The sequence below is a fragment of the Klebsiella sp. GFKo11 genome (assembly GCF_056490265.1).
On sequence record NZ_CM151369.1, the window covers coordinates 4531210 to 4588880 of the forward strand.

47 protein-coding genes (2 of these 47 only partly in view) are annotated in these 57671 nt (G+C 58.5%); 22 read left to right on the forward strand and 25 right to left on the reverse strand.

The window, feature by feature from the left end:
- The 5 genes in view from AC07P6_RS21970 to AC07P6_RS21990 are tightly spaced (at most 44 nt apart) and all read left to right on the forward strand, a layout consistent with a single transcriptional unit that may run on beyond the window.
- A protein-coding gene (locus AC07P6_RS21970; protein ID WP_478314643.1) for a sugar ABC transporter substrate-binding protein crosses the window boundary here: on the forward strand, positions 1 to 904 show its 3' portion. 77 nt of this gene lie to the left of the window's left edge; only the last 904 of its 981 coding nucleotides appear in the window; its start codon lies off the left edge, out of view; the stop codon is at positions 902 to 904.
- Between the two features lie 44 nt (positions 905 to 948).
- On the forward strand, positions 949 to 2454 hold the full coding sequence (locus tag AC07P6_RS21975; protein ID WP_478317059.1) for a sugar ABC transporter ATP-binding protein: 1506 nt from the start codon (positions 949 to 951) through the stop codon (positions 2452 to 2454).
- Positions 2451 to 3437: an ABC transporter permease gene (locus tag AC07P6_RS21980; RefSeq protein WP_182236970.1), complete on the forward strand. Its 987-nt coding sequence runs from the start codon at positions 2451 to 2453 to the stop codon at positions 3435 to 3437. Before AC07P6_RS21975 ends, AC07P6_RS21980 begins: the two co-directional genes overlap by 4 nt.
- Entirely contained in the window at positions 3437 to 4438 is a 1002-nt protein-coding gene (locus AC07P6_RS21985; protein ID WP_181483074.1) for an ABC transporter permease, read from the forward strand. The genes AC07P6_RS21980 and AC07P6_RS21985 overlap by 1 nt, the downstream gene beginning before the upstream one ends.
- Before the next feature lie 11 nt (positions 4439 to 4449).
- Positions 4450 to 5397 (forward strand): carbohydrate kinase family protein, encoded by a 948-nt coding sequence (locus AC07P6_RS21990; RefSeq protein WP_478314645.1) that lies wholly within the window; start codon positions 4450 to 4452, stop codon positions 5395 to 5397.
- A gap of 37 nt (positions 5398 to 5434) precedes the next feature.
- Here AC07P6_RS21990 and AC07P6_RS21995 read toward each other — a convergent pair whose 3' ends face one another.
- The 3 genes from AC07P6_RS21995 to AC07P6_RS22005 are packed head-to-tail and all read right to left on the reverse strand — an operon-like array spanning position 5435 to position 8593.
- Positions 5435 to 6463, reverse strand: a complete 1029-nt coding sequence (locus tag AC07P6_RS21995; RefSeq protein ID WP_478314647.1) for a 2-hydroxyacid dehydrogenase — start codon at positions 6461 to 6463, stop codon at positions 5435 to 5437.
- Entirely contained in the window at positions 6460 to 7956 is a 1497-nt protein-coding gene (locus AC07P6_RS22000; protein ID WP_478314649.1) for an FGGY-family carbohydrate kinase, read from the reverse strand. Before AC07P6_RS22000 ends, AC07P6_RS21995 begins: the two co-directional genes overlap by 4 nt.
- 25 nt (positions 7957 to 7981) lie before the next feature.
- Complete coding sequence (locus AC07P6_RS22005; protein ID WP_139538632.1) at positions 7982 to 8593, reverse strand: methylthioribulose 1-phosphate dehydratase; 612 nt, start codon at positions 8591 to 8593, stop codon at positions 7982 to 7984.
- 515 nt (positions 8594 to 9108) lie between these two features.
- Between AC07P6_RS22005 and codB the strand changes: the two genes are divergently transcribed.
- The 3 genes from codB to codA are packed head-to-tail and all read left to right on the forward strand — an operon-like array spanning position 9109 to position 12844.
- The gene (gene codB / locus AC07P6_RS22010; protein WP_182236978.1) at positions 9109 to 10371 is read left to right on the forward strand and encodes a cytosine permease; all 1263 of its coding nucleotides are present in this window, start codon (positions 9109 to 9111) and stop codon (positions 10369 to 10371) included.
- Positions 10372 to 10373: 2 nt separating this feature from the next.
- Positions 10374 to 11609 carry a PucR family transcriptional regulator gene (locus AC07P6_RS22015; RefSeq protein WP_478314651.1) on the forward strand — a complete coding sequence of 412 codons (1236 nt, stop codon included), beginning with the start codon at positions 10374 to 10376 and terminating at the stop codon, positions 11607 to 11609.
- Entirely contained in the window at positions 11606 to 12844 is a 1239-nt protein-coding gene (codA, locus tag AC07P6_RS22020; RefSeq protein WP_478314653.1) for a cytosine deaminase, read from the forward strand. Before AC07P6_RS22015 ends, codA begins: the two co-directional genes overlap by 4 nt.
- Before the next feature lie 33 nt (positions 12845 to 12877).
- Here codA and AC07P6_RS22025 read toward each other — a convergent pair whose 3' ends face one another.
- Genes AC07P6_RS22025 through AC07P6_RS22050 form a run of 6 tightly spaced genes read right to left on the reverse strand, consistent with a single transcriptional unit; the run spans position 12878 to position 20126 of the window.
- Complete coding sequence (locus AC07P6_RS22025; RefSeq protein WP_478314654.1) at positions 12878 to 14332, reverse strand: sulfatase family protein; 1455 nt, start codon at positions 14330 to 14332, stop codon at positions 12878 to 12880.
- A 54-nt stretch (positions 14333 to 14386) separates the two neighbouring features.
- Entirely contained in the window at positions 14387 to 15922 is a 1536-nt protein-coding gene (locus AC07P6_RS22030; protein ID WP_478314656.1) for a sulfatase, read from the reverse strand.
- The gene (locus AC07P6_RS22035; RefSeq protein WP_478314658.1) at positions 15922 to 17001 is read right to left on the reverse strand and encodes an ABC transporter ATP-binding protein; all 1080 of its coding nucleotides are present in this window, start codon (positions 16999 to 17001) and stop codon (positions 15922 to 15924) included. Before AC07P6_RS22035 ends, AC07P6_RS22030 begins: the two co-directional genes overlap by 1 nt.
- 19 nt (positions 17002 to 17020) lie before the next feature.
- On the reverse strand, positions 17021 to 17869 hold the full coding sequence (locus AC07P6_RS22040; protein WP_110273298.1) for a carbohydrate ABC transporter permease: 849 nt from the start codon (positions 17867 to 17869) through the stop codon (positions 17021 to 17023).
- Positions 17869 to 18786, reverse strand: coding sequence for a carbohydrate ABC transporter permease (locus AC07P6_RS22045; protein ID WP_182236984.1), 918 nt, complete (start codon positions 18784 to 18786; stop codon positions 17869 to 17871). The genes AC07P6_RS22040 and AC07P6_RS22045 overlap by 1 nt, the downstream gene beginning before the upstream one ends.
- A gap of 5 nt (positions 18787 to 18791) precedes the next feature.
- On the reverse strand, positions 18792 to 20126 hold the full coding sequence (locus AC07P6_RS22050; RefSeq protein ID WP_478314661.1) for an extracellular solute-binding protein: 1335 nt from the start codon (positions 20124 to 20126) through the stop codon (positions 18792 to 18794).
- Positions 20127 to 20504: 378 nt separating this feature from the next.
- Between AC07P6_RS22050 and AC07P6_RS22055 the strand changes: the two genes are divergently transcribed.
- From AC07P6_RS22055 to AC07P6_RS22070, 4 genes are all read left to right on the forward strand, one after another.
- Positions 20505 to 21494 (forward strand): LacI family DNA-binding transcriptional regulator, encoded by a 990-nt coding sequence (locus tag AC07P6_RS22055; RefSeq protein WP_478314663.1) that lies wholly within the window; start codon positions 20505 to 20507, stop codon positions 21492 to 21494.
- Positions 21495 to 21616: 122 nt separating this feature from the next.
- A complete protein-coding gene (locus AC07P6_RS22060) occupies positions 21617 to 22426 on the forward strand; it encodes an inositol monophosphatase family protein (RefSeq protein WP_478314665.1) in 810 nt (269 codons plus the stop codon).
- 109 nt (positions 22427 to 22535) lie between these two features.
- Complete coding sequence (locus AC07P6_RS22065; RefSeq protein WP_478314667.1) at positions 22536 to 23894, forward strand: MFS transporter; 1359 nt, start codon at positions 22536 to 22538, stop codon at positions 23892 to 23894.
- 25 nt (positions 23895 to 23919) lie between these two features.
- Positions 23920 to 25188, forward strand: a complete 1269-nt coding sequence (locus tag AC07P6_RS22070) for a histidine-type phosphatase (RefSeq protein WP_478314669.1) — start codon at positions 23920 to 23922, stop codon at positions 25186 to 25188.
- Positions 25189 to 25339: 151 nt separating this feature from the next.
- On the opposite strand, the gene mtnA is transcribed toward AC07P6_RS22070, so the two are convergent.
- Positions 25340 to 26368, reverse strand: coding sequence for an S-methyl-5-thioribose-1-phosphate isomerase (gene mtnA, locus AC07P6_RS22075; RefSeq protein WP_478314671.1), 1029 nt, complete (start codon positions 26366 to 26368; stop codon positions 25340 to 25342).
- A gap of 102 nt (positions 26369 to 26470) precedes the next feature.
- Between mtnA and mtnK the strand changes: the two genes are divergently transcribed.
- A complete protein-coding gene (gene mtnK / locus AC07P6_RS22080) occupies positions 26471 to 27670 on the forward strand; it encodes an S-methyl-5-thioribose kinase (protein ID WP_478314673.1) in 1200 nt (399 codons plus the stop codon).
- A gap of 139 nt (positions 27671 to 27809) precedes the next feature.
- Here mtnK and AC07P6_RS22085 read toward each other — a convergent pair whose 3' ends face one another.
- The 4 genes from AC07P6_RS22085 to AC07P6_RS22100 form a co-directional block, all read right to left on the reverse strand.
- A complete protein-coding gene (locus AC07P6_RS22085; RefSeq protein ID WP_478314675.1) occupies positions 27810 to 29051 on the reverse strand; it encodes an LVIVD repeat-containing protein in 1242 nt (413 codons plus the stop codon).
- Between the two features lie 90 nt (positions 29052 to 29141).
- A complete protein-coding gene (locus AC07P6_RS22090) occupies positions 29142 to 30206 on the reverse strand; it encodes a sugar ABC transporter substrate-binding protein (RefSeq protein WP_478314677.1) in 1065 nt (354 codons plus the stop codon).
- A gap of 20 nt (positions 30207 to 30226) precedes the next feature.
- Entirely contained in the window at positions 30227 to 31225 is a 999-nt protein-coding gene (locus AC07P6_RS22095; protein WP_142514795.1) for an ABC transporter permease, read from the reverse strand.
- Positions 31222 to 32724 carry a sugar ABC transporter ATP-binding protein gene (locus AC07P6_RS22100; protein WP_478314679.1) on the reverse strand — a complete coding sequence of 501 codons (1503 nt, stop codon included), beginning with the start codon at positions 32722 to 32724 and terminating at the stop codon, positions 31222 to 31224. The genes AC07P6_RS22095 and AC07P6_RS22100 overlap by 4 nt, the downstream gene beginning before the upstream one ends.
- Before the next feature lie 160 nt (positions 32725 to 32884).
- Here AC07P6_RS22100 and AC07P6_RS22105 point away from each other — a divergent pair, with 160 nt between their 5' ends.
- The 3 genes from AC07P6_RS22105 to AC07P6_RS22115 all read left to right on the forward strand — a co-directional run bounded on the left by AC07P6_RS22105 (position 32885) and on the right by AC07P6_RS22115 (position 34844).
- Positions 32885 to 33973 (forward strand): oxidoreductase, encoded by a 1089-nt coding sequence (locus AC07P6_RS22105; protein ID WP_478314681.1) that lies wholly within the window; start codon positions 32885 to 32887, stop codon positions 33971 to 33973.
- A 183-nt stretch (positions 33974 to 34156) separates the two neighbouring features.
- Entirely contained in the window at positions 34157 to 34459 is a 303-nt protein-coding gene (locus AC07P6_RS22110; RefSeq protein ID WP_478314683.1) for a type II toxin-antitoxin system RelE family toxin, read from the forward strand.
- Positions 34440 to 34844, forward strand: a complete 405-nt coding sequence (locus AC07P6_RS22115) for a helix-turn-helix domain-containing protein (protein WP_110273283.1) — start codon at positions 34440 to 34442, stop codon at positions 34842 to 34844. Before AC07P6_RS22110 ends, AC07P6_RS22115 begins: the two co-directional genes overlap by 20 nt.
- Here the strand turns inward: AC07P6_RS22115 and AC07P6_RS22120 are convergent.
- From AC07P6_RS22120 to entC, 7 genes are all read right to left on the reverse strand, one after another.
- Entirely contained in the window at positions 34841 to 35038 is a 198-nt protein-coding gene (locus AC07P6_RS22120) for a YbdD/YjiX family protein (RefSeq protein WP_004130340.1), read from the reverse strand. The two genes, AC07P6_RS22115 and AC07P6_RS22120, sit on opposite strands and share 4 nt — an antisense overlap.
- Before the next feature lie 51 nt (positions 35039 to 35089).
- Positions 35090 to 37195: a pyruvate/proton symporter CstA gene (gene cstA / locus AC07P6_RS22125; protein ID WP_478317061.1), complete on the reverse strand. Its 2106-nt coding sequence runs from the start codon at positions 37193 to 37195 to the stop codon at positions 35090 to 35092.
- Positions 37196 to 37570: 375 nt separating this feature from the next.
- Positions 37571 to 37984: a proofreading thioesterase EntH gene (entH, locus tag AC07P6_RS22130; protein ID WP_478314685.1), complete on the reverse strand. Its 414-nt coding sequence runs from the start codon at positions 37982 to 37984 to the stop codon at positions 37571 to 37573.
- Positions 37985 to 38740, reverse strand: a complete 756-nt coding sequence (gene entA, locus AC07P6_RS22135) for a 2,3-dihydro-2,3-dihydroxybenzoate dehydrogenase EntA (RefSeq protein WP_478314687.1) — start codon at positions 38738 to 38740, stop codon at positions 37985 to 37987. It lies immediately after the preceding gene.
- Entirely contained in the window at positions 38740 to 39591 is an 852-nt protein-coding gene (entB, locus tag AC07P6_RS22140; RefSeq protein ID WP_182237043.1) for an enterobactin biosynthesis bifunctional isochorismatase/aryl carrier protein EntB, read from the reverse strand. Before entB ends, entA begins: the two co-directional genes overlap by 1 nt.
- A gap of 13 nt (positions 39592 to 39604) precedes the next feature.
- The gene (gene entE / locus AC07P6_RS22145) at positions 39605 to 41212 is read right to left on the reverse strand and encodes a (2,3-dihydroxybenzoyl)adenylate synthase EntE (protein ID WP_478317062.1); all 1608 of its coding nucleotides are present in this window, start codon (positions 41210 to 41212) and stop codon (positions 39605 to 39607) included.
- Positions 41213 to 41221: 9 nt separating this feature from the next.
- Positions 41222 to 42397 (reverse strand): isochorismate synthase EntC, encoded by a 1176-nt coding sequence (entC, locus tag AC07P6_RS22150; protein ID WP_478314689.1) that lies wholly within the window; start codon positions 42395 to 42397, stop codon positions 41222 to 41224.
- Between the two features lie 188 nt (positions 42398 to 42585).
- On the opposite strand from entC, the gene fepB reads away from it, so the two are divergent.
- Positions 42586 to 43545 carry a Fe2+-enterobactin ABC transporter substrate-binding protein gene (gene fepB, locus AC07P6_RS22155; RefSeq protein WP_304256912.1) on the forward strand — a complete coding sequence of 320 codons (960 nt, stop codon included), beginning with the start codon at positions 42586 to 42588 and terminating at the stop codon, positions 43543 to 43545.
- 240 nt (positions 43546 to 43785) lie between these two features.
- Positions 43786 to 45927 (forward strand): glycoside hydrolase family 18 protein, encoded by a 2142-nt coding sequence (locus AC07P6_RS22160; RefSeq protein ID WP_478314691.1) that lies wholly within the window; start codon positions 43786 to 43788, stop codon positions 45925 to 45927.
- A gap of 311 nt (positions 45928 to 46238) precedes the next feature.
- Here the strand turns inward: AC07P6_RS22160 and entS are convergent, their stop codons facing one another.
- Positions 46239 to 47480 carry an enterobactin transporter EntS gene (entS, locus tag AC07P6_RS22165; RefSeq protein ID WP_478314693.1) on the reverse strand — a complete coding sequence of 414 codons (1242 nt, stop codon included), beginning with the start codon at positions 47478 to 47480 and terminating at the stop codon, positions 46239 to 46241.
- A gap of 112 nt (positions 47481 to 47592) precedes the next feature.
- Between entS and fepD the strand changes: the two genes are divergently transcribed.
- From fepD to fepC, 3 genes are read left to right on the forward strand one after another with little or no spacing between them, the layout of a single operon-like run.
- Positions 47593 to 48600 (forward strand): Fe(3+)-siderophore ABC transporter permease, encoded by a 1008-nt coding sequence (fepD, locus tag AC07P6_RS22170; protein WP_182237054.1) that lies wholly within the window; start codon positions 47593 to 47595, stop codon positions 48598 to 48600.
- The gene (gene fepG, locus AC07P6_RS22175) at positions 48597 to 49589 is read left to right on the forward strand and encodes an iron-enterobactin ABC transporter permease (RefSeq protein WP_181483115.1); all 993 of its coding nucleotides are present in this window, start codon (positions 48597 to 48599) and stop codon (positions 49587 to 49589) included. Before fepD ends, fepG begins: the two co-directional genes overlap by 4 nt.
- Complete coding sequence (gene fepC, locus AC07P6_RS22180; RefSeq protein WP_478314695.1) at positions 49586 to 50380, forward strand: iron-enterobactin ABC transporter ATP-binding protein; 795 nt, start codon at positions 49586 to 49588, stop codon at positions 50378 to 50380. Before fepG ends, fepC begins: the two co-directional genes overlap by 4 nt.
- A 277-nt stretch (positions 50381 to 50657) precedes the next feature.
- Here the strand turns inward: fepC and entF are convergent, their stop codons facing one another.
- The 3 genes from entF to fes are packed head-to-tail and all read right to left on the reverse strand — an operon-like array spanning position 50658 to position 55980.
- Positions 50658 to 54539, reverse strand: coding sequence for an enterobactin non-ribosomal peptide synthetase EntF (gene entF, locus AC07P6_RS22185; protein WP_478317063.1), 3882 nt, complete (start codon positions 54537 to 54539; stop codon positions 50658 to 50660).
- A gap of 10 nt (positions 54540 to 54549) precedes the next feature.
- Positions 54550 to 54753, reverse strand: a complete 204-nt coding sequence (locus AC07P6_RS22190; RefSeq protein ID WP_182237062.1) for an MbtH family protein — start codon at positions 54751 to 54753, stop codon at positions 54550 to 54552.
- A gap of 27 nt (positions 54754 to 54780) precedes the next feature.
- On the reverse strand, positions 54781 to 55980 hold the full coding sequence (gene fes, locus AC07P6_RS22195) for an enterochelin esterase (RefSeq protein WP_478314697.1): 1200 nt from the start codon (positions 55978 to 55980) through the stop codon (positions 54781 to 54783).
- 272 nt (positions 55981 to 56252) lie between these two features.
- On the opposite strand from fes, the gene AC07P6_RS22200 reads away from it, so the two are divergent.
- Positions 56253 to 57671 carry the 5' portion of a TonB-dependent siderophore receptor gene (locus AC07P6_RS22200; RefSeq protein ID WP_478314699.1) on the forward strand. 831 nt of this gene lie beyond the right edge of the window, so only the first 1419 of its 2250 coding nucleotides appear in the window; its start codon is at positions 56253 to 56255; the stop codon falls past the right edge of the window.

A 57671-nucleotide genomic window follows, 5' to 3' on the forward strand; every position in this document is an offset into this window, starting at 1 on the left:
TGCCTTATCGCTTCAGGGGAAAACTATCGGCGTCGCCGTTGTCGGCACGCAGCACTTCTGGGATCGTGAAGCCTATAAAGGTGCGACCGAAGAGGTAGAGAAACTGGGCGGTAAAGTGATCGGCGTCGACGGTGGCCGTGACAACCAGGTTCATGCCAATAACCACGATATTTTGCTGTCGCGCAAAGTTGATGCGGTAATTAGCATTCTGGGCGATAGCGCCGTTGAGCCTAAATTCAAAGCGCTGCGCGATGCGGGCATTCCGGTATTTACCGTTGACCACGTTTCAAAATACTCCGTCAATAACACCACTTCCGATAACTACACATTAGGCTCGACCATTGGTCGTTATATGGCCGATGAGCTAGGCGGCAAAGGCAACGTTGCAGTATTTAACGCCTTCTCCAGCTCCCTGCGTATTTGCGGCATTCGTTATGACCAGTGGAAATATGTCCTTAAGGATTACCCGGATATTCATATTATTCAACCAGAGCTGGCGGAACAGTTTGCCAACTCTCCGGAAGATGCACGTAAGAAAACCCTCGAACTGCTGAGCCAATATCCAAAAGGTAAGCTCGACGCCATCCATGTTGCCTGCTGGGATCAGCCCGCTATCGGTATTGTCCAGGCGCTGGAAGAGACCGGTCGCGACAAAGACGTTAAAGTCACCGCCATCGATGCGGGCCCGGAAACGCTGGAAATCATGGCCGAGCCGGGCAGCCCGTTCGTTGCCAACGTCGCGCAGCAGCCGCACCTGATCGGCCAGACCTCTGCCGACAACGTCGCCCGCTACTTCGACAAGCAGAAACTGCCGGTACAAACCTTTATCCCGGTGGTCCCGGTGAAAGGCCAGCAGGAAGCGAAAGCGGTCTACAAACAGCTGGGATATGGCGAACTGCAGTGATCACTCAATCTATCGGCGGGGCCAATCCCGCCGCTGGTCTGGCGATGAACCAGATCAGCAAAAGCTTTGCCAACGTGACTGCATTAAATGCGGTCACGCTGCTTCTGAACCCTGGCGAAATTTACGGCCTGATCGGCGAGAACGGCGCGGGAAAATCGACGCTAATTAAAATTCTTGCGGGCGTCTATCAGGCCGATAGCGGCAACGCCACGCTCGACGGCGCACCCCTGCCGCTCGGTAATCCGGCGGCTATTGAAGCGCTGGGCATTCGCGTCATTCACCAGGAGCTCAACCTGATCCCGCACTTTACCGTCACGGAATCGGTGTTCCTCGGCCAGGAGTACCGCACCCGCTGGGGCGCGCTGGACCGACGGCGGATGAATGCCGCGACCGAGGCGTTTTTCCGCGACAGCTGGCAACTGGAAATCAATCCGCGCCGCCTGATCCGCGATCTCAGCCTTGCCGAGCGCAAGCTGGTACAAATCGCCCGAGCGCTGATTGACGGCGCGGCAAAGTTGGTAGTGTTCGACGAACCCACCGCGCCGCTGGAAGCACAGGAAGCCAGCCTGGTCTCCTCAGCCATCTTGCGCCTTCGCGAGCAAGGGATCGCGATTCTTTATATTTCCCACTATCTCAACGAAATCGCCGCCCTTTGCGATCGCGGTACGGTGCTGCGTAACGGCGAGGTTGTCGGCTACCCCGACCGTGAACTCCTGCAAAATACCGATGCGCTAATCAAAATGATGGTCGGGCGCGATATCGAACAGCTCTATACCCCGCGTCAGAGCAGCGCTCTGGCAGTCGATACCGCCGTACCGGTGCTGTCGGTTCGCCACCTTAGCGACGGCCAGCAATTAAACGATATTAGCTTTGATATTCAGCCTGGCGAGATCGTCGGCGTGGCGGGTCTGCTTGGCGCAGGGCGCGACGTGCTGGTCGATCTTCTCTACGGCCTGCGCCGCGCCCGTAGCGGCACGATTAACATCGACGGCGAGCCGAAACGACTGCGCACGCCCTATCAGGCCACCCGCGCCGGGCTGGCGCTGGTCCCGCGCGACCGTCGCCATCAGGGGCTGATTCTCCCCTTCTCTACTGCCGACAATATTAACCTTGCCTCGCTGCCGGATACCGCCACCTTCGGCTGGGAACACCGAGGGCGGGCACTGGAAAAAGCGCACAGCTGGATTGAACAGCTCTCCATCCGCCCCGGTCGCCCGGAGCTGCCGGTGCGCTTCATGAGCGGCGGCAACCAGCAAAAGGCGATTCTCGCCCGCTGGCTGGGCACAGACGCGCGGCTATTTATTCTTGATGAACCCACGCTCGGGGTCGATATCGGCGCGCGCAGCGATATTTATCAGCGCACGCGCGAACTGGCGGATCGCGGTCGCGGCGTGCTGGTTTCTTCCAGCGACGCGCCGGAACTGCTGGGCCTTTGCGACCGCATCCTGGTGATGTGGCGCGGCGAGCTGGTGGCCAATCTTCCGACCCAGGGGCTGACGCTGGACGCCCTGCTGGTGACGATCAACGGTGGACAGGAACAACAGGTATGAGTGCAGGTATCCAGCGCCGCCCCCTTGCGGGCATAACGACGCTAATCGAAAAATTCCCCCTGATTCTCTTTTTCGCGCTGCTGGTCTGGCTCAGCCTCCAGTCGCCGTTTTTTTTAAGCTGGCAAAATATCAGCATGATGCTGGTGCAGAGCGTGCCGCTGGCGATCCTCTGCTTCGGTCTGGTGTGCGTGATTGCCGTCGGCGGCGATGACGTGGTTTCCGGCGGCATCGACCTCTCGCTGCCCGCCATCGCGGTGCTCGGCGTAGCGCTGCTGAGCCTCGGCATGACGGAGTGGAATACCCCTTACCTGCTGCTGTTTTTACTGCTGATTGCCGTCTGTCTGGCCTGCGGTGCGGTCAACGCCACCCTGGTGCTGGCGGCGGGCCTGCCGCCGCTGCTGGCAACCCTGTCAACCTCCGTCGCCTTCACCGGGCTGACTGACCTGCTGACCGGGCAGCGGCGCATCGCGGTAAACGACCCGCTGATGGTGGCCTTTCGCGATAACAACCTGTTCGGCATCCCGTGGCCGCTTATCTACCTGCTGGCGGTCTTCGCGCTGTTTCAGTTTCTGCTCCATCACTCCCGCTTTGGCCAGCATTTACAGGCGGTAGGCGGCAACCGCGATATGGCGCAGATGAGCGGACTCAATGTGCGCCGTTTGACCATCATCGTCTGGCTACTGGCGGGGATCGCCGCCGGTCTGGCGATTTTACCGCTGCTCAGCCAGGGCTCCGGCAGCTCCAGCGGCACGGCAACGCCGTTGTTGTTGGAAACCGTCCTCGCCACCTTTATCGGCGCGGCGTTCTCGCGGCGTCGCGTGGTCACCATCTGGGGCGCGCTGCTCGGCGCGGTGCTGGTCAACGCGCTCTCTAACGGGCTCGGCCTGCTGGGGGTAAACATTTTCTGGATGGGCGCGATTAAAGGCGGCCTGATCCTCGTAGTGCTGGCGGCTTCGGCGGTCAGACATAAAGGAGGCAACTGATGAGCCAGTTGACGCTCAAAACCCCATCAACGGGGCAAACCGCAGCGAATCCGCTGGCGTGGCTGTCGCGGGCAGGATTCGGCGTGATTACTCTGCTGGCGATTGCCCTGTTCGGCTGGGCAAACCCGGTTTTTTTGACCTTCGATAACTGGGCGAACCTGCTGCAGGGCAGCGCGATCCTGCTGATTGTGGCGATGGCGATGACCCTTATCGTCAGCGCCGGGGCGATTGATCTCTCCGTCGGCGTGGCGCTTGATTTTGGCGCGGCTTTTGCGCTGGTGGCGCTGAAAACCTGGCACCTGCCGTGGCAGGCTGCGGTCGGCTGCGCGCTGCTCGGCGGCGTAATTATCGGCCTGCTGAACGCCTTCCTGATCCTTATCTGCCAGATTCGCCCGTTCCTCGCCACCCTCGGCACCTGGTTTATCGCCAGCAGCGCCGAGCGCATCTATACCGACGGCGGCGGCTCTATCTCTTATCGCCGAATGGCACCGGAGTATCACGATCTGGCGGTCGGTAATATCGCCGGTATTCCAACGCCAGTGGTGATTGTTCTGGTGCTGTGGCTGGCGGCCTGGCTGATTACCGAACGTACACTGTTCGGCAAATACGTTCGCGCTATCGGTCAGAACGGCGAAGCGGCGCGTATCGCCGGAATTCGCGACCGCCGTACCATGCTGTGGGTGCTGGTGGCGGCCTCCGCCCTGTGCGCCGTCGGCGGCGTTATTCTTTCCGCCAACTTGCGCCAGTTTACGCCGCTGGCCGGTCAGGCCTATCTGATGGACGCTATCGCCGCGGTATTTATCGGCACCGCCTTTAATCGGCTGGGCCGGGTCAGCATCGCCGGAACCCTCGGCGGTGTGCTGTTCCTCGCGATTATTGATAACGGCCTGAACCTAATGGGGCTTAACTACCTGGTGAAAGATGCGCTGGTTGGCGTAATTCTGGTCGTCGCGCTGGCCCTCTCCTTCTGGCAGGCGCGCCTGCGTCAAACCCATCGTTAAGTGGAGCTCTCATGGCAACCTTTGACGCCGCCTTTGTCGGCCTGACTATTCTTGATATCGCCGGTCGCCCGGTTATCGACATCCCGCCGCGCGGCGGGGTGGCCTTTATTGAACAGATTCGCCTTAATCCCGCAGGAACCGCCGCCGGGGCCAACATTAACGCAGCCAAGCTGGGGATTCGTACCGCAGCGGTGGCCTGTCTGGGCGAAGATGAAAAAGCTGATTTTATCCTCGCCAGCTATGCGCGGCTGGGCATCGACTGCTCGCAGGTCCAGCGCACGGCTCAGAAGGAAACGTCAGCGACCATCCTGCCGATTCGTCCTAACGGCGAGCGCCCGGCGCTGCACTGCCGGGGAGCTTCCGATGAGCTTTTCATCAGTGAAGAACAGTTCGCCGCGATTCTTGACTGCCGCTTCCTGCACCACGGCGGCACCGGCCTGCTGGCGGAGATGGACCAGGGGCAAAGCGCCCTTTTGCTGCAAGCGGCAAAGGCTCGCGGCGTCACCACCAGCTTTGATTTAATCGCGCCCAATGAGCACACCCTCGATCTGCTGCGCCCGCTGCTGCCGTCGGTGGACTACTTTATGCCTTCTCTTGAGGAGGCCGCGTATCTCTCTGGACAGGCGCGGCCGGAAGCGATCGCCCGCTTCTTCTTCGAACTTGGCGTCGGGACCTGCATTCTGAAAGAGGGTGAAAACGGCTCCTGGCTGCTGACCCGCGACGGCGCAGTCGAGCATATCGCGCCGTACCGGGTCGATGCTGTCGACACCACCGGCTGCGGCGACAGCTACTGCGGCGGCTTTATTGCCGCGCTGGCCCGTGGGTTAAGCGTCAAAGAGGCATGTGAGGTGGCTTCCGCCGTCGCCGCGCTGGTGGCGACCGGGATGGGCTCAGATGCAGGTGTGGTCGACTGGCAGCATACTCAGGCATTTATGGCGGCTAACCGCGCCGAGTGGTAAGCACTTCGCCGCCGCATTTCGCGGCGGCTAAAAAGGCTTAACGCCACTGATAGAGCAGCGGCTCCCCGGCAACATAGCGCTGGAGGTCGGCAGCAATCATCGCCGTATGTTTAGCGATGCTTTCTCTCGTCGCCCCGGCGATATGCGGGGTGATAATCACGTTACCAAACTCGGTGACAAACGGATGGTCGCGCCACAGCGGCTCGCGATGATAAACATCCAACGCCGCGCCGCCCAGCGGGCCGTGGCGCAGCGCGTTAATTAACGCTTCTTCATCCACCACCGCGGCGCGAGAGGTGTTAATCAGCAGCGCCCCCGGCTTCATGCTATTCAACAACTGCGCGTTCACCAGGCCATCGCTGTGCGGGCCGCTGCTCAGATGCAGGCTGACAATATCCGCCTCACGGAACAGACCCTCAAGCGTCGTTTTCTGTAGCCCCGGCTCGTTGATATCCTCGGCGGCGACAAACGGGTCCACCACCAGCACCGCCATGCCAAAGGCGCGGGCGATACGCGCCACGCGGCGGCCAATATTGCCATAGCCGATCAGCCCCAGGGTTTTATTGCGCAGCTCGCTGCCTTTAAACACTTCATAAGGACTTTCCGGGCTGACGTCCCACACCACATCGCGGCGCAGCCCGCTCTGGGTGGTCTGGGCGGCGTTCTCGGCGTTGGTGAATTCACCGCGTTTCAGCGCCGCGTGCGATTGCGGAATATGTCGCGCCAGGCTCAGCATCAGCCCCAGCGTCAGCTCGGCGGCGGCGTCCGCGTTGCGGCCCGGCGTATAGAGTACGCGGATATCGCGTGCCTGCGCGGCTTTGGTATCAATATTCACCGGGTTGGCGCGGGTGCAGGCGATAACCTGCAGACGCGGGCAGGCGGCAATCACCTCTTCCGTCACATCATCGTAGCTGGTCACCAGTACATCTGCGTCGTGAGCCAGCTCAATCAGTTGGCCAGCGCTCAGCTTCGGTTTACCCAGCGCCCAACCTTCCACCTGCAGTTCACCCAGTTGCTGAAATGCACTGAGGTCGCCGGCGTGTTCGGCGGTAAAAACAATTTTCATATGCGTTGTTCCTGAGAAATACGTTGAAGCGCCTCGTGGCGGGCCTGCCAGACCGGGAGCATCTGCTCGCGCAGCAGGCGATAAACCGGATACAGAGCGGCATAACGGCTATGCGCTTGCGGATTAGGTTGATAACGAGTCTGCTCAAGCGCGGGGTAGCGGGTCAGCGCATCGACGCTGCGCACCGCCAGAATCGCCGCTCCGCGCGCGCTAAGCTCGTTAAAAGTACTGGAAACCACCGTTCTGCCGGTGCAGTCGGCAATAATTTGCAGCCAGGTCGCTGACGCCGCCCCGCCGCCGGTCAGGTACAGCTCACCGCCCTGCGGATAACCCTTAAGCGAGTCGACGATGGCGTAAGCCAGCCCTTCAAACACCGCCCGCTGTAGCTGCGCGCGAGTGGTGTGTTGGCTAATGCCAAAATACCCGGCCCGCGCTTCGGGACTAAAGAACGGCGCGCGTTCGCCGTTGAGATAGGGCTGCCAGAAGACGCCGCCGCTGCCCGGCTCAACGCTGGCGATGCTCTGTTCCAGCTGCTGTAAATCGGGATTCAGCGAAATCTGCTGCTGGAGCCAGTCGATATTTGGCGTTCCGGCCTGCATCGGAAAAAGGTTAATAAAGCTGCCTGCCTCGGTGTGGGTGACATAGCGCGTCCCCTCGTTGACCGTTTGACGACCATGGCAGACGATGCCGGTGCAGCAGGTGGTGCCGAGAATGGTATAGATGTCGCCGTCGTTCACCGCGCCGCAGCCCAGCGCCGCGCTGCACACATCGAGCGCGCCAGCCGCCACCGGAGTCGCAACGGGAAGCCCGGTCAGCGCCGCGACCTCTTCGCGCAGCGTACCTGCCTGCGCATCCGATGCCAGCAGCGGCGGGAACAGATGGGCTAAATCCGCCAGCCCCATCTCATTGAGCACGACCCCGGATAATGTTCCGCTCTGCTGGTTAAGCAAAGAGGTACTGGCATCGGTGAGATCCAGCGCCGCAACGCCGGTGAGGCGAAAGCGGATCCAGTCCTTAGCGAAAAATAGATAGCGGGCCGCCGCCAGCCGCTCGGGCTGATGATGTTTGAGCCAGCATAACTGCATGCTGGTGTTGCAGGGTTGCAGATGGGTGCCGGTATCGTCAAAGAAACGGCGGTCAAAACCGGGGCGGTTGAGCAGTTCGCTCATCAGCTCGCGGCTGCGGGTATCGCTCCACAGGATACCCGGCCCAACCGGTTCGCCCTCGGCGTCGCTAAGCCAAACGCCTTCGCCCTGTCCGGCAAGGCCTATTGCGCGTAAACGCCCTTTTTGCAGCGCCGGATGATGAGCAATCTCGCGCAGAATCACCACCACCGACTGCCACAGCTGGGCCATATCCTGTTCGGCATAACCGTTAGCCGACAGGCGCGGGCCGGTATTCTGCGCCGCGCTGGCGCATGCCTGAAAATGTTCATCAAACAGCACCGCTTTGACCCGCGAGGTGCCGATATCGATTCCTAGATAAAAATCCATGCCTGACCCGTTAGTGGAGAGAAATTTAGTCGCGCTCGTAGCGGCGACGCATCAGCTCGCACTCGAACAGAAACTCCAGTCCTTCCAGCTGACGACGGGCCTCGTTAATGTCTTTGCCCCAGCAGGTCAGGCCGTGGCCGCGCAGCAGGAAGCCATAGCGCAGCGGGTTGGTCTGCGCATAGTCTTCAATGCGCGCCGCCAGGGCGTCGATATCCTGGTCGTTATCGAAAATCGCCACCGGCACGGTATCAAGGTGGCTATGCTGACCGGTCAGGGTTTTCTGCATCTCATAACCCTGCAGCGCCAGGGTGTCGCTTTTTTCAATGCGCGACAGCACGGTGGCGTTGACGGTATGCACGTGCAGCACAAAGTTGGCCTCCGGGAACAGGCGATACACCAGGGTATGCAGGCCGGTTTCGGCGGAAGGTTTACGCCCGGAAGGCGCTTTATTGCTGGCGATCTCAACCTGGAGAAAATCTTCCGTCGTCAGGCTGCCTTTATCGCGTCCCGACTCGCTGAGCCAGCACCAGGTCTCGTCCTGACGCACCGACATATTGCCGCCGGTGGCCGGAGCCCAGCCTTTCGCGCCGATCCAATGACAGGTGGTGACCAGTTGCGCGAGTCTTTCTTGCCACATAGCAGTTCCTTAGTTTAGCGATGTTATATTTAGCCGTCTAAATGGCTATTCACCCGATACTAACACCGCCCGCTCAAGTGAACAATATTTCAGAAAAGACTTACATTAATAATGGTTATAATGGAATTGCATATGAAATTACTTTTTTAACAATAAAGAAATTGAATGTATTCATGATGCCAACATTACCAACTGCACGCTCCCCAAAAAATAGGCGATCGTTCCGCCAGGAAACGACGCAAAATTGGCATCATTTGTCGATTCAGCCCTCCCTGTAGGTCGGGTAAGGCGCCAGCCGCCACCCGACAGGAATGCGCGCAATAGCTCAACCCCACTGCTCCACGGCGGTGCAAAACATGTCACAGTGCACACATTTATGGCAAACATCGGCTAAATAACGCCATTTTATGTGCATAGTGCCCATATATCAGTGTTATCCCTGCCCCGATTTTGTTGGCATATCTCTTGCTACCCCTCTGGCATCGCCATTCGGATAGCCACTTAGAGGTTCCACAATGTCAAACAGCAATGATTTTCCGCTCGTCGAAGCGCCTGCCTCAGGGCGCAAAGGCGTATTTTCGATCTCCATGGTCCTGTTCAGTTTTACCTTTTTTACCGGCACGATGTTCGCGGGCGGCAAGCTTGGCGTCTCTTTTTCTATTGTGAACCTGCTATGGATTGCGGTTATCGGTAACTTTCTGCTGGCGCTATACGCCGCGTCGCTCGGTTGGATTGCTGCGCGCAGCGGGCTGAATACCGTGCTGATGGGGCGCTTTTGCTTCGGGGAAATCGGCAGCAAGCTCGCCGATTTTATTCTCGGTTTCGCCGAGCTGGGCTGGTACGCCTGGGGTACCGCGACGGTCGCCATCTCGCTGGTCAAAATCCTCGCCCTGCCCGAGGCGATGACCATTCCGCTGATGATCCTGTTTGGGATCCTGTTCTGCGTGACCGCGCTGGTGGGCTATAAGGGGCTGGATGCGCTATCGCGCGTGTCGGTGCCGCTGATGTTTATTCTGCTGGTCGTTTCTATGTATCTAGCCGCCCATCACGCCGGCGGCTGGCAGGCGATGACCAAAATCGAACCGGGCGAAACCATGACCTGGTCGGCGGCGATCACCATGGTGTTCGGCACCTTCGCCAGCGGCGCAACCCAGGCGACGAACTGGACTAGACTGGCCAACTCCAGCCGCACCGCTATCGTCGCCAGTATGAGTAGCTTCCTCGTCGGCAACGGGTTGATGATTGTTGCCGGGGCGTGGTGCGCTATCGTCTACCAGCAGGCCGACATTGTAGAAGTGCTGATTTTGCAGGGGCTGTCCGTCGCCGCGGTGGTGATGCTGTGCCTCAACCTGCTGACGATTCAGGGGCCGACTATCTATAACGTCTCGGCTGCCGCCTGCCATCTGCTGCGCAGCGAACGCCGCCGTACCCTGACCGTGGTCGCCGCTGGCGTCGGCATTCTGCTGGCCATTGGCGGGATGTACGAAATGCTGATCCCGTTCCTGGTGCTGCTCGGTAGTATCATCCCGCCCATCGGCGGCGTTATCCTCGCCGACTATTGGTTCTATCGCGGCGGGCGCTATCCGCTGCTGCAAACCGCCCGTTTACCGCGCTTTAACTGGTTGGGGCTCAGTGCCTACGCCGTCGGCGCGGTGGTGGCTTACCTGTCGCCGTGGATCGCGCCGCTGGTGGGGATTTCCGTCTCCGCGCTGGTCTACATCGCTCTGACCCGCCTGAGCAAACGCCAGCCCGCCGCTGACTCAGTTGCGGAACAGTAACCATGAGTCTGACGGTCAATGAAATCCTCGCGCTGGACGGGCTCTCCGCCATGCGCCTGCGCGCGGGTAAACAGGGCCTCCAGCTGGCGGTTCGCTGGTACTACGTGGCGGAAAATGAAAATATCGCCGAGTGGATCATGGGCGGGGAACTGGTGTTTATCACCGGGATCAACCATCCCCGCGATGAAAACAACCTGATTCATTTGCTGATGGAGGGCAAGCAGCGCGGGATCGCCGGAATGGTGATCCTGACCGGCGACGCTTATATCCACACGATCCCGCCGCGACTGATCGCGCTGGCCGACGAGCTGGGCATTCCGCTGATTGAGCAGCCCTATCTGCTGAAGATGGTGATTGTGACCGAGCGCATCGGCACCGCGCTGGTACGCAGCGAGAATGCCCTGCAATCACAGCGCGACATTCTACTGCAGCTGCTAACCGGCGATTATCCCGACCTGCAAATCCTGCACCAGCGCGCGCTCCACCAGCAGCTGGATTTTACCCGCCCGCTGCGGGTAGCGGCGCTGCGCCTTGAGGGGATAGCGCGCCTGTTTCGCCAGTTTCCGCCCGAGCAAGCCGAAGCCTGGCTCCAGCAGGCCCGCCGCACCGTGCGCCAGCGCTTGCAGCAGCAGCTCAATCAGCAGGGCAACCCTTTTCCGCTGGTCGAGCGCAGCAATATGTTTCTCTTTCTGATCCCGGACGAGGAAGGCGAGTTTTATCAACAGAAAAAGTGGTTGGAGCAGTGGTTGCTGGCGCTGGCGGAAAGCGATGATAAGTTATCGCTGCTGTGTGGCCTTTCCGCACCGGTGCAGCAGCTGCAGGGCTATCCACGCGCGCTGTCGCAGGCGCGTCAGGCGCTGGATCTTAGCGATACTTTGCGCCCGGCCCAACGCATCAGCGACTACCAGCAACTGGGCTTTATCAAACTGCTTTCCGCCGTCGGCGACCCCACCCTGCTAACCGACTTTATGCATGACATCCTCGGCTGCCTGATCGAACCCGATCGCAAAAGCCCGTGGCTGTTAATGGAGACGCTGGAAACGCTGCTCCAGGAGAGCGGCAACGTGGTCAGGGCCGCCGAGCGGTTGGGGATTCACCGCAACACGCTGCATCAGCGCATCCAACGAATCGAAAAGCTGACTGGCTATCCGGTCAGCCATCCGCAGTTTCATCTCAACGCCTCGGTCGCCCTGGCTATCTGGCGTATGTCGCAAAACCATTTACGGGAACAACCATGAAAATTATCAACGCGCGCCTGCGCCATAAAGAAGCGCTCTATACCCTCGATCTCCAGGACGGTTTGATTAAAAGCATCACCGCGCAGGCCGCAGCGCAGGCGGTTGACGCCAACGATATCGACGCGCAGCAAAAGCTGGTGATCCCGCCGTTCGTCGAACCGCATATCCACCTCGACGCCACCCTGACGGCGGGCGAACCGGAGTGGAATATGAGCGGCACGCTGTTTGAGGGCATCGCCCGCTGGAGCCAGCGTAAAGAGAGCGTCACGGTTGAAGATACGCGCCAACGCGCGCTGAAAACGATCGGTATGCTGCGCGATAACGGCGTACAGCACGTACGTACTCATATTGATGTCACCGACCCCTCCCTGACCGCGCTGGAAGCCATGCTGAGGGTGAAAAAAGAGGCGGCCCATCTTATCGACCTGCAAATCGTCGCCTTCCCGCAGGAGGGCATCGAATCCTTCCCCGGCGGGCGCGAGCTGATGACCCGCGCTATCGAGATGGGAGCTGACGTGGTAGGCGGCATTCCGCACTACGAAAATACCCGCGACAAGGGCGTTAGCTCAGTGATGTTTTTGATGGATCTGGCCCAGCGCCACGGCTGCCTGGTGGACGTGCACTGCGATGAAATCGATGACCCGCAGTCGCGCTTCCTGGAAGTGCTGGCGGAAGAAGCCCGGGTTCGCGGCATGGGCGCGCAGGTGACAGCTAGTCATACCTGCGCGATGGGCTCTTACGATAACGCCTACTGTTCGAAGCTGTTCCGCCTGCTAAAAGCCTCGGGGATCAGCTTTATCTCCTGCCCGACCGAAAGCATTCACCTGCAGGGGCGCTTCGACACCTGGCCGAAACGGCGTGGCGTGACGCGGGTGGCGGAGCTGGACCGCGCCGGGATCAACGTCTGCTTTGCTCAGGACTCCATTCAGGATCCGTGGTATCCGCTGGGCAACGGCAATATCATGCGCATCCTCGACGCCGGGCTGCACATCTGCCATATGCTGGGGTATGAAGATTTGCAGCGCTGCCTCGATCTCATTACCGATAACAGCGCCCGGGCGCTGTGCCTGGGCGATAACTACGGTATTGTCGAAGGACGTCCGGCGAACCTGCTGATCCTTGATGCAGAAAACGACTATGAAGCCGTGCGCCGCCAGGCCAAAGTGCTGACCTCCATTCGCCATGGCAACATCATTTTGCAGCGCCAGCCGGAACAGATTTGCTATCCAAACTGATGTGTTAAACACCCGGCGGGTTAATCTGCCGGGCTAAAAATCACTGATGCGCTCCGGCCCTGCGCCGCTCACCTTCATGATGGCGGAAAAATGCTGCTGGATAAGCTGCGCCTTGAGCGGCTTAAACTGCGGGTCGTGCCAGTGGTCATGAAATTCATGCGGGTCGTTATCTAAATCAAACAGCTCCCCCTCTTCAGCATCGTGATAAACAATCAGTTTATAGCGGCCATCAAAATACATACTGCCGCGCGAACCGATGCTGCCGGGAAAGCCAAGCGCGTCAAAATATTCGCTCAGCACATAGGGCTTATGCTGATGCAGCGCGCTGTCGCCGTTGAGCAAAGCGTACAGTGACAGTCCCTGGTTCTGCGCGGGCACCGGTAGCCCCGCGCTCTCCAGCAGCGTCGCTGGAATGTCTACCAGTTCGACTAAGGCATCCGAGCGCCTCTGCGGCGCGAAACGCTGCGGCCACGAAACGATCAGTGGCACGTGCACCAGCCCTTCATAAAAGCGGCAGCCTTTGTAGAGTAGGCCGTGATCGCCCAGCATCTCTCCGTGATCGCTCATAAAGATAACCAGCGTATTCTGCCGCTGCCCGCTCTCATCAAGCAGCGAGGTCAGGCTGCCGACCAAATCGTCTATCTGAGCTATCATGGCGAAATAGGCCGCGCGAATGGCCTTCGCATCCCAGGATTCCGGCGGCGTGTCATGGCTGCCTTGCAGGCTTTCACCCTCTACCGCCACATTCGGATTGACAGCCTTTTTGGTCTGCTGGTCGACCCGCGTAAAGCGCGCCTGATGGGCCAGATCGCTTTCGGCAAACAGCGGTGGGCGAATGGCATCCGCATCAATACGCTGCAAATACGCCTGCGATGGGTCAAACGGCGGATGCGGATCGTAGAGGTTAATGCTGAGGAACCACGGCGACTGCCGATGGCGGGAGATAAATTCTCGCGCCCGCTCTGTCGCCCAGGTGGTCTGGTGAAATTCCGCCTCAACTCCCGGATAAATCGCGCCCTGCGCGTGGGCGTATAGCGCCTGCGGGTCGACGCCTTTCTCTTCCAACCACGTCTGATAATCGTGGCCCTCCGGCCAGTCCGGGTGCGGATGCTGACTCCAGTAAAACTCATCGTAACCATCGTCGGGGCGCTGCTCTACGCCGTGCTGGCTGGCGGAAAGATGCAACTTACCAATCAGCCCGGTGCGATATCCCGCCTGCTGAAATGAACGAGGCAACAGATGCAGGTGCTCGGGAAAGCGGCGGTTGCCGTTGCGCTGTATTTGATGCGCAATCGGATACATTCCGGTCAGAAAAGATGCCCGGCTGGGGGTACAGATTGGACTTTGCACATAGGCGCGTTCAAACAGCACTCCGGCAGCGGCAAGGTTATCAATGTGCGGCGTCTGTGCGCCGGGCGTCCCGAGGCAGGAAAGCGTATCCCAACGCTGCTGGTCGGTACATATCCATAAAATATTCGGCTGATTCATGGGTTATCGCTTACTGTTTATGGCCCGCATGTCTGCGGGCTGTCGCTCCGTGGGTTAAACCTCGGAAGAAACATCCTGGGGCGCTAACCCCAGCCGCTCAAAGGCTTCCGGCGGCGCATCATTTTTCGCCATCAGATCACCCATTAACTCGCTAAGCTGCTGCTCAACCACCGGGTCGTACAGCGGGGCGAGCTGCCCCGGGTCCTCAGCCAGGTCGTACAGGCGGGTCTCTTTTTCCAGGAGCGACCCCGGGCCGTAGTTGTTATACATCGGCGAGGTATCGATAACCGGCACTTTCAGCAGTGGAACGCCTTTGGTGAAGGGGAAAGGTGCAGCCAGCGTGGTATCCGCCAGCTCTTCGGTGCTAAAACGCGAGGTGATATGCGTTGGCATCAACGTGTACTGGTAAATCTCCTGCTCGCTGAGGTTTTCCGGGTAGCGGTGGTAGGTATAGCGGCCATCGGTCACGTTGACCGCACCGCCGAAGTAGCCAAAGAGAATGCCCTCCCGCAGCGCCCGATCTTGCGCCACGACCGGCAGCAGCGAGTGTCCTTGCATCTCCGCCGGCCTTTTCGCGCCGTGAATATCAAGGAAGGTGGCGGCAAGGTCCGGCGTCTGGGTCAGAGCCTGCCTGCGCTGCCCGGCAAAGTGCGCGTACTCAGGATGGTGAATAAACAGCGGAATATGCGCCACCTCCTCGTACATATTCATGCGGTTTTTCGCCCAAAAGTCATGCTCGCCCAGCAGGAAACCGTGGTCGGTGGAGAGCACCAGTGCGGTATCTTTCCACAGGTCGTGTTGATCAAAATAATCCAGCACATCGCCAAGCAGCGAATCGCACAGCGCAATTAGCCGATAGTAATTGGCGCGAAGTTCCTCGCCCTCTTCCGGTAATTCATCGACGCGACCATAGCGCGGCCAGTCAAGAACCGGCCCGGTCCAGTCGGTGTTAATCACATTATAAAAACGCTCCGGGGCGGTAAATGGCTCATGCGGATCGAAGGTTTCAATTTGTAGGAACCAGTTGTCGGCATGGCGGTTGGTATCCAGAAACTCCAGGCCACGGGCAAAGCATTGCACCGAGGGGAAGTTTTTCTCTTCGCGGATATACTCCCGGTTGATGATATTGCGCGCTTTTAAATCCCGCCGTCCGTTTGAAAACTGCGAGGGATGGTATTTTTCCCGCAGGCGCTCCCAGTGCGGCTGCACCATCGCCTTCCACGGGTCGCCCTCCTGGCCGCGAATAAACTCAAACGAGTCATAACGGTTATGATAGGTCGCCCCGCCATCTTCGAAATAGTGGTTATGATCGGTGATCAGATGGCTGTAGACCCCCTGCTGATACAACAGCTCAGGGAAAGAGTTATCAAAGGGCTCTAGCGGCCCCCAACTACGGTGCAAAAAACTCAGGCGACCGGTCTGCATATCGCGTCTGGCGGGCATACAAGGCATGCTGCCGACATAGTGGCGATCGAACGCCACTGAGTGCCTCGCCAGACGATCAAAGTTCGGTGTTGGCACATGCTGGCCGCCGTAAGGCGACAGAGCCAGACGGTTTAGTGAATCAAACAGCAGGAAGACGGTACGCATTATTGCTCCTTAGTCAGGGGAATTCTTTCGCCGCTTTCGGCATCAAACAGGTGAATGTGGCGAACATCCGGCAGCAGACGGATGCTATCGCCCGGCTGGAGTTCAAGCCGCTGGCGGAAGGTACAAGTCAGGGTTTCGCCGCCCAGACGGGCGTTGATCAGGGTTTCCACACCGGTGGGCTCGGTAACGTCAACCTCAGCGGGCAGACCATCAGCAGAATTGAGGACAAAGTGCTCCGGTCGGATGGCGTAAATCAGCGCCCTTCCGGCAAGATGCGCCAAGTTATCCGCCAGCGGCAGAAGCAGACCGGAATCGCTGACAAAACCTTCGCCATCGTCAGAAATGCGACCGGCTACGCGGTTGATCTCCGGCGAACCAATAAATGAGGCGACAAACAGGTTACGCGGCTGGTCGTACAGCTCCAACGGGGTCGCCACTTGTTCAATACGCCCCTGATTCATAATGGCGATCCGATCGGCGAGGGTCATCGCTTCTATCTGATCGTGGGTCACGTAGATCATCGTGGCGTCCAGCTGTTGGTGGAGTTTTTTGATCTCAAGGCGCATATCCACCCGCAGCTTGGCATCGAGGTTCGACAGCGGCTCATCGAACAAAAAGACCTCGGGGTTGCGCACCATCGCCCGACCAATCGCCACCCGCTGGCGCTGACCGCCGGAGAGCTCGCGCGGGTGACGCGCCAGCAGCGGCGTAAGCTGTAGCGCTTCGGCAGTAGCGTTGACCCGCCCGGTAATTTCCTGTTTTTTCACCCCTTTGATCTTCAGCGAAAAGCCCATGTTCTCCGCCACGCTCATATGCGGATAAAGCGCATAGCTCTGGAAAACCATGGCAATATCGCGCTCGCTGGCAGGTATCTCATTGATATCGCTCCCCTGGAGCAAAATTCGCCCATTCTCAACTTCCTCCAGCCCGGCGATCATCCGTAATAGTGTGGATTTTCCGCAGCCGGAGGGCCCGACGAGGACAATAAACTCCCGCTTTTCAATATGCAGATCGATATTCTGCAAGACCGTGACGTTGCCGTATTTCTTATTGACGCTCTCGATTGCAACCGCGCTCATTGGATTTTCCTTTTTAATGTCATGCCTTCACCGCGCCGGACAGTAATCCTTTGACGATAAAGCGCTGGCCCACCACGAGCAGCAGCAGTACCGGAATCGAAACCAGCAGGGATGAAGAGGCCATTTCCGCATAGCGAATCTGTTCATTTTGCGAAAAAGCAGTGATGTATACGGGCAGAGTTCGCGCCTGCTCCGAACTGAGAATTAACGCTATCGGAAAGTCATTCCACACAAACAGCAGCACCAGAATCGTCGTTGCGGTCATACCGGATCTAATCAGCGGTACGAAAACGTAGCGAAAGCGTTGCCAATGGCTACAGCCGTCAACGCTGGCGGCATCCAGCAGCTCTTTGGGGATCTCGCGGGCAAACGTCACGCCCAGCCAGAGCGCCATGGGTAGCCAGGCGGCCACGCTGGCGATAATGATGGCAATCCGCGTGTCGTAGAGGCCCAACTGGCGAAAAAGATTGAACCAGGAACCCACAAAGGTCACCACCGGCAACAGGTTGAACAGCAGGCACCAGCCAAGCAGAACCGCCCCTAACGCGGGAGGCAGCTTACGTACGGTGGTCAGCGCGTAGGCGGAAAACAGCGTCACGGCGACGATAATCGCGGTCGTGGTCAGCGTAATCACCACGCTGTTGACGAAATAAGCGCTAAACATCGAGCCGGGGTCGAATAACAGCTCACGCAAAGTATTCAGCGTCGGCGTAAACACAAAACGGGCGAGCAGAATATCGATTTGCTTTTTAAATGCGGTGCTCAATAACCAGATAAAAGGAAACAGCACCAGCACGGCGTACAACGTGATTGCGGCGCCACGACCAGCCGTAAACAGCCGGGCGCGCCCGCGTAGCGATAGCAGCATCAGCTTATCCTCCGCTTACGTAGGCTCATCAATACCACCAGCAGCAGAGCAATAATGAAGAAGGTAAACAGGGACATCACTGCCCCCAGCCCCTCACGGTCCTCAATAAAAAAGGCGCGATAAATGGAGTAGCTGACCATCTCGGTGGCAGTACCTGGCCCCCCTTTGGTGAGCAGATAGATTTCATCAAAGACCTTGAACGAGAAGATGATGCGCAGCATCAGGGTTATCAATAACGCTGGCCACATCATGGGTAAAATGACGAAACGTAGGCGCTGCCAGCGGCTGCAACCATCCAGTTGGGCAGCCTCCAGCACCTCGCGAGGCAGCGCCTTCAGGCCCGCAAGCAGCAGCAGGAAGGAAAACGGCGTCCAGTGCCAGACATCAACCACAATCACCGATAGAAACGCCAGCGATGGTGTTCCCAACCAGTCAGGCGGTACGATATCCAGTTGACTCAGCACCACGTTAAGCACCCCAGAGTCGTTGTTGAGGATCAGCCGCCACATCGCACCGATTACGATGGGAGAAATCACAATCGGCAGCAGCAGGATGGTAGTCAGTAAACGCGGCTCTTTCTTCATATCGTTAACCGCCAGCGCCAGCGCAAAACCGATAACAACTTGCAGCGTCACGGCAATAACGGAAAACGCCAGCGTATTGACCAGCCCCGGCCAGTAGTAGGGATTGGCGAGAAAAGCGCGAATATTATCCAGTCCGACAAACCGGGTGACGGCGCGTCCATCCTGCCAGCTCACCTCCTGGGTGATCAGGCTGAAAAGATGGATCACTGGGGTAACCATCAACGCGGCAATAATGACAATCAGCGGCGTCAATGCTAGCCACGGCCACCAGTCACGACGTTGATACCGCGAAGGGGCTATGGACCGGGGCACGGAGAGCGGTTGTCCAGACATGGCGATTATCCTTTGCTCGCGGCATCATCAGGCAGATCCGGCGGAAGCTGCGTTTGATAACCCGCCGCCGACAGCAGTTGATACACCTGATGTGCGGCGGTATTCAGCGCCTTCTCCGCCGACTGTTCACCACTTAGCGCTTTGTAAAGCTGGAGCCCCAGCAGCGCGTTGATCTGGGCGGACTCCTTAACCGGGCTAATAATCTGCGCCTCGGCGGTCGCTTCCGTCAGCGCAGGTAAGAAGTTGAGCGGGTCTTTTGCAACGCCCACCAGGTCAGAACGTACCGGCACACCGCCAGATTCATACAGATAAACCTGACTGGACTGTTCTTCATACCATTTGAAGAAATCCAGCGCCGCCTGCTTGTTTGCCGCCGGAATATTCTGTGGGATACCGCCAACCCAGTGTCCTGCGGCATAAACACCCTTAGCTCCAGCGGGATGAGGAATAACCGTAACGCCATACTTGTCCGTAACGATGGAGCTATCCGGATTGCTCAGCGGGCCCCGGGCCGCCGCCACAATATTCGCCTGCGCGGCCTTCCCGGTGGCGAAAAGCTGAATTAACTCCCCCTGGGTTAATGCGCCAGGATTGCTGTAACCCGCTTTGGCAATGGCGATATAGTATTTAAGCCCACGCAACGTTTCCGGGCTATTGAGGATAATATTAAAATCACCTTCACGCGGATCCTTAAATATCCCACCACCGGCAGAGAGCAGAAAGGGTGAAATATCAAAAACGATATCCTGCGGACCACCACGAATCAAAAAACCATTCTGGCGCGGCGGCTGATGCAGTTTTTTGGTGTTTTCGGTTAATTCTCCCCACGTTTTCGGCGGGGTCAGCCCGGCCTTCTGGTAAATATCTTTGCGATAATAAAACAGCTGCGGATTCGCGGTAACCGGGAAGGTATAGAGATCGCCGGATTGTTTATTGAAAACCTTGCGCGCATTGTCCCAGTAAAGCGCATCGCCAAATGTCAGTACCTGCTCAGGCAGGCGATAATCGGCCTCAATGCTTTTAATCGGCGTAAGAAAACCGCCACCGTAGAACTCTCCTAACCAGTTGATATCTATCATAGTGATATCATAGACACCCTCCTTCGCCCGCACCGAACTGCGAATTTTATCGAGTAATCCGCCGTAGGGTACCGCATCAATGCTGACGTTATTTCCGGTGTCATGATTATATTTTTCGACTGTTTTTTTAAAGCCATCGAGCCATGGCGACTGGTTGATAACGATTTTAACATTGGCCGCATAGGCCGTAGATAAAGAAGGCAACGCCAGCATAGTTAATATCGCCGCGCCGGAAATATGCAAAAAATGGTTTCTTGCCACAGGTTTGACTCCGCAAGTTATAAATCGAACAATATTTATATTCAGCCCTGGTAATACAGATGAAATTAGCTTGCGGAAATAATTGCTGTCTATAACGCAGATAGCATAACTTATGCGTCACATGAATATGCTATAAAAAGAGAGTTTAGTTTTTGTTTTATAAAGAATTTTTATTTTAGCCACACATATATCTATATTATTACAATGCTTAGTGAAATAAATGATTAGGAATAATATATATCAAAAGCTGACAGGGAAAGAGCGCCAACCCTCTGCTCGCCCGGGGATTTATGTGGTACCTTCTTACTACTTTTCTATGCCGACGATGGGCTCCAGAGTCGGCATTGGCTCCCTGAGAACAACCCGTATCCTGACACTATGAGCGAAAAAAAATGGATTAAGGCTGAGGACGTTGCCCGACTCGCAGGCGTCTCTCGTTCGGCGGTTTCCCGCACCTTTACGCCCGGCGCGTCGGTGGCGGATAAAACCCGGCAGAAAGTTCTCGCCGCTGCGGAAACGCTCGGCTATCAGGTCAATATCATCGCCCGCACGATGATTACCGGCAGCAGCAATTTTATCGGCATCGTCACCGCCGGATTTGATAATCCGTTTCGCAGCAAGCTATTGTCGCCGCTGGTTCACCAGCTGGCGCTCAACGGCTTTATGCCGCTGCTGATGAACGCCGACGATCCGCAGCAGCTTGCTCCGTCGCTTAAACAGCTGCTGAGCTACCACGTCGCAGGGGTCATTATCACCTCCGGGGCACCGCCGCTGTCGCTGGCGGAAGAGTATCTGGAGCGAAAAATCCCGGTGACGCTTATCAACCGTCACGCCGACTTAACCGGCTGCGACCGCGTTTGCAGCGATAACGCCCAGGGAGCGAAACTGGTCGCCGATTTATTTACCCAGCGTCAGTGGCAACAGGCCGGTTTTATTGGCGAAAGTCTGGATAACTTCAGCACCCGGCAGCGCTACGAAGCGTTTGACGCCCATACTCAAGGTATGGACGTTGCCGCGCATTTCTGCGAAAGCGGCGGTTATCAGGCAGGCTTTGCCGCCGCCAGGCAGCTGCTCACCGAACATCCCCAGCTCCAGGCACTATTTTGCGCCACTGACATGCTGGCGCTCGGCGCGCTGGATGGCCTGCGGGCAGAGAACTCTTCCGCTCCCCTACCAGCAATTGTTGGCTTCGATGATATCCCCCAGGCCGACTGGCAACCCTACCAGCTCACCACCGTGCAGCAGAATACCGCCCTGCTCGCCCATCACGCGGTGGATCTACTGGTCACGAGGATCGCCAAGTTCAGCCTGCCCTCGCGACACCGCGAAGTACCGGTGAAATTAATCATTCGTCAAAGCGCAAAATGAAAATTTCATTTTATGCAGACGCGATCACAGAATAATCTTTAAGATCCCTCCACACTCATTTCGCCCTTCGGGGCTATTTTTTACACGCAAAATGCACACGTGTGCAAAAATGGAGAATAAGCATGAAACCCCTGGAATCAGATGCTCTGCAAGCCCGCTATCACCTGGCCTGCGAGCTGGCTAAGGCCGGTGCGGAATTAGCTTTCGAATACTATCAACAGCGTGACCGGCTGGCGGTGGATCACAAAGGCGATGACCTACAGGATGTGGTCAGCATCGCCGATAAGCGGGTCGAAGAGTTTGTTAAGCAACGCATTATCGGCGCGTTCCCACAGGATGGTTTTCTTGGCGAGGAGAGCGGAACGCAGATGCCCGACGCCCGCGTGCTGTGGGTGGTCGATCCTATCGACGGCACCAGCTGCTTTCTTAACGGCCTGCATACCTGGTGTCTTTCGCTGGCTATTGTCGCCGACGGCGAACCGGTTATCGGCGTGGTGTATGACCCCAACCATCGCGAGCTGTTCCACGCTCTGAAAGGCCAGGGCGCGTGGCTCAATGACGCGCCTATCACGCCGCATCCGGCAACCACGGTCAAAGAGGGAGTCATGGGCGTCGGCACCTCACACCGCGTGACGCCTGCTCTCTTCCTGCCTTTCCTCGATGCACTGCTCAGCGACGGCGGCATGTTTATCCGCAACGGATCCGGGGCATTAATGAGCGCGTGGGCGGCGGCGGGACGCTTAATCGGCTACTACGAACCGCATATGAATCCGTGGGATGGCCTGCCGGGGCTGGTGCTGATGCGCGAAGCAGGCGGCCTCACCAACGACTACCTGGCAGCGGATGGCATTCGCAATGGCAACCCGCTGCTGCTGGCCAGTAAAACGCTCTACCCACAATTAAAAAACATGCTTTGCCACCCATTACCTTAACCCGTATGGGGTCAGGCTTTATCTGATTATGTACTCTACACAACGAAAATGAACCCTCAAGGATGAACCACACTAATCAGTCAGGCCTCCGACCTTCGGAGATAACACAATGTCTGGAATTATCGCATTTTTTCGCGCTTCGCCGCCCAAAACGGGCGGAGAGTTCAACGAGCAGCGCTTTCGCAGCGTGCGCTGGCAAACCTTTATTGCCATGACCCTGGCGTACGTCACGTTCTATGTTTGCCGACTGTCGTTTACCGTCGCCAAGAGCGCGCTGGTTGAGCTTGGCATAACTCCGACCGAGCTTGGCATGATCGGCTCAACGCTGTTTTTTAGCTACGCCATCGGCAAATTGGTGAACGGTTTTATCGCCGATCATGCCAACGTGGTGCGCTATATGAGCCTCGGGCTGCTGCTGAGCGCCGGGATGAACCTGATGATGGGAATGACCACCAATGCCATGCTGCTGGCCATCTTCTGGGGGATCAACGGCTGGGCGCAGTCGATGGGTGTCGGCCCGTGCGCGGTGTCGCTGGCGCGCTGGTACGGCTGTAAAGAGAGGGGCACCTTTTACGCCATCTGGTCAACGGCGCATAACATCGGCGAAGCGATGACCTATATGGTGATCGCGGCGGTGATTGCCGGGTTTGGCTGGCAGATGGGCTATCTCTCAACCGCCGCGCTCGGCGCTGCCGGGGTGGTGCTGCTCCTGCTGTTTATGCGCGACTCCCCGCAAAGCAGCGGCTTTCCGTCAATCAACGTGATTCGCGATGAACCGCTGGAGGAGACCGAAGCGCGCGGCTCGGTGTTTAAAAACCAGCTGCTGGCGCTGCGCAATCCGGCCTTGTGGACGCTGGCGCTGGCCTCGGCGTTTATGTATATCGACCGCTATGCGGTGAACTCGTGGGGGATCTTCTTCCTTGAGCAGGATAAAGGCTATTCCACCCTGGAGGCGTCAGGCATTGTCGGGGTCAACGCCATTGCCGGGATTGCCGGAACCATTATCGCCGGGATGCTCTCCGATCGCTTCTTCCCGCGTAACCGCAGCGTGATGGCCGGGTTTATCAGCCTGCTCAACACCGCAGGCTTCGCGCTAATGCTCTGGTCGCCGCACGGCTACTACAGCGATATTCTGGCGATGATTATTTTCGGCGCGACCATCGGCGCATTGACCTGCTTCCTCGGCGGATTAATTGCCGTCGATATCTCATCGCGCAAAGCCGCAGGCGCAGCGCTCGGCACCATCGGCATCGCCAGCTACGCGGGGGCCGGCCTCGGCGAGTTTCTGACCGGGATAATCATCGACAAAACGGCAATTATCGAAAACGGTAAAACGCTGTACGACTTCAGTACGCTGTCGCTGTTTTGGGTGGGCACCGGCCTGATGTCCGCGCTATTCTGTTTTACCACCGCCGCGATTGTCGCCAGGCGACACGCGATAGAACGTCAGACTTCATTCTCTTCATAACCCTTTAACCCATAAGGAAGATCTTATGATGCCTGTACGACATCAGGTTTTGCTACGCCTGCTGCTTGCCTGCGCCCTGCCGCTGCTGGCGGCCCCGGGCCACGCTGCTGCGCAATATCAACTGGAAAAAGTGGTTGAACTCAGCCGCCATGGTATTCGCCCGCCAACCCCAGGCAACCGGGAGGCCATCGAGGCGGCAACCCAGCGCCCGTGGACTCAGTGGACCACTCACGACGGCGAATTGACCGGCCATGGCTATGCCGCGGTGGTGAATAAAGGGCGCGAAGAAGGCGCACACTATCGCCAGCTCGGCCTGCTGACGGCGGGCTGCCCGGCGAGCGGAGAGATTTACGTTCGCGCCAGCCCCTTGCAGCGCACGCGAGCCACCGCACAAGCGCTGGTTGATGGCGCATTTCCCGGCTGCGGCGTAGAGATTCATCACGTCAGCACCGACGCCGACCCGCTGTTTCAGACCGATAAGTTTGCCGCCACGCAAACCGACCCCGCTCGCCAGCTGGCGGAGGTGAAAGCGAAAGCCGGAGATCTGGCAAAACGTCGGCAGGCGCTGGCTCCGGCGATTCAGCTACTGAAAAACGCGGTCTGCGTTCCCGATAAGCCCTGCCCGGTGTTCGAGCTGCCGTGGCAAATTGAGCAGAGTAAAAGCGGTAAAACGTCGATTAGCGGGCTGAGCGTGATGGCTAATATGGTCGAGACGCTGCGCCTGGGCTGGAGCGAAAACCTACCGCTCAGCCAGTTGGCGTGGGGCAACATCACCCGTGCCAGCCAGATAACCGCCCTGCTGCCGCTGCTCACGGAAAACTACGACCTGAGCAACGACGTTTTTTATACCGCGCAAAAACGCGGGTCGATTCTGCTCAACGCCATGCTTGAAGGGGTAAAAGAAGACGCAACACCGAACGTGCGCTGGCTGCTGCTGCTGGCCCACGACACCAATATCGCCATGGTGCGCACGCTGATGGATTTTAGCTGGCAGCTACCGGGATACAGCCGCGGCAATATCCCGCCGGGCAGCAGCCTGGTGCTGGAACGCTGGCGCGATACCCACAGCGGTCAACGCTACCTGCGCGTCTACTTCCAGGCGCAAAGTCTGGACGATTTACGCCGTCTGCAAACGCCGGATAGCCAGCACCCGATGCTGCGCCAGGAGTGGCGTCAGGCGGGTTGCCAGACGACTGATGTCGGGACGCTGTGCCCTTACCAGGCGGCGCTGACGGCGCTGGGCCAGCATATCGACCGGCAGTCCGCTCCGCCGATAGAGATGGTGCTGCCATGATTTAATTATCGTGCCCGCACGCTTGTCAGTTGGCGGCTGGCACGCGATTCATATATCAAACCGGGCATCACTCCCGCAGGCCCGGTAAGGCGCCAGCCGCCACCGGGCAATATTGATATGCGAAGCCGCGAAGGCCGCTTCGCGTTTTGATTCAGGCCTTTTCTGGCTTGAACGCCCCGGCTGCAACCCGCGCCGGGGTCACCACGCCAGTATCCAGCACCCAGCCGCTAATCAGCGCGGCGGGCGTCACGTCAAACGCTGGGTTGTAGACTGCCGCGTCTTTCGGCGCCCACTGCACCGCGCCAAAACTTCCAGCGACGCCGGTCACTTCCGCCGCCGCCCGCTGCTCAATCGGGATCGCTGCGCCGTTCGGACAATGACGGTCAAGGGTGGTCTGCGGCGCAGCCACATAAAACGGGATCTGGTGATACTTCGCCAGCACCGCCAGCGAATAGGTGCCGATTTTATTCGCCACGTCGCCGTTAGCCGCAATACGGTCAGCGCCGACCCAAACCGCATCGACCTGCCCCTGCGCCATCAGGCTGGCGGCCATCGAATCGGTAATCAACCGATACGGCACGCCCAGCTCACCCAGCTCCCAGGCGGTGAGGCGTCCGCCCTGTAACAGAGGACGCGTTTCATCCACCCATACGTTCGCCACTTTCCCCTGCTCGTGCGCCAGCGCAATCACCCCCAGCGCGGTACCCACCCCTGCCGTCGCCAGACCGCCGGTATTGCAGTGGGTTAGCAGGCGGCTGCCCGGCGTGACCAGCGCGCTGCCCGCTTCGGCAATATGGGCGCAAAGCTGCTTATCTTCAGCGATCAGGCGCAGCGCTTCCGCTTCCAGCGCCTGGGGATAATTCTCTTCCGCCAGCGCCAGCTTCATGCGATCGAGATTGTTCATCAGGTTCACCGCCGTCGGACGCGCCGCGCGCAGCGTCTCCAGCGCCTGAGTCAGCTCATCACGGGTCAGACCGCGCTTCCCCAACAGCGCCAGCAGCAGGCTGGCGGAAAGGCCAATCAACGGCGCGCCGCGCACCCGTAGGGCGTGAATGTGGTCCACCAGCAGCGCCACGTTATCCGCCGCCAGCCAGCGTTTTTCCTGCGGTAGAGCCTGCTGGTCAAGAATAAAGAGCTGATTTTCGCTTACCCGCAGGCTGGTGGTCTGTAGTGTCTGCATTTAGTTAAATCCCTGTTGCGTTGTTGTATCACATTGTGTCAGGATGGAATCCAGAAGTATAGACGTCTGAACGGCTTAATCAGAATTTTGAGGATCAAGGCAATGTCGCAATACCATACTTTCACCGCCACCGATGCGGTGGCTTACGCACAACAATTTGGCGGTCTCGATAACCCGTCAGAACTGGTGTCCGCACAGGAAGTGGGCGACGGCAACCTCAATCTGGTATTTAAAATTTTTGATAACCAGGGCGTCAGCCGGGTTATCGTTAAGCAGGCCTTACCCTACGTGCGCTGCGTCGGGGAGTCCTGGCCGCTAACGCTCGACCGCGCCCGCCTTGAGGCGCAAACCCTGGTCGCTCACTATCAGCACTGCCCGCAGCACACGGTACAAATTCTGCATTTTGATCCCGAGCTGGCGGTGATGGTGATGGAAGATCTCTCCGATCATCGCATCTGGCGCGGCGAGCTGATTAACAATGTTTACTACCCGCAGGCCGCCAGCCAGCTGGGGGAATACCTGGCCCAGGCGCTGTTTCACACCAGCGACTTTTATCTGCATCCGCATGAGAAAAAGGCCCAGGTGGCACAATTTATTAACCCAGAGATGTGCGAAATCACCGAGGACCTGTTCTTTAACGATCCGTATCAGGTTCACGAGCGCAATAACTACCCCGCGGCGCTGGAAGCCGATGTCGCCGCCCTGCGCGACGATGCACAGCTAAAGCTGGCGGTTGCCGCGCTGAAGCACCGCTTTTTCTCCCATGCTGAAGCGCTGCTGCACGGCGATATCCATAGTGGCTCGATATTCGTCGCCGAAGGCAGCTTTAAAGCTATCGACGCCGAGTTCGGTTATTTCGGGCCGATTGGTTTTGATATCGGCACCGCCATCGGCAACCTGCTGCTCAACTACTGCGGCCTGCCAGGGCATTTAGGTATTCGCGATGCCGCCGCCGCACGCGAGCAGCGCCTGAACGATATTCAGCAGTTCTGGAATACCTTCGCCGAGCGTTTCCAGGCGCTGGCGGCGGAGAAAACCCGCGATGCAGCGCTGGCTTACCCCGGCTATGCCTCCACGTTCCTGAAGAAAGCGTGGGCTGATGCTATTGGCTTCTGCGGTACCGAGCTGATTCGCCGCAGCGTCGGGCTGTCGCACGTGGCGGATATCGACACTATTCAGGACGAAGCCATGCGCCATGAATGCCTGCGCCACGCTATCACGCTGGGTAAAGCGCTGATTGTGCTTGCCGATCGCATCGACAGCGTCGATGAGCTGATTGCGCGAATTCGCCAGTACGGTTAATGAGTATCAAGCGCCGCCTCCAGGTATTTCCCCACTTCCCCCGGAGGCGATGCTGCGCATCTGTCCGGGCTACAAAACCCGCAAACCGCACAGACCCGTAGCCCGGACAGGCGCAACGCGCCGCCTCCGGGAAATATTCCTACCCCAGATACTCAATCACCGACAGCCCGCCGTTGTAATCGGTGCTGTAGATAATGCCCTGCGCATCAACAAACACATCGCAAGACTGAATCACCCGCGGGCGGCCCGGGCGGGTATCCATCATTTTTGCCGGAGCGGCAGGCACCAGCGCCCCGGTTTCCACCGGTCGATAAGGGTTAGATATATCGTAAGCGCGAACGCCCGCATTCTGGTACGTGGCAAAAATCAGCGTTGAGCTGACAAAGCTGCCGGGACGGTTTTCATGCAGGTTATGCGGGCCGAAATGCGCCCCTTTCGCCACATAGTCGGTCTCATCCGGCTGCGGGAAAGTCGAGATGCTCACCGGGTTTGTCGGGTCGCGAATATCAAACAGCCAGATCAGCTTCTCGCCATCCTGCTGGTTATCCAGCACCGCTTCATCAAGCACCACCAGCAGATCCCGGTCCGGTAGAGGTAGAGCGGTGTGGGTACCGCCGCCAAACGGCGGGCTCCAGTTGCGATGGCTAATCAGCTTCGGCTGCGCGCGGTCTTTGACATCCAGCAGCGTCAGGCCGCCGTCGCGCCAGCTGCCGTAGGCGGTGTCCCCGGCGATAATCGCGTGATGCAGGGCATAGCGCTTACCTTCGGGCCAGTGCGGAGTTTCCCCCGCCGCCTGATTCATCCCCGGCAGCCACCAGCGCCCGGCGACTTCAGGTTTACGCGGATCGGCCAGATCGATGGTCAGGAAAATATAATCGCTAAAACCGTCGATCAGCGCGGAAACGTAGGCCCAGCGTCCACCGACGTACCAGATCCGATGAATACCGATCCCGTTGAGCGACAGGAAGCTGATTTCGCGCGGTTTATCCGGCGTCGAAATATCAAAAACCCGCAGTCCGGCGCTCCAGCCCTTATCCTGCACGTCGCTGACCGTCTCGCCCACCGAGCGGGTGTAGTAAACCTTTTCGTCGGCAAAGCGGGTATCGGCAAACAGATCCCGGGCGTTGATTACCAGCAGCAGATCGTCATGGGCCTGCAAATGGACGTTCCAGGTACCGGGCGGCGCGGCAATGTAATTGACCGTTCGCGGATTTTTCGGATCGCGCACGTCGACCACCGAAAAGCCTTGCGACACCATATGGCCGATGTAAGCAAAGCCGCGGTGCACCATCAACTGGACGCCATCCGGGCGTCCCCCCTGTTCGCTATGCCCAATCAGCCGCATATTGCGGCTGTATTCGGGGGTGGGTAATGCCGTCACGTTAGCTCCTGTTGCCGGGTGGCGCTGGTTTTCCCCCTCTCCCCGTGTGAGGGGGCCGGGGTGAGGGCACCAGACAGCCACCGGACGCTATTATTTGTTTTTCGCTTCCAGAGTGGCGAACCACGGGGTGATAAAGTCTTCGGTCTGGCCCCAGCCCGGAATAATTTTACCCAGCGAGGCGACGTTCACCGCTCCCGGCTGCGCCGCCAGCAGCGCCTGTGGGATCGCCGCGGCTTTAAAGTCGTAGGTTGCCGGAGTCGCTTCACCGGCAATCTTATTGGCGATCAGACGCACGTTGGTGGCGCCGATAAGCTTCGGATCCACCGCCACGCTCACCTTCCACGGGCTACCGGATTCGCGCATCAGTTGCAGATCCTGGTTAGAAATATCGATGCTGTAGAGCTTGATCTCAGTGCGGCCATTCTCTTTCAGCGCTTTATAAGCGCCCTGGCTGAAGGCATCCCAGGTGCCCCAGATAGCATCAATTTTGCCTTTTGGGTATTTGGCTAAGATCGCGCCGACTTTGTTGGCGGTATCGCCCTGCACGTCAGAAGAGACGGCGCCAATCGACTCCAACTCCTTGATGCCGGGATTTTGCTTAAGCAGCGTCTGGTAAGCGGCCTGACGGCGCTCCATCGGCGGGAAGCCTGCGACCCACAGCTTGACGATATTGGCTTTGCCGTTGAAGTCTTTCACCAGTTGGCCAAAGGAGAGTTCGGTCAGCGAGGCGTCATCCTGCTGGGTGACGGTCACGCCCGGAATTTCGCCGTTGACTGCGGTATCGAAGACCGAGACTTTAATCCCCGCGTCCACGGCTTTTTTTACCAGCGCGGTGGCGTAAGGGTCGCGTCCCTGGGAAAGAATAATGCCGTCATATTTCTGACTAATCGCCTGGTTAACGAAGTCCTGAAACTTAGCGTCATCACCGTTGCTGAGGAAGGTGCTGATTTTAAAACCGAGCTTTTTACCTTCCTGAATCGCCCCGGAGACAAACTGGGTGGTGTTATCGTCAGAGCCCAAATTACGGATCACCGCGATGCGAATCGGGCCGCTATGTTCGGCAATCGCCGCCGGAACCGGCGTCGGGGTTTCAGCAAAGGCCGCCGCAGAGTTGAATAACCCCAGTGCGATGAGTGAAAGCGTTATCTTTTTCATAGTGTTTACCCTGTAAAATTTTAAGTGCGGCGCTGAAAATAAGTCAGTGCCAGTGCGCCAGCCAGTACCAGCCCTTTAATAATGTCCATGGCGTAATACGGCACCGAGAGCATCACCAGGCCGTTGGAGAGCACGCCCAGAATCACCGCCCCCACCAGCGTACCGAGTGCGTTTGGTTTACCGGAACCGGCCAGCGAAAAGCCGATCCACGCCGCCGCGACCGCATCCATCAGATAGCCGCTACCGGCATTCACCTGCGATGAACCGATGCGCGAAGCCAGAAGAATGCCACCCAGCCCTGCCAGCAGAGAAGCAATGACGTAGGCCGCCACTTTGTAGCGAGTGATCCGCAGGCCGGACAGGCGCGCCGCTTCCGGGTTGCCGCCGATGGCGTACATCCGCCGTCCGTGAGTGGTAAAAGAGAGCGCCAGCTGGGCGATAACGGTCACCACCAGCATAATGATCACGATAGTCGGCACCTGCCCCAGTAAACCAAACGCTGCCGGAATCGCACCTTCCGCCATATCGCCGCTCGGCAGCACCATGTTTTCGGTGATTGATCCGCCGTAGCTGTAGGTCATCGCCACCCCCTGAATCACAAACAGGCTGGCAAGCGTCGCCAGCATGTCGGGAATACGCAGGATCACGATCAGAAAAGCGTTAAATAGCCCGACTAAAGTACAGAGCGCCAAGGTGATAAGAATCGCCTCGGTAGTGCCAAAGCCGTGCCAGACGAACAGCGAAATCACCAGCGCGTTGGCCAGCGAGGCGGTTGATCCCACCGACAAATCAAAGCCGCCGATAGTCAGCGATATCGACACGCCGATGGCGATCACCGTCACGATGGCGATGGATCGCAGGATGTTGATGATGTTAAACGGGTCGAGGAAGTTGTCCGAGGCGAGGCCAAAAACGGCGATCAGCAGAACAACGGTCAGCAACATGCCCCATTTGTAGAGAAAATCAAAAAATCGCTGACGGCCCGATACCGTCGCGTTAACTGTCAGGGCCTTACTCACGCTGCTGCTCCTCCGGTGGAGTAATAAAGAATGTTCTCTTCCCGGGCCTCTGCGCCCGGAATTTCCGCCACGATGCGTCCGTCCCACAGCACACAGATGCGATCGCACAGGCCGACCAGCTCAGAGAATTCGCCTGAGGCGTAAATCACCCCTTTGCCTTCCCGCGCCAGGCCATCAATCAGATGGAATAGATCCGTTTTGGCTTTCACATCGACGCCTTTGGTCGGCTCATCGAAAATCAGCACGTTGGCGTTGCCACGCAGCCATTTACCAATCGCTACCTTTTGCTGATTGCCGCCGGAGAGGCGGCGCAGGGTCTGCGCCGGCCCGGAAGTGCGAATACCGACGCGAGCAATCACCTCTTCCGCCCAGCGCCAGGCCTGACGATGACCAAACAGGCTCCAGCGGGAAAAACTGTTATCGGCGCTGACTGCCAGATTCATCGCCACCGGCTCCTCGATAAAAATCCCCTCTTTGCGCCGCTCTTCCGGCACCAGCGCCAGACCGCGTGCCACCGAATCCGCCGGATCGCGCGGTCGCCAGGGCTGGTTGTTCAGTTCTCCATGCGTCAGGCGGCTTTTGCTGGCACCAAACAGCGCCTTGCACAGTTCCGTTTTCCCGGCCCCGGCCAGCCCGGCAATACCGAGAATTTCCCCCTTGCGCAGGCGCAGGGAGATATCCTGCAGCAACCCTTCGTCGTGCAGCCCTTCAACCTGCAGCAGCACCTCATCGCTGTGCGGCGGACGCTTCGGCGGAAAGATATCGCTCAGCTCATGGCCGAGCATCTTCTCGACGATCTGCTCGCCGCTCAGTTCAGCCATCGGCCCGCTCTCAATCAGGCGACCGTCGCGCAGCACCGTCAGGGTGTCGCAAATCGCCTTCAGCTCATGAATGCGATGCGAGATAAACACCACACCAATCCCCTGCTGCTGCAGGCGGCGAACCACCGCAAACAGGCGTTCGCTTTCGTTCTGGTCCAGCGGCGCGGTGGGTTCGTCGAGGATAAGAAAACGGCAATGGTGCGACAGGGCGCGGGCCAGCAAGATTTGCTGTTTTTCCGCCAGCGTGCAGCTATCGATTGAACGCCGCACGTCGAGGGTGACGTCCAGCTGGGTCAGCGCTTCGCGCGCCAGTTGACGCAGTCGTCCCCAGCGAAAGGCGATCCCGGGTTCCGCCAGCCTGTCGAGCATAATGTTTTCGGCGATGCTCAGGCCCGGAACCAGCGCAACATCTACCTCCTGCTGCACCAGATGAATACCCAGCTGTTTGGCATCGCGCGGCGAGCGAATACTCACCGGCTGATTGTTGATCACCACTTCGCCTTCGTAATGCGCGTGCGTACCGCACAGCACCGCCATTAGCGTCGATTTTCCCGCGCCGTTAGCCCCGGTGAGCGCATGCACCGAACCACCCTTCAGGGTGAATGCCACGTTGCTCAGCGCCCGGAAGCCAGAAAAGGCCAGGCTAATGTTTTGCATCTCAAGGCGATTGCCGGTCATCCCCTGTACCCTGTCGATTAATCTTCTGATTTAATGAATTTTTCATAGCCGCCCTTGACTGACAAATGCATAAAAGGCATAAGATAAAGCGAAATAATATTAGCCATCCGGATGTCCAGACATAACATCAGGTTAGCGAAACACAACAAGGACAGCATTTATGAGTCACAGCGATATCCGCGTGGTCCCCGGCCCCGCCAACTACTACTCCCATCCCGGCAGCCTGGCCCGACTGTATGATTTTTATAGCGAAGAGCAGCTTTCACGGGCGGTATGGGTTTACGGCGAGCGGGCTATCGCTGGCGCGCAGGATTTCCTGCCGGAAGCGTTTAACGCTCCTGGAGCCAAAAGAATCTTATTTAAAGGTCATTGCAGCGAAAGCGACGTCAGCGAACTGGCCCGCGAGTCTGGTGACGATCGGTCAGTGGTGATTGGCGTCGGCGGCGGTGCGTTACTGGATACCGCTAAAGCGCTGGCCCGCCGCCTCGGCCTGCCGGTAGTGGCGATCCCCACCATCGCCGCCACCTGCGCAGCGTGGACGCCGCTGTCGGTGTGGTACAACGACGCCGGTCAGGCGCTGCAGTTTGAAATCTTCGACGACGCCAACTTCCTCGTGCTGGTGGAGCCGCAGATTATCCTCAACGCACCGGCGGAATATCTGCTGGCGGGTATCGGCGATACGCTGGCGAAGTGGTATGAAGCGGTGGTGCTGGCCCCGCAGCCGGAGACGCTGCCGCTCACCGTGCGCCTCGGCATCAACGGCGCGCTGGCGATCCGCGATGTGCTGCTGGAAAGCAGCGAAACCGCGCTGGCTGACCAGCAGCGCGGCGAGCTGACTCAGGCTTTCCGCGATGTGGTAGACGCGGTTATCGCCGGCGGCGGTATGGTCGGCGGATTAGGCGAGCGCTACACTCGCGTCGCCGCCGCCCATGCGGTGCACAATGGCCTGACGGTGCTGCCGCAGACCGAGAAATATCTGCATGGAACCAAAGTCGCCTACGGCATTCTGGTACAGAGCGCCCTGCTCGGTCAGGACGATGTGCTGGCGCAGCTGGTGCAGGCGTATCAGCGCTTTAACCTGCCGACCACCCTGGCAGCGCTGGAGGTCGATATCAACAATCGCCAGGAGCTGGATAAAGTCATCGCTCATACCCTGCGCCCGGTGGAGTCCATCCATTTCCTGCCGGTTGAGCTGAATGCCGAAACCCTGCGCGCGGCGTTCGAAAAAGTCGAACGCTTCGCCGGTTAATTCCCCCCCGTTTTATTCGCCTCTGCCGCCCGGCGGAGGCGCTTTCGAGTCGCCTCGCAAAGCTAATGTTTCTGTCTTTATTCCGCATAAAATCTGCACTATCGTCTCCTATAAGATAATTTAAATTTACTTATAATCTTATTATTTACTTATGATGAGCTTTGACATAAAGTGGAGGTCAGGATGATCGTTTTTTGGTCGAAAAGCGCAGAAAAACAGCTCGCCGCAATAGATTCCCGCTATCAGGAGAGAATCAAAGAAAAGCTACGCACCATGGATGATAAAAATGCACCGGCTCCGGACATTAAAAAAATCAAGCAGTCGGCGCCCGAAGATCATTATCGATTGCGTGTAGGCGATTATCGAATCATCTTCACACAGTTTGAGGGGATATCTGAAAGCTGCTATGTCGTCGCGATAAAGCGCAGAACCTCAACAACCTATCTTCACGAGGAGGCAACGCCTTATGGCTGTGCAACTAATTAAGGATGACGAGGGCAACCCACAATATGTGGTGATCCCCTATAACGAATACTTCCAGATGCGTCTGAAAATGGCGGAATACGATGATGAAAAAGAGGAAGAGTGGGAAGACGTCCCCTACGAATCTGATGAATTCGACGATGTCCCATTACCTGACAGCGTCTGCGACATCATGCATCGTGAGAAAGTCAGCCTGCAGGCTGCCTGGCGTATCCTGCGCGGCCTGTCGCAGCAGGAGGTGGCCGATAAGCTTGGCGTGAGTCAGTCTGCGGTTTCCCAGCTAGAAGCTATCGACTCCCGCCCGCAAAAGCGCACCCGCGAAAAGCTGGCGGCAATATACGGCTGCACGCAGGAGCAAATCAGCCTGTATCTGCCGAAAGAGGGTTAACAGCACTTCGCCCCGCCTTTGCCGCCGTAGCGCGCATCCTGGCGTTCACGGAAAAACTCTTCGTAGGTCATCGGCGTCTGCTCGGGGTGAGTGGCGCGAATGTGCTCGACGTAATTGTCGTAATCCGGGACGCCAATCATCATTTTCGCCGCCTGACCTAAATATTTTCCTGCTTTCGAAAGGGTATCGAACATATTTACCTCTAACCACTGCCCCTTTCCCATTAAGGAAAGGGGCTAACTCTATTAATGCGCGCGCTTGGCCTGAGTCACCAGGCTTTCAGCGTTAGCAGGCATCGCTTCGTACGGTGTCTCTTTCGCCGTCGGTTTGTCTTCTTTCAGCGCCGCCATGGCGGTTTTAATTGAGAACAGCGCCAGCACCACCACAACCACCATAAAGAAAATGGTCAAACCGGCGTCCAGACGGTTATTAAACACCAGCTGCGCTAGCTGCGATTCGGTGTACTGCGGCGGGATGTTGCCGCTGTCGATCATCGCCTGGAACTTGTTGGCAATCGCCAGGAAACCGACTTTGGTATCGGTGCTGAACGACTTCTGCCAGCCCGCCGTCAGGGTACAAATCAGCAGCCAGGACGTTGGCAGCAGCGCCACCCACGCGTAGCGCTGGCGTTTCATCTTAAACAGTACCACCGCGCAGAGCATCAGCGCCATCCCTGCCAGCATCTGGTTGGCGATACCAAACAGCGGCCACAGGGTGTTGATGCCGCCGAGCGGGTCGACCACGCCCTGATGCAAGAAGTAACCCCATGCCAGTACGCATAGCCCTGTCGCCAGAAGGTTAGCCGGAAGCGAACTGGTTTTCTTCAGCCCCGGGCTTATCACTCCCAGCAGATCCTGAAGCATAAAGCGCGCTGCACGCGTCCCGGCGTCCACCGCCGTGAGGATAAACAGTGCCTCAAACAAAATCGCAAAGTGATACCAGAAGGAGACGTCCATCAGCCCGCCCAGCGAGCCGTGCAGGATGTAGGCCATCCCCACCGCTAGCGTCGGCGCGCCGCCCGCACGGGAGATAATCGACTGCTCACCCACTTCTTTAGCTATCTGGCTGAGGGTATCAGGCGTAATGGTAAAGCCCCAACTGCTCACCACCTGCGCCGCCGATGCCACCACATCGGTGACGCCCGCCGGAGCCAGCACTGCCATCGGGCTGTTCATGGCGAAGTAGACGCCCGGGTCGATAATACAGGCCGCCACCAGCGCCATAATCGCCACGAAGGACTCCATCAGCATACCGCCGTAGCCGATAAAGCAGGCCTGACCTTCGTTAGCCAGCATTTTCGGCGTGGTGCCGGAGGCGATCAGGGCATGGAAGCCGGAGACCGCACCGCAGGCGATAGTGATAAACAGGAACGGGAACATACTGCCGCTCCAGACCGGACCGGTGCCATCAATAAACTTGGTCAGCGCGGGCATCGTCAGGGTTGGGCGCATAATCAGGATACCGATCGCCAGACCGACGATGGTGCCGATTTTCAGGAAAGTGGAGAGGTAGTCGCGCGGTGCCAGCAGCAGCCACACCGGCAGGACGGCGGCGATAAAGCCATAGCCCACCAGAATCCAGGTCAGCTGTACGCCGGTATAATCAAACCACGGTGCCCAGGTTGGGCTTTCCGCCACCCAGCCGCCGGAGATAATGGCGAATACCAGCATCACCAGGCCAATCACCGACACTTCGCCGATGCGACCCGGGCGCAGATAGCGAATATAGATACCCATAAATATCGCCAGCGGGATGGTGAAGGCCACGGTGTAAGTCCCCCACGGGCTGTGGGTCAACGCTTTCACCACGATCATCGCCAGTACCGCGAGGATAATCACCATGATCATAAAACAGGCCACCAGCGCCAGTACCCCAGCGGTTGGCCCCATCTCCTCCTTGACCAGCTCGCCAAGCGAACGCCCGTCGCGTCGGGTAGAGACGAACAGCACCATAAAGTCCTGCACCGCCCCGGCCAGCACTACGCCCGCGAGGATCCAGATCATCCCCGGCAGGTAGCCCATTTGCGCTGCCAGCACCGGCCCGACCAGCGGGCCTGCTCCGGCAATCGCCGCAAAATGGTGACCGAACAGCACTTTTTTGTCGGTCGGGACATAGTCGAGACCGTCGTTGTGACGCACCGCAGGCGTCATCCGCGTCGGGTCAACTCCCAGCACGTTTTTTGCGATATACAGGCCATAGAAACGATAGGCGATCAGATACACGCAGACTGCCGCGACGACAATCCATAGCGCGTTGATCTGTTCACCCCGGTTTAACGCGATATAACCAAGGGCAAAGGCTCCGATAACGGAGAGCAGTGTCCAGATAAGGTATTTCCCTGAATTATTCATCATTGTGTTCCACAGGTAGGGTAATCAGGATGTTACAATTTGTTTCTAGAACACAATATGGATTTTAACAACTTAGAAACGATGCAGATGTCGCCTGACGGCAATGATTTATCTCACATTGCTAGCGAGATCACTTCTGGCAGGAAAATGAATGAAAATGGAGATGGATATTCTGTAGCTGCACCACGATGTGTTTCCCGGAGGCGGCGCGTTGCGCCTGTCCGGGCTACCCCACCCGACAGCCACCAAACCGCACGGTCCCGTAGCCCGGACAGATGCGCAGCATCGCCTCCGGGACAATATTCCGCACAGCTGCCACGGTAGCCCGTAGCCCGGCTAAGGCGTTCACACCGCAAGCCGGGAACAGGCGTCTCCTCAGCCGAGGACCGCCGTCCCCAGACGGCAGGTACAACAGCGCCGGCCCCGCTCGTCAAATACGGCAATCTCCCAGCTCTGGCCCTGGCGTCCGAGGTGCAGCGGACGGCACTCGCCGCGCACTTTGCCGCTGGAAACCGCCCGGTGATGGGTGGCGTTGAGCTCGGTCCCCACCACGCACTGGCCCTCTTCGGTCATCAACCACCCGGCCATGGAGCCGAGGGTTTCCGCCAGCGCCGCCGATGCGCCTCCGTGTAACAAGCCAAAAGGCTGATGAGTACGGCCGTCGACCGGCATTTCGGCCTCCAGCATACCCTCCTCAATCCGGGTATAGACGATACCCAGATGCGCCACCATCGTATTCGCGCTGGTCGCATTGAGCTCATCCAGCGTCAGCTGACGTTTCCAGGCCATTCATGCCCCCAGCGTTGAGCCACCGTCCACCACGATATCCTGCAGCGTGATGTGGCTGGCGTGACCAGAAGCAAGGAACAGAATCGTGTTGGCAATTTCATGCGGACGGGCGATTTTCCCTAGCGGAATGCCCAGCTTAAACTGCTCGCCGAAACCGCGAATACGCTGCTGTTCAGCGTCGTCGCTGACCCACATCGCGCGCTGCATATCGGTATCGGTCGATCCAGGAGAAACCAGATTACAGCGCACGCCGCTGCCCGCCAGCTCAAGGCCGACGGTCAGCGCCAGGCTCTTCAGCGCCGCTTTCGAAGCGCCGTAAGCGCTCATGCCAATGCGCGGGGTATGTGCGGCGTCGGAGGCCACGGTGACGATAGCCCCACCCTTCTGGCGGCGAAACTGCGCCATCGTCTGCTGGAACAGATTAAACGCCCCGCCGACGTTGACGGCGAAGGTCTGCTGCCAGTCTTCCAGACTTAGCGTATCGGTCGCCCCCATGCGCAAAATCCCGGCGGCATTGACCAGCACATCCAGTCGCTCGATATTATCCAGCAGACGACCGCAGACCTGCGCCACCTGCTGCGCATCGGCAACGTTCAGCGTCTCGGTAGCGAAAGGATAATTGTCGCCTTCAAACGCCAGGTCAAAACCGGTCACGGTCGCGCCAGCCTCAACAAACGCCAGCGCGGTCGCATAGCCGATGCCTTTGCCCGCGCCGGTTACCCACACGGTCTGGCCGTGAAAATCTAATCCAGCCATTATTTCACCTCGCGGGAAAGCAGCGCCCACCAGGCATCAATGGTCGGATTTTTCGCCAGCACCACGAAGTCGATATCGCCATGAACCTTACGCCAGCGGGCGGCCAGCGCCATCATGCGCACCGAATCCAGACCGTAGTCGATCAGGTTTTCATCATCCATTGGCTCGTCGGATTCATCCAGCAGCGGCAGCACCAGCGCGCGCAGCGCGGCTTTCGACGCCGGTAGCGGCAGCAGCTCTTCGGTCATCACCACCCGACCGGAGCGACCCGCGACGTATTTCAGCGCCATCAGGTGCTCTTCACGGCTGAAATCAGCCAGCGCATCGGCAACGAAGAACGGCTTAATATCGCGCATAAACGCGTCGGTCGCCGTCGTCATACAGCCGATATGGGCGTAAACACCGGTGATGATCAGCTGGTCACGACCGGCTTCTTTCAGCATCTCTTCCAGCGGTGAACGATGGAATGCGCTGTAGCGCCACTTCACCAGCACGGTGTCGTTGTCGTCCGGCGCAAGTGCAGCGATCACCTGCTGCTGTTCCGGCGAGCGGGTCAGGCCCGGCCCCCACATATCGTTCAGCAGCGCGCGGTCTTCATCGCTCTGCTCTTTTGGCTGAGCGGTGTAAAACACCGGAATGTTATTCTGTTTGCAGAAATCGCGCAGGGCAGCGATGTTGGCCACCACTTTCTCCATCATTGCGCTGTTTTCGCCCCAAAAATTGAGGAAATATTCCTGCATATCGTGGATTAACAGCGCGGCACGGGACGGCTCAAATGCCCAGTTCACTTTGTTCGCCGGGATATCGCTGGCTTCCGGCAGCGCGTAAGCCTGTAATTTAGGGATTGCCATTCTGTCTTCTCCTTCAGCCCAGCTTGCGTTCAGCCAGCCACTGACGTAATTGTTTTTTATCGACTTTGCCCACCGGCGTCAGCGGCAGCGCGTCAACGCACTCCACGCGGTCCGGAAGTTTAAATTCTGCGACCCCTTGTTCACGCAGGAAGCGGCGAACCGCCACCGCGCGCAGAGGTTCTTTGACCACCAGATATGCACAGCTTTTTTCGCCCAGCAGGCTGTCTTCCATGCTGACCAGCGCAACGTGGATCACCGCAGGATGGCGCAGCAGCAGGTTTTCGATCTCTTCCGCCGCGATCTTTTCACCGCCGCGGTTGATCTGATCTTTTTCCCGACCCTGCACGGTGATGTAACCATCCTCGTCGATCGAAATCAGATCGCCCGAGCAGTAGAAACCGTCGGCATCAAACGCTTCGCCGTTGTGCTGCGGGCTTTTGTAGTAGCCACGGAAGGTATAGGGTCCACGGGTCATCAGGCGCCCCACTTCACCGCGCGGTAGCGGATTACCATCGGCATCGGCCACCCACACTTCATCATCCGGGCACATCGGGCAGCCCTGGGTGTTGATAATGCGCTCCGGGCTGTCGTTGAGGCGGGTGTAGTTCACCAGCCCTTCAGCCATGCCGAAGACCTGCTGAAGCTGGCAACCAATTTCCGCCGGAATACGGGCGGCGAGCGTCGCGGACAGGCGCGCTCCGCCAACCTGTAAAAGCTGCAGCGATTGCAGCTGGGCATTGCTGCCGGAGTCATGGATCTCCTGTAGCCACAAGCTCACCGCAGGCGGCACCAGCGAGGTCAGGTTGATTTGGTGTTTTTCAATCAGCGGGAAACACAGCGTGGCGCTCGGGTCATGCGCCAGCACCACCACGCCACCAGCAAGGAATACACCTAATGAACCCGGAGAACTCATCGCATAGTTGTGGGCGGCGGGAAGCGCGTTCAGATAGCGCGTTTCGGCGCTCACACCGCACAGTTCATTACTGCGGCGAATGCTGTAGTCATAATCGTTATGGGTGCGCGGTATCAGCTTCGGCGTACCGGTACTGCCGCCGGAAAGCTGGAAAAACGCCACTTCATCGGCAGGCGTCGGATTCGCCACGAAATTATCGGCCGGTTGTTCAATGGCCGCCGTCAGGCTCTGCTCGCCGCTGTCGTTCAGCAGCAGCGCCACGCGTACCGACGGATGCTGCTCAACAAACGCGTTAAGAAAAGCATCACCAGCAAACAGCGCGTGTTCGCGGTCGGCAATCAGCAGCGCGGGTTCAATCTGGGTGGCATAGGCATTCAGCTCGCTACGTTGATGGCTGAACAACGCGTTAACCGGCGCAACGCCAATACGCAGTAGCGCAAACAGAGTGATATAAAATTCCGCAACGTTACCCAGTTGCACCAGCGCCGTTTCGCCGCGCTTCAGGCCCTGACGTTGTAGCGAGAAGCCAAGGTTATCCACCAGACGGTTGAATTCGCGATAGCTGTACTGCTTGTCGCCTTCGATAATCGCGATGGCGTCGTTTTCCGCATGGCGAGTAATCAGATTGGTGAGCGGCAGATCCTGCCAGTAACCTTTTTGCCGATAGCGGGCCGCAAAATCTTCCGGCCAGCGATTAAATTCAATCATCATAATCCCTTATTGCAAGCCGAATACGTTCAGCATGGTAGTCAATTTGACGCCGGTTTCGCGCCACTCGCCCAGCGGCGAAGAGGCCGGGACGATGCCTGCGCCAGCAAACAGGCGCAACGTGTGCTGATGCAGACGGGCGCAGCGAATCGTCACCACCCACTCGCCGTTACCTTCGTCATCGCACCAGCCGACAATGCCGCCAAACAGCTGGCGGTCAAACGGCTCCAGTTCGTTAATCAGGCGTTTCGCCACCTGATGCGGGAAACCGCTCAGCGCTGGCGTCGGGTGCAGCAGGCAGGCGAGCGACATGGCGTTTTCTTTTGCCAGCGCGGTCCCCTGAATCTGCGTCGCCAGATGCCACAGGGTTGGCGTAGTGGTCAGTTGCGGGAAGTCCGGCAGAGAGAGTTCGCTGCTGCGCGGCGTTAATACGGCTTTCATCGCCTGAGTCACCAGGTCGTGCTCATGACGGTCTTTTGCCGACGCCAGCAGCTTATGCCCCGCTTCGCGATCCAGCACATCGTCCGGCTGACGGCGGGCCGAACCGGCCAACGGCACCGAGCTAAAATGCGCCCCTTCTTTACGCAGCAGCAGTTCCGGGCTGGCGCCCAGCAGCACGCCGCCGTCTGATAACGGCACGTGAAAGTTAAAGCTGGCCGGGTTCTGGGCGATCAGGCGCTCAAGCAGCGCCCCGCTATCAACCCGTTCGCGAGTGGTGATATCAATCAGGCGCGACAAGACAACTTTGTCCACTTCCGGCGTCGCGGTCAGGGCCGCTGCGCGCTCAACCATCGCCATAAAGGTGTCCTGCTCGGGAATTTCCCGACGCTGCACCACGTCCATTGGCGTCTGGCTTGATGCATAACGCGCGGACTGCTGTTTTTCGGTGCGAGAAAAGTCTTCCCAGCGCTCAGGGATGAACAGCTCGGACGGCTCGTTGGTATCAAACGGGATAGCGCCAACCATCACTGGCTTTGCAATCCCCGCAGCACGCGCCTCTTTAAACGCAGCCGCCATCTTGCTCTGGAAATCACCGGCCAGATTGTCGCCATCGGCGGCGGGATGCGAAAAGCGGCTAAAGCAGCCAGACGTTCTGAAACTGCGGTACGGCGACATAAAGAAGAAGCTTTCCGGCGACAGGGTCATTTTTTTCTCCCGAACATCCTCAGCCAAAGACGTTTCCATATCATCCTCCAAAAAACGATAAAGATATTACGAATAATTATCATTTATATTTTGGTTGGCTAACCTAAAAGGTATTGCTCTACATGTCAACCGTACAGATAGCATGTTGTGCTACTTAGACTTGCATCCACGCGGCGCAAAGCTGAAAATGAGAAGCATTTATCACAACTTAATCAGGATGCGAATACGTGAATTTCTCCACTTTTTGCCGCCGTACTCTCTTCGCCAGCGGTCTGGCGATTTTAGGAATTAGCTCAGCGCTGGCGGCAGACTGGCCGCGCCAGATTACCGACAGCCGCGGAACACATACGCTGGAAAGCCAGCCGCTGCGCATTGTCTCCACCAGCGTAACGCTAACCGGCTCGCTACTGGCAATTGACGCGCCAGTCGTAGCCAGCGGGGCCACCACGCCCAATAACCGCGTCGCCGATAGTCAGGGTTTTCTGCGTCAGTGGAGCGATGTGGCGAAAGAACGCAAATTGTCGCGACTTTATATTGGCGAGCCGAGCGCCGAAGCCGTTGCAGCCCAGATGCCGGACCTGATACTGATTAGCGCCACCGGCGGTGATTCGGCAATGACGCTCTACGATCAGCTTTCCACCATCGCCCCGACGCTCATCATTAACTACGATGATAAAAGCTGGCAGGCGCTGCTGACGCAATTGGGGAATATCACCGGTCATGAAAAACAGGCCGCCGGGAGAATTGCTGAATTTGATAAGAAGCTGGCGGCGCTAAAAGAGAAAATGCAGCTGCCGCCGCAGCCAGTCACCGCGCTGGTCTACACCGCAGCGGCCCACAGCGCCAATATCTGGACCAAAGAATCCGCTCAGGGACAGATGCTCGAACAGCTGGGCTTTACCCTCGCCGACCTGCCCGCCGGGCTACATGCCAGCCAGAGCCAGGGGAAACGCCATGATATTGTGCAGTTGGGTGGGGAGAATTTAGCCGCCGGGCTTAACGGCAAGAGCCTGTTCCTGTTCGCCGGTGACCAAAAAGACGCCGATGCGATTTACGCCAACCCGCTGCTGTCGCATCTTCCTGCGGTCGAAGGAAAACGCGTTTATCCGCTGGGGACCGAAACCTTCCGCCTTGATTACTACAGCGCCCTGCTGGTGCTGCAACGGTTATCAACGCTCTTTGGTTAGCATCATCGTCCCGGCGCATGCCGCCGGGACATCATCAGGCATCATTTGCATCATCATCTCTTTGTTATAAAAACACTTTCTTATTTATATCCAGCCCAAACACCTCATCGCCATCACTTTTTCCTCAGCCGAAATATCATCGTTTTTTGTGTTGTTTTGTGATTAGCCCTGGGCAGCCCGTTAGCCGATTATCTGCTCCACACCACTCACGGTGAACATTCACAGCAAAAGGAAATTAACGTGGCAACCAGCAAATTGATTAAAGGCGATACCCTTACTGAAACCAGCAACGCAGCTGATGGTTTTAACCCGGCAACCGAAGTGAGCAACTATAGCTATACTTCTGCTCGCGTCACAAAACCGGTTTATAACCAATACAAGTCCTCTACCACTAAACCAAAAGTCTTCGGTTACTACACCGACTGGTCTCAGTACGATGGCCGTCTGCAGGGTGGAGATTCAAAAGATAACCGCGGTCGCGGCTACGATCTGACCAACGTTTCCCCGACAGCCTATGACAAAATCATTGTCGGTTTTGTCGGCGTGACCGGATTCCATAAAGTGGACGGTCTATGGCGTGACGTGGTTGCCGAAGGCGCAGAGTCGTGCGGTAAAGTGCAATATGAGCCGACCTTCCTCGACCCGTGGGGCGATTTCCAGTCCTACGTTAACGTCGGCCACGATGTCAGCGGTTGGGACGTCGATCCGAAAACCGTCACTCAGTCGAACACCAAAGGCCTGCTCGGCGGCCTGCGTGACCTGCAAACCAAAGCGAAAGCTCAGGGCCACGATCTGGCGCTGTCCATGAGCATCGGCGGCTGGACCATGAGTAACGGTTTCCACGAAACCGCTGCTTCTGATTCATCCCGTAAAGTCTTCGCCAAAGGCGTGGTGAAACTGTTCAAACAGTTCCCGATGTTCAGCGAAGTGGATATCGACTGGGAATACCCGAACCATGAAGGCGCGGGTAACCCGTGCGGTCCGGAAGATGGTGAAAACTATGCCCTGCTGATTGGCGAGCTGCGTAAGCAACTGGATTCCGCAGGCCTGAGCAACGTAAAAATCTCCATCGCCAGCTCCGCTGTGGTTAAAACATTCGACTACTCTAACGTCAAAGCGCTGCTGAATGCCGGTCTGTACGGCATCAACCTGATGACCTATGACTTCTTCGGCACCCCGTGGGCTGAGACCGTTGCGCACCACACTAACCTGAAAGCGCTGGAAGAAGGCGGCTGGGCAGTGAACACCATCGTTGATCACCTGTTGTCCGAAGGCTTCCCGGCTGACCGTATCAACGTTGGTTATGCAGGCTACACCCGTAACGGCCGCAACGCCGAACTGGAATCCCTGTCTCCGCTGAAAGGCACCTATGATGCAGGCACCGGTACCACCGTGGGTACTTTCGAATCCGGCACGACCGAATGGTATGACGTGATTTATAACTACCTGGATCTGGAAAACCAGAAAGGCCGTAACGGTTTTAACGTTTACACCGACAAGGTTGCCGACGCTGACTATCTGTACAATCCAGAAACCAAACTGTTTATGTCTCTGGACACCCCGCGTTCCGTAAAAGCCAAAGGCGAATACGCAGCGAGCCTGGGTCTGGGCGCTATGTTCACCTGGACTATCGATCAGGACAACGGCGTGCTGGTTAACGCCGCGCGTGAAGGTCTGGGCTACGAGATCTCTTCTAAAGTCGTTGATATGGCGCCGTTCTACTTCGAAGGTATCAACGTTGAACCGACTGATGAAGAAGAGCAAGAAGAGCAGGAACAGGATCAAGATGAAGAGCAGATCGAACCGTCAGTAAACCATGCGCCAAAAGCGGCTATTGAGCTGATGGTAGTTGGCGGCTCCCGCGTTCGTCTTTCCGGCGAAAAATCGTCTGATGAAGATCAAGACGACCTGACCTACAGCTGGGGCGTGCCTGCGGCTATCGACCTGGCGGACAAAACCACTGCGACTATCGAGTTCAATGTTCCGGAAGTGACCGTGGATACCGAGTTCACCTTCACCCTGTTCGTTCGCGATACCTGGGGCGAGCCGTCAACACAGCAGCGCTTTGTGCTCTCTGTGGTTGCCGCCTCCCAGACGGACAAAGACGAAGACGAGTCCGAAGAAGAGTTCGATGATGAGCCCGCGGACGATCAGAGCGATGCTGATGACGAATCTCAGCAGGAAGATGATGTTGTTCCAGCGGATGAGACTGCACCTTACCCAACCTGGAGCTCAAGCACTGTTTATGGCGGAAACTGGGGTACTTTCGAAATCGTAAGCTGGAAAGGTCATAACTACCAGGTGAAATGGTGGTCTCAGGGCAACCAGCCGGACCTGAACTGCGGCCAGTTCGCCGTCTGGACCGACCTTGGCGCGTACTAAGCGTTAACCCTCACTGACGAGTGATAACAAGCCCCGGAGCCATCCGGGGCTTTTTATTATTGCTATTCTCGCCTCTCGGTTATTTTTCCCGATGGCGCTGCGCTGACCGGACTACGGATTCACCACCGTCTGCCGCTCAGGTAGCCCGGACAGGTGCAACGCACCGCCTCCGGGAAATGTGCCGGACCTCATGCATCAGCGCGGCTTCGTCCCGGTGGCGCTGCGCTGACCGGGCTACGGGTTCGCCGCCGCCTGCAGGTTTGGTAGCCCGGACAGGCGCAACGCGCCGCCTCCGGGAAAGCCCAGCGTATTTAACTTTCGCTGACCATCTCCGGTCGCTGAAAGCGGCGCAGCTCACGCAACAATCCAACCAGGATCACCCCAACAATCACCAGCGCCCAACCGCTGGCGTTCGCCGAAGCCACCGGCGTCAGAATCGCGCCCAGACCGCCGAGCAGCGCCGCGCCGATCGCATCGCCGGTCACGTTCTGCGCCGTCCACAAGCCATTGATACGACCAAGCATGTTTTCCGGGGTTTGGCTCTGAATCAACGTATATTGCAGCAGCGAGCTTATCGCACTCAGCCAGCCAAACACCGCCAGGCACAGCGCGCCAAGTTCCCACATCGGCATCAGACTGAATAACGCAATCGCCACAAACGAGCCAACGGTGGTTGCCAACATCAGAACGCCGGGCTTCGCCGTCTGCGCCAGCTGCCCGCTGGTCAACGCCCCCAGCGCCGCCCCCAGAGGGATCGCGGCGTACAGCAGGCCAATCTGCGATGTCGACATCTGCCAGCTTCCGGCCAGCGCCGGATAGAGCACGCGAACCGCGCTCGCCATCGTCAGCAGACCGCCGAGCAGCGCGATGCCGCCGATAAGCGGGCTGTTAAAGAGGAATTTCACTCCCGCCAGCAGCGATTTCAGCGGATGTTCACGCGGCTGCGGAGGCGGCGCTAACTGCGGTAAACGCAGCAGCGTCAGAGTGGTAATAAAGGTCCCGGCCGCCGCCAGACCGTAGTTCCAGGCTACCCCGCCGGTGGCCAGCAGCAGGCCACCGATCATCGGCGAAATCACCGAACCCAGACGCACCGTCAACATGGTGATCGCCCCCGCCTGCATCAGGTTTTCCCGCCCGACCAGCGCCGGAGTCGCCGCCAGCAGCGCAGTCACGCCAATGGAGGCAAACAGGCCGTCCCAGATCCCCAGCAGATAGATAGCAATTAGCGACGGCTCCGGCAGCATGGCGTTCAGGCACAGGCCGACGAAGCCGATCCCGCAGGTACCGCGCGCCAGCAGAATCAAGCGCTTGCGCTCATAACGGTCGGCCAGCACGCCGCCCACCATCAGGCCAATAAACATCGAAGCGCCGGTTAAGGTGACCGACAGCCCAACCTGCCAGGTCGAGTGGGTCATCATCTGGATTTGTACCGGGATCGCCACGCCCAGCAGGCCAAGCGACAGAATTGAGATAAAGCGGGCGATAAAGACGGCGCGAAAGGCCGGATGAGTTTTCAGCAGGCTGAGATTCAGCAGCCGGGATTGTCGGTTCATGACAGCGCCTTGTTATTATTTTCCATACCATTTTTATGGGTGCACATGCTAACATAACCGAATAGAATCGATAACGATAATTACTATCATTATCATGTCAGGGATGTAAGCCATGTCGTCTTCCATGACCACGGCGCGCGCCTTTGCCGTGCCGGGTCTTTTGATCGTTTTAACCATCGCCGTTGCGCTCAGCCTGTTGATTGGCGCGAAGCCCCTGCCGTTTAGCGTCGTCGTCGATGCTTTTACCGGTACCTGCCAAAGTGCCGATTGCACTATCGTTCTTGATGCCCGACTGCCGCGAACCCTCGCTGGACTGCTGGCGGGCGCCGCGCTGGGCCTCGCCGGGGCGCTGATGCAAACCCTGACCCGCAACCCGCTGGCCGACCCGGGGATCCTCGGCGTCAACTCCGGCGCCAGCTTTGCTATCGTGCTCGGCGCGGCGCTGTTTGGTATCTCTTCGCCACAGGAACAACTGCTGATGGCCTTTTGCGGCGCGTTCGGCGCATCGTTATTGGTGGCCTTTACCGGCAGCCAGGGCGGCGGTCAGCTTAGCCCAGTGCGCCTGACCCTCGCGGGCGTGGCTCTGGCGGCGGTGCTCGAAGGCCTTTCCAGCGGTATCGCCCTGCTTAACCCCGACGTCTACGATCAGCTGCGCTTCTGGCAAGCGGGTTCACTGGACGTGCGCACGCTGCAAACCCTGAAAATCGTCCTGATCCCGGTGTTGATTGCCGGTCTCGTTTCGCTGCTGCTCAGCCGGGCGCTCAATAGCCTCAGTCTCGGCAACGATACGGCGACCGCGCTCGGCAGCCGGGTCGCGCGTACTCAACTGATTGGGCTGCTGGCGATTACCGTCCTGTGCGGTAGCGCCACGGCAGTCGTTGGGCCAATTGCCTTTATCGGCCTGATGATGCCGCATATGGCCCGCTGGCTGGTGGGAGCCGATCATCGCTGGTCGCTGCCGGTCACCCTGCTGGCCACCCCTGCCCTGCTCTTGTTTGCCGATGTGCTTGGCCGCCTGCTGGTTCCCGGCGAGCTTCGTGTATCGGTGGTCAGCGCCTTTATCGGCGCGCCGGTTCTGATCTGGCTGGTGCGCCGCCAGCCGCGCGGAGGTGGAATGTGATTGCCCCTTCTCGCCGCCTGATTTTTAGCTGCCTGCTGCTGGTGATCGCCAGCGTGCTGGTCTCCCTGTGGGGGCTCGGCACCGGCCTGGTACCGTTAAGCGTTGAGCAAGTTATCTCCGCGCTGATTGGCGATGCGCCGCGCAACGTCACCATGGTGGTGACCGAATGGCGTCTGCCGCGCGTGCTGATGGCGCTGCTGATCGGTGCCGCGCTCGGCGTCAGCGGGGCGATTTTCCAGTCGCTAACCCGCAACCCGCTGGGCAGCCCGGACGTCATGGGCTTTAACACCGGTGCCTGGAGCGGCGTGCTGGTGGCGATGGTTATGTTCGGCCAGAACCTGGCAGCCATCGCCATGGCGGCAATGGCTGGCGGCATCCTCACCGCGCTGGTGGTCTGGCTGCTGGCCTGGCGCAACGGCATTGAGACCTTTCGCCTGATTATTATCGGCATCGGCATCCGCGCCATGCTGGTGGCGTTCAACACCTGGCTACTGCTGCGCGCCTCGCTGGAAACCGCGCTCTCAGCCGGGTTATGGTATGCCGGTTCCCTTAACGGCCTGACCTGGGGCAAAACCTGGCCCTCCGCGCCGCTGATTCTGCTGATGCTGGTTTTTGCCGCGCTGCTGGCGCGACGCATGCGGCTGCTGGAGATGGGCGACGATACCGCCTGCGCGCTGGGCGTGCGGGTTGAGCGTTCGCGCCTGCTGATGATGCTGGTCGGGGTGGTGCTTACCGCCGCCGCCACCGCGCTTGCCGGGCCAATTTCATTTATCGCCCTGGTGGCACCGCATATCGCGCGCCGCCTTAGCGGTACCGCTCGCTGGGGCCTGACTCAATCCGCGCTGTGCGGCGCGCTGGTGCTGGCACTCTCTGACTACTGCGCGCAGCGCCTGTTTATGCCTTATCAGTTACCGGTGGGCGTGGTGACCGTCAGCCTCGGCGGTATCTACCTCATTGCGTTGTTAATTCAGGAGTCCCGCAAAAAATGACTGCTGTAACTTCCCGTTTGCGCGGCGACCAGTTGACCCTGGCGTACGGCAAAAAGACCATCGCCGAATCGCTGAACGTGACCATTCCCGATGGACATTTTACCGCCATTATTGGCCCTAATGGTTGCGGTAAATCGACGCTGCTGCGTACCCTTAGCCGCCTGATGACCCCCACCAGCGGCCATGTCTGGCTCGACGGCGAGCAGATCCAGCATTATGCCAGTAAAGAGGTCGCCAAACGGATCGGCCTGCTGGCGCAAAACGCCACCACGCCGGGTGATATCACGGTTCAGGAGCTGGTGGCGCGTGGGCGTTATCCGCACCAGCCGCTGTTTACCCGCTGGCGTAAAGAGGATGAAGAGGCGGTCAGCAAGGCGATGAAAGCCACCGGGATCACCGACCTGGCGCTGCAAAGTGTCGATACGCTCTCAGGCGGCCAGCGTCAGCGGGCGTGGATTGCCATGGTGCTGGCTCAGGAGACGGCAATAATGCTGCTCGACGAGCCGACCACCTGGCTCGACATCAGCCATCAGATCGATCTGCTGGAGCTGCTGAGCGAGCTGAATCGGGAGAAGGGATATACGCTGGCGGCGGTGCTGCATGACCTGAACCAGGCCTGCCGCTATGCCACTCATTTGATTGCCCTGCGCGATGGCAAAATCGTCGCGGAAGGCGCGCCGAAAGAGATTGTTAACGCGGAGCTGATCGAGAAGATTTACGGCCTGCGCTGTACGATCATTGAAGATCCGGTGGCGCATACGCCGCTGGTGGTGCCGCTGGGACGCCGGTAGTTCCTTTCCCCTCACCCCGCCCCTCTCCCACAGGGAGAGGGAGAAAACCAGCGCTCATTTTTGACATTGGTCCCCAACGACAATTCGAAGGTGGAAAGCACTGCCCGCGCCCTGCCGATCTGTCCCCTCTCCCACAGGGAGAGGGCGAAAACCCGCGCTCATTTTTGACATTGGCCCCCAACCACAATTCGCAGGTGGAAAGCCACCGCCCGCGCCCTGCCGATCGGTCCCCTCTCCCTGTGGGAGAGGGTTAGGGTGAGGGCTACCCGGCGTTCAATTACCCCAGAATCTCCCTGACTACCGGGCCGATCGCCTCAAAGGCCTGTGGAGAGATAATATCTACATGGGCGCAATCCTGGCTAAAGACCTCCAGCTCACCAACCCATGGCCCCCAGACCACCTGCGGATCCATTCCGGCCTGACGGGTTCTCTCCGCCACGAATAGCGTCGCTTTACCGTCAAACTTCGCGCTGTGCGCGGTAGTCAGCAAGCGTACTGCATCAGCATAGTTGCCTTCAATAACGCTGAATAGCTCGCCGGAAGCCTGCCCCTGCTGAGCGGCAAGAAACGCTTCGCGTTCCCGTTCGATCTCCGCCAGCACCTCAGGATCCAGACCGTTAGCCTCTTTCTCCGCCCAGTTCTGTGTTTCTGGCGGCCAGGTGTCCAGCAGCCCGAGGAACGCCACCGCTTCGCCGCGCTGGCGTAAACGGGCGGCAATGCCCTGCGCCAGCGTGCCGCCGAGCGAATAACCGAACAGGTAATAAGGGCCGTGCGGTTGCTGCTCAAGCAAGGTTTGCAGATGATGCTCGCAGACCGCATCCAGATCCGCCGCCGTCGCCATTGGTCCCTGCGGTCGCGGCGACTGAATGCCGGTGATAGACCAGCGCGGGCTTAAATAACGCGCCAGCACGCTGAACTGCCAGGCAAAACCGGAAGCAGGATGGAAGCAGAACAGCGTCGGGCCGTCGCTCGCGCGCAGCGGCAGGAGCGTGTCGAAGCCCAGGCGCTGCGCCTGCTCATCGCTGAGATCCGAAGCCAGCAGCGCGCTCAGCTTGCCGACGGTCGAGGCGACCATCACCTGCCCCGGCGTCACCTGACGTTCCAGCTCGCGGCTCAGCAGCGCCGCCAGGCGCATTGCCAGCAGCGAATGACCACCTAAAGCGAAGAAATCAGCTTCAATATCGTTTACTTCGCAACCCAGCAGCTGGCTGAACGCCGTTGCCACGGTGCTTTCAATGCCCGGCTCCGGCGGACGACCGCTGCGCTCGCGGCTTAGCGTCGGCAGCGGCAGCGCTTTGCGATCCAGCTTGCCGTTGGCGCTCAGCGGCAGCTCCGGTAATTGAATCAGCACTACCGGCACCATATGCGGTGGCAGCTGTTCCCCCAGCCGCGCTTTGAGCGCTGCGGTATCCAGCGGCAGACCAGATTCAGAAACCAGATAGCCCACCAGCTGACGAGCATCACCGCCAGTGGCTGCCGCCTGGTTGAAGACGCAGGCATGAGTCACCGCCTGCGCGACGTCCGGCAACTCCGACATCACGCGATCGATTTCGCCCAGCTCAATACGCTGACCGCGAATTTTCAGCTGATCGTCGCTGCGCCCGAGATACTCCACCGCGCCGAAATCCTGCCAACGGGCAACGTCGCCAGTGCGATACATGCGCTCGCCCGGTGCGTAAGGATCGGCAATAAAGCGGCTGGCGGTTAAATCAGGACGCCCCAGGTAGCCCTGCGCCAGCTGAATGCCGGTCAGGTAGAGATCTCCCGCCACGCCCGGCGGTACCGGGCGCATCGACGCATCCAGAATACGCAAACCGGTATTCCATACCGGCCAGCCAATCGGCACGCTGGTGCCGGTGACCGCCGCCAGTTCAGGCCCGCAGGCCGGATACCAGCTGACGTCCACTGCCGCTTCCGTCGGGCCGTACAGGTTATGCAATGGCGCGCCGGTCAGCGATTCCCACTCGCGGCACAGCGCCGTCGGCAGCGCTTCACCGCTGCAGAATACCCGCCGCAGGGTTTGACAGGAGGCGACATTTTCCGCATCCAACGAAGCAACAAACGCCGCCAGCATCGACGGCACAAAGTGGGTCGTGGTCACGCCGTAGCGGGCGAAGAACTGCTGCATCGCCAGCGGGTCGCGATGGGCCTCAGGCTCGGCCATCACCAGCTGCGCACCGGCAATAAACGGCCACCAGAACTCCCATACCGAGACATCAAAGCTACACGGCGTTTTCTGCGCCACCACGTCATCAGCACAGAGCGGATAGTGGTTCTGCATCCACAGCAGGCGGTTGACAATGGCGGTTTGCCCGACCATCACCCCTTTCGGTCGCCCGGTAGAGCCGGAGGTAAAGATGATATAAGCGGTATGGTCAGGCTGAGATATGGCCAGCGGTGCAGCGTCACTCGCTTCCAGCGGCTGCTGATAACAGAGACTTCCCAGGTTGGGGATATCGCTAAAGCGCGCCAACTGATCCTCAGAAGTAATCAGTAGCGATGGACGCGCATCTTCCAGCATCATCCGCAGACGATCGTCAGGATAACCGGTATCCAGAGGCAACCATGCGGCCCCGGCTTCGACAATGCCGTGCAGCGCCAGGGTCAGGAACACCGAACGCGGCAGCGCCACCGCCACGCTATCGCCCGGTTTAACCCCGCGTGCGCGCAGCAATTGCGCCAACGCCACCACCTGCTGGCGCATCTCGCGATAGCTAAATTGCCACCTGGCATCCGCCAGCGCCGGGGCATCCGGGGTTTTCGCCGCCTGCTCTGCCACCAGCGCGCTCAGCGTGGTGGAAGGCAGAGCAATGCCGGTATTGTTGACCTGCTCCAGTTGCGTTATTTCCGCCGCCGATAGCATATTCGCGTCGCCGCAGCGCAGGCCCGGATGGTCAGCAAACTGCGTCAGCAGCGCGGAGAGCCGGGCGATATGCCCGCGCAGCGTCTGTTCATCGTAACGCTGTTTATTGGCCAAAATCTCCAGTGACAGACCGCCCGCTTCGTCCGGGAACAGCGCCAACTCAAGGTCATTGACCGGGCCGGTCGCCAGAGTGTGGGTTATCGCCCGCACGCCGTCGATATCCAGCTGATAATCGAAAACTTTTATATTGAGCACCGGGCCAAATAGCGGCTCATCACCCGCCGCCTTGCCGCTGTCGCGAACGATCTGCTCGGCGTCATAGCGCTGGTGGCGGCGCATTTTTTTCAACTGCCCGGCAAGGCGCGTTGCCAGTTCCGGCAGCGTTTCCTGCGCGTCAATATTGACCGCCAGCGGCAGGACGTTCAGTACCGGTCCGGTTGCGGTTAGCGCCGCAGACCCCATGCGGCGCATAAAGATAAAGCCCGCCGCGTAATCCATTCGGCTGCACAGTCGCCCCAACCACAGGGTGGTCAGCGCCAGCGCCAGATCCGCACGCTGACACTGCGGAGCACTCGCTGCCAGACGGCTAAAGACGCCAGCATCGACCTCCAGCTTCATGCGCCAGATATCGGTGCAGCTCGCCCTTCCCGCCAGCGGCGCGGCAGACAGCGAAGCCGGAGACGGTAGCGCTTTACGCTGCTCCTGCCAGAACTGTTTGTCACGCTGCCAGGCGTCGCTACCGTAGTAGCGTTGATACTCTTCCACGACTTCCGCAAAGGGAGTAAACGGCGAAACAGGCGTTTCTTCACCCCGCTGCCAGGCACGATAAATTGCAGCGATCTGGCGAGTAATCGCTGGGAAACTGAAGCCATCGACCAGTAAATGGTGATAACGCTGATACCAGTACCAGCGATTATCTCCTACCCGTAACAGCTGATGGCAGACCAGCGGATTGCCGCCGTCTACGCGCAGATTCTGCCCGAGGTCGGCATGCATCAGCGCCAGCGCGGCGGCGTGCGGGTCGCTCGCGGCGCGCAGATCCTGATAATCCGGTTCGGCAAACACATGAGTTTCATCGACCCACTGCCAGGCTTCGCCGTTATCTTCACAAAAACGCATGCTGAGGGTATCGGCCTGCGACAGTCCGGTAACAATCGCCCGTCCGAGCAGAACCGGGTCGATCTCACCGCGCAGTTCTACATGGTGGGCGACGCTCCAGGCACCGGGCAGCGTTGAGAGACGCTCTGCCATCCAGATCCCCGGCTGCGCCGCAACCAGCGGTAAACGAGTGGTCATCATCAGCTCCTTAGGACGCGTGGTGCGCGGGGGTGAGGGTGGACCAGTTCGCCGCCAGCCAGGCGTTGCACGCTTCTAGCGACTGCGGCTGGCACTCCACCGCCCAGCCTTCCGGCAGCGAGCAGTGGTGTGGCCACAAGCTAAACTGCTGTAATTCATTGCGCAGAATGTAAAACTGCCCTTGCGGATTATCGAAGGGGTTACTGAATTGCATTTCAAATTCCTCGTAAAGCGCGCTTTGCTACTCTTCGCGGCATAAAGGCTGCCACAGCTGGATTAACCCCGCCGTCAGCCCGCCGCGCCAGCAAAGCGCATCATGCCCGCCGTCAACCTGACGCCAGAAAATCGTCTGCTGTTCCAGATGCGCGAGAAGCGCCTGGTTTGCACGAAAAATAATCGGCTCGCGAATACCGGCTTCCAGCCAGATTCGCAGCCCTTGCGGGTGTAACTCGCCGCGGCTTAGGCGGTCAATCAGCAGTCCCGTCTGCACCCCACCGCGATGCGGCCACCAGTAGGAACCGGACTGGCTAAGCACGCAGCCAAAGCGCTGCGGCCAGTAGAGCGCAGCGAACATTGAAGCCAGGCCACCAAAGCTCTGGCCTGCCACCACGGTTCGGTCAGCGCGATCGCTGAAAGGGGCCATCTGACGAACTAACGGCAGCAGCTCTTCCTGAACCGCCAGCCAGAACGCTTCATTGCAGGGAAGCTCTTCGCCGCGATGCTGGTTATCAATCACGTCAATCAGCAGATAAACCGCCTGCGGGAGCCGCTTTTCGCGGGTTAACCCCGCCAGCGGCGACCATATCGGCATGCTTTCGGCCCAGAACTGGCCATCAAGCAGAATCGCCAGAGGGCGCTCTTGCGGATTCGCATCACCGGTAGCGTAGACCCAGATCCGTCGCATATTGCCCAGGCGCTGGCTCTGCCACTCAATGCAGACCGGCGGCTGATAAGGTTCATCGCGCAGCGCCCAGCCCGGTTGTTCCGGGGCTTCAGGCAGCTCCAGCGCAGACACCGCATGACCGCGGCCGCCCTTCCAGCTTTGTGGATTGAGTGGGTCGGAGATCGCGCGCGGCAGCAGTTTACGCCAGCCTTCACGCAGCAGCGTGCGGTCCGGGCTATCGCCGTTAAAAAGCTCAGGGGAAAAATCGTTATCGCGCTCGGAGGGAACAAAACAGTAGCTCCCGCGCCAGGTGGGTGAGAGCGTGGTTTGCCAGAACCAGGCATCGGTACCGGGAACGCGTTGCAGCGTCTGCGGCAGCGAATTTTTATGATGATCGGTGACGCCGGTGATGTAAATCCATACCCGCTGGATCGTCGAGGAGGCCTCGCTGCCCGCAGGGTCTCGCCACCAGAACGTCACCCGATACGCGTCGTCAACGGCCTCAATCTGCGGGCCGGAGAGGCTTTGCCACCAGTCGTCACTTCCTGTCTTTTGCATTCCTTTTTTAACCTTATGTTTATCGTGACATTTATCAACAAACGTATCAATAAACGTAATATTTATTGATAATATTATTGATAACTATTTTCATTTGCAATAGCGTATTAGCGCGCTGTGGGAAGCGCGTCTTTCAAAATTAAACATGTCAGAGATGGCTTATTGAGTCAGCGACGGAGTGCGTATGCCCTCTACTGGCAACATTGATACCGCCTCCCCTCCCGACGGGAAAGGGCTTTTGGGGAAGGTGGCGACGAAAAGCAGGATTTACAATGAATAACAGGATCAAATCCCTGGCCTTGCTGGTCAATCTGGGAATCTATGGGGCTGCTTTTCCGCTGAGCGCGGCGGAAACCTCCTCTGATAGCAAAGCCGCAACCGCTGACGAAACCATGGTCGTTACCGCTGCCGAACAGAACCTTCAGGCTCCGGGCGTCTCAACCATCACCGCCGATGAAATCCGTAAACGTCCGCCTGCGCGCGACGTATCTGAAATTATCCGCACCATGCCGGGCGTTAACCTGACCGGCAACTCCACCAGCGGCCAGCGCGGCAACAATCGCCAGATTGATATTCGCGGCATGGGCCCGGAAAACACCCTGATCCTGATTGATGGTAAGCCCGTCACCAGCCGCAACTCCGTGCGTCTGGGCTGGCGTGGCGAGCGTGATACTCGCGGCGATACTTCCTGGGTACCACCGGAGCTGATTGAACGCATTGACGTCATTCGCGGCCCGGCTGCTGCACGCTACGGTAACGGCGCGGCGGGCGGCGTGGTCAATATCATCACCAAAAAAAGCGACGGTGAATGGCACGGTTCATGGAACACCTACATGAACGCTCCAGAGCACAAAGACGAAGGCTCCACTAAACGCACTAACTTTAGCCTCACCGGCCCACTGGGCGGCGATTTCAGCTTCCGCCTGTTAGGTAATCTCGATAAAACCCAGGCCGATGCATGGGATATCAACGACGGGCATCAGTCCGAGCGTACCGGTGCATATGCCAATACCATGCCTGCCGGGCGTGAAGGTGTAAAAAACAAGAATATTAACGGCGTCGTGCGCTGGGACTTCGCGCCGATGCAGTCGCTGGAGTTTGAATCCGGCTACAGCCGTCAGGGCAACCTCTACGCTGGCGACACGCAGAACACCAACACCAACGATCTGGTGAAAAAGAACTACGGCAAAGAGACTAACCGCCTCTATCGCCAGACCTACTCTATGACCTGGAACGGCGGCTGGGATAACGGCGTGACCACCAGCAACTGGGCGCAGTACGAACGTACCCGCAACTCTCGTAAAGGCGAAGGTTTAGCGGGTGGTACAGAAGGTATCTTCAACAGCGATCAGTTCAGCGATATCGATCTGGCCGACGTGATGCTGCACAGCGAAGTCAACATCCCTCTCGATCTGGTATTTAACCAGAACCTGACGCTGGGTACCGAGTGGAACCAGCAGCGCATGAAGGATTTAGCGTCAAATACCCAGACCTTTATGGGCGGTGACATTGATGGCTATGACAGCACCGGCCGTAGCCCGTACTCGAAAGCCGAGATCTTTTCCCTGTTTGCCGAAGACAACATGGAGTTGACCGAAACTACGATGCTGACTCCGGCGCTGCGTTTCGATCACCACACTATCGTGGGCAACAACTGGAGCCCATCGCTGAACCTGTCTCAAGGTCTGGGC

What these genes read in the sequence shown, in the direction of transcription:
- AC07P6_RS21975 (WP_478317059.1), top strand. Translation starts at nt 949, where the DNA reads ATGAACCAGATCAGCAAAAGCTTTGCCAACGTGACTGCATTAAATGCG.
- AC07P6_RS21980 (WP_182236970.1), top strand. Translation starts at nt 2,451, where the DNA reads ATGAGTGCAGGTATCCAGCGCCGCCCCCTTGCGGGCATAACGACGCTA.
- AC07P6_RS21985 (WP_181483074.1), top strand. Translation starts at nt 3,437, where the DNA reads ATGAGCCAGTTGACGCTCAAAACCCCATCAACGGGGCAAACCGCAGCG.
- AC07P6_RS21990 (WP_478314645.1), top strand. Translation starts at nt 4,450, where the DNA reads ATGGCAACCTTTGACGCCGCCTTTGTCGGCCTGACTATTCTTGATATC.
- AC07P6_RS21995 (WP_478314647.1), bottom strand. Translation starts at nt 6,463, where the DNA reads ATGAAAATTGTTTTTACCGCCGAACACGCCGGCGACCTCAGTGCATTT.
- AC07P6_RS22000 (WP_478314649.1), bottom strand. Translation starts at nt 7,956, where the DNA reads ATGGATTTTTATCTAGGAATCGATATCGGCACCTCGCGGGTCAAAGCG.
- AC07P6_RS22005 (WP_139538632.1), bottom strand. Translation starts at nt 8,593, where the DNA reads ATGTGGCAAGAAAGACTCGCGCAACTGGTCACCACCTGTCATTGGATC.
- codB (WP_182236978.1), top strand. Translation starts at nt 9,109, where the DNA reads ATGTCAAACAGCAATGATTTTCCGCTCGTCGAAGCGCCTGCCTCAGGG.
- AC07P6_RS22015 (WP_478314651.1), top strand. Translation starts at nt 10,374, where the DNA reads ATGAGTCTGACGGTCAATGAAATCCTCGCGCTGGACGGGCTCTCCGCC.
- codA (WP_478314653.1), top strand. Translation starts at nt 11,606, where the DNA reads ATGAAAATTATCAACGCGCGCCTGCGCCATAAAGAAGCGCTCTATACC.
- AC07P6_RS22025 (WP_478314654.1), bottom strand. Translation starts at nt 14,332, where the DNA reads ATGAATCAGCCGAATATTTTATGGATATGTACCGACCAGCAGCGTTGG.
- AC07P6_RS22030 (WP_478314656.1), bottom strand. Translation starts at nt 15,922, where the DNA reads ATGCGTACCGTCTTCCTGCTGTTTGATTCACTAAACCGTCTGGCTCTG.
- AC07P6_RS22035 (WP_478314658.1), bottom strand. Translation starts at nt 17,001, where the DNA reads ATGAGCGCGGTTGCAATCGAGAGCGTCAATAAGAAATACGGCAACGTC.
- AC07P6_RS22040 (WP_110273298.1), bottom strand. Translation starts at nt 17,869, where the DNA reads ATGCTGCTATCGCTACGCGGGCGCGCCCGGCTGTTTACGGCTGGTCGT.
- AC07P6_RS22045 (WP_182236984.1), bottom strand. Translation starts at nt 18,786, where the DNA reads ATGTCTGGACAACCGCTCTCCGTGCCCCGGTCCATAGCCCCTTCGCGG.
- AC07P6_RS22055 (WP_478314663.1), top strand. Translation starts at nt 20,505, where the DNA reads ATGAGCGAAAAAAAATGGATTAAGGCTGAGGACGTTGCCCGACTCGCA.
- AC07P6_RS22060 (WP_478314665.1), top strand. Translation starts at nt 21,617, where the DNA reads ATGAAACCCCTGGAATCAGATGCTCTGCAAGCCCGCTATCACCTGGCC.
- AC07P6_RS22065 (WP_478314667.1), top strand. Translation starts at nt 22,536, where the DNA reads ATGTCTGGAATTATCGCATTTTTTCGCGCTTCGCCGCCCAAAACGGGC.
- AC07P6_RS22070 (WP_478314669.1), top strand. Translation starts at nt 23,920, where the DNA reads ATGATGCCTGTACGACATCAGGTTTTGCTACGCCTGCTGCTTGCCTGC.
- mtnA (WP_478314671.1), bottom strand. Translation starts at nt 26,368, where the DNA reads ATGCAGACACTACAGACCACCAGCCTGCGGGTAAGCGAAAATCAGCTC.
- mtnK (WP_478314673.1), top strand. Translation starts at nt 26,471, where the DNA reads ATGTCGCAATACCATACTTTCACCGCCACCGATGCGGTGGCTTACGCA.
- AC07P6_RS22090 (WP_478314677.1), bottom strand. Translation starts at nt 30,206, where the DNA reads ATGAAAAAGATAACGCTTTCACTCATCGCACTGGGGTTATTCAACTCT.
- AC07P6_RS22100 (WP_478314679.1), bottom strand. Translation starts at nt 32,724, where the DNA reads ATGACCGGCAATCGCCTTGAGATGCAAAACATTAGCCTGGCCTTTTCT.
- AC07P6_RS22105 (WP_478314681.1), top strand. Translation starts at nt 32,885, where the DNA reads ATGAGTCACAGCGATATCCGCGTGGTCCCCGGCCCCGCCAACTACTAC.
- AC07P6_RS22110 (WP_478314683.1), top strand. Translation starts at nt 34,157, where the DNA reads ATGATCGTTTTTTGGTCGAAAAGCGCAGAAAAACAGCTCGCCGCAATA.
- AC07P6_RS22115 (WP_110273283.1), top strand. Translation starts at nt 34,440, where the DNA reads ATGGCTGTGCAACTAATTAAGGATGACGAGGGCAACCCACAATATGTG.
- AC07P6_RS22120 (WP_004130340.1), bottom strand. Translation starts at nt 35,038, where the DNA reads ATGTTCGATACCCTTTCGAAAGCAGGAAAATATTTAGGTCAGGCGGCG.
- cstA (WP_478317061.1), bottom strand. Translation starts at nt 37,195, where the DNA reads ATGAATAATTCAGGGAAATACCTTATCTGGACACTGCTCTCCGTTATC.
- entH (WP_478314685.1), bottom strand. Translation starts at nt 37,984, where the DNA reads ATGGCCTGGAAACGTCAGCTGACGCTGGATGAGCTCAATGCGACCAGC.
- entA (WP_478314687.1), bottom strand. Translation starts at nt 38,740, where the DNA reads ATGGCTGGATTAGATTTTCACGGCCAGACCGTGTGGGTAACCGGCGCG.
- entB (WP_182237043.1), bottom strand. Translation starts at nt 39,591, where the DNA reads ATGGCAATCCCTAAATTACAGGCTTACGCGCTGCCGGAAGCCAGCGAT.
- entE (WP_478317062.1), bottom strand. Translation starts at nt 41,212, where the DNA reads ATGATTGAATTTAATCGCTGGCCGGAAGATTTTGCGGCCCGCTATCGG.
- entC (WP_478314689.1), bottom strand. Translation starts at nt 42,397, where the DNA reads ATGGAAACGTCTTTGGCTGAGGATGTTCGGGAGAAAAAAATGACCCTG.
- entS (WP_478314693.1), bottom strand. Translation starts at nt 47,480, where the DNA reads ATGAACCGACAATCCCGGCTGCTGAATCTCAGCCTGCTGAAAACTCAT.
- fepD (WP_182237054.1), top strand. Translation starts at nt 47,593, where the DNA reads ATGTCGTCTTCCATGACCACGGCGCGCGCCTTTGCCGTGCCGGGTCTT.
- fepC (WP_478314695.1), top strand. Translation starts at nt 49,586, where the DNA reads ATGACTGCTGTAACTTCCCGTTTGCGCGGCGACCAGTTGACCCTGGCG.
- entF (WP_478317063.1), bottom strand. Translation starts at nt 54,539, where the DNA reads ATGACCACTCGTTTACCGCTGGTTGCGGCGCAGCCGGGGATCTGGATG.
- AC07P6_RS22190 (WP_182237062.1), bottom strand. Translation starts at nt 54,753, where the DNA reads ATGCAATTCAGTAACCCCTTCGATAATCCGCAAGGGCAGTTTTACATT.
- fes (WP_478314697.1), bottom strand. Translation starts at nt 55,980, where the DNA reads ATGCAAAAGACAGGAAGTGACGACTGGTGGCAAAGCCTCTCCGGCCCG.